Annotated in this window: 55 protein-coding genes; 25 read left to right on the top strand and 30 right to left on the bottom strand. The window is 61.7% G+C overall.

Going from position 1 to position 55555, the window contains the following annotated elements; translation table 11 throughout:
- Positions 1 to 308 precede the first annotated feature (308 nt).
- Complete coding sequence (locus HMI60_RS20845) at positions 309 to 857, top strand: hypothetical protein (RefSeq protein ID WP_193591299.1); 549 nt, start codon at positions 309 to 311, stop codon at positions 855 to 857.
- A 274-nt stretch (positions 858 to 1131) separates the two neighbouring features.
- Positions 1132 to 1428 carry a hypothetical protein gene (locus HMI60_RS20840; protein ID WP_193591298.1) on the top strand — a complete coding sequence of 99 codons (297 nt, stop codon included), beginning with the start codon at positions 1132 to 1134 and terminating at the stop codon, positions 1426 to 1428.
- 2 nt (positions 1429 to 1430) lie between these two features.
- On the opposite strand, the gene HMI60_RS20835 is transcribed toward HMI60_RS20840, so the two are convergent.
- The 3 genes from HMI60_RS20835 to HMI60_RS20825 all read right to left on the bottom strand — a co-directional run bounded on the left by HMI60_RS20835 (position 1431) and on the right by HMI60_RS20825 (position 4559).
- Entirely contained in the window at positions 1431 to 3770 is a 2340-nt protein-coding gene (locus HMI60_RS20835) for a DEAD/DEAH box helicase (RefSeq protein ID WP_193591297.1), read from the bottom strand.
- The gene (locus HMI60_RS20830) at positions 3767 to 3988 is read right to left on the bottom strand and encodes a hypothetical protein (protein WP_193591296.1); all 222 of its coding nucleotides are present in this window, start codon (positions 3986 to 3988) and stop codon (positions 3767 to 3769) included. The genes HMI60_RS20835 and HMI60_RS20830 overlap by 4 nt, the downstream gene beginning before the upstream one ends.
- Positions 3989 to 4169: 181 nt before the next feature.
- Positions 4170 to 4559 (bottom strand): heavy metal-responsive transcriptional regulator, encoded by a 390-nt coding sequence (locus tag HMI60_RS20825; protein ID WP_031216440.1) that lies wholly within the window; start codon positions 4557 to 4559, stop codon positions 4170 to 4172.
- A 172-nt stretch (positions 4560 to 4731) separates the two neighbouring features.
- Between HMI60_RS20825 and merA the strand changes: the two genes are divergently transcribed.
- Positions 4732 to 6174 (top strand): mercury(II) reductase, encoded by a 1443-nt coding sequence (gene merA / locus HMI60_RS20820; RefSeq protein WP_011691634.1) that lies wholly within the window; start codon positions 4732 to 4734, stop codon positions 6172 to 6174.
- A gap of 52 nt (positions 6175 to 6226) precedes the next feature.
- On the opposite strand, the gene istB is transcribed toward merA, so the two are convergent.
- The 14 genes from istB to HMI60_RS20750 form a co-directional block, all read right to left on the bottom strand.
- Positions 6227 to 7042, bottom strand: a complete 816-nt coding sequence (gene istB / locus HMI60_RS20815; RefSeq protein WP_011691635.1) for an IS21-like element helper ATPase IstB — start codon at positions 7040 to 7042, stop codon at positions 6227 to 6229.
- Positions 7039 to 8715, bottom strand: coding sequence for an IS21 family transposase (gene istA, locus HMI60_RS20810; protein ID WP_011691636.1), 1677 nt, complete (start codon positions 8713 to 8715; stop codon positions 7039 to 7041). The genes istB and istA overlap by 4 nt, the downstream gene beginning before the upstream one ends.
- Positions 8716 to 8829: 114 nt before the next feature.
- Complete coding sequence (locus HMI60_RS20805; protein WP_193591295.1) at positions 8830 to 10602, bottom strand: site-specific DNA-methyltransferase; 1773 nt, start codon at positions 10600 to 10602, stop codon at positions 8830 to 8832.
- 652 nt (positions 10603 to 11254) lie between these two features.
- The gene (locus HMI60_RS20800) at positions 11255 to 11833 is read right to left on the bottom strand and encodes a recombinase family protein (RefSeq protein ID WP_193591294.1); all 579 of its coding nucleotides are present in this window, start codon (positions 11831 to 11833) and stop codon (positions 11255 to 11257) included.
- Positions 11830 to 12684, bottom strand: coding sequence for a nucleotidyl transferase AbiEii/AbiGii toxin family protein (locus HMI60_RS20795; RefSeq protein WP_193591293.1), 855 nt, complete (start codon positions 12682 to 12684; stop codon positions 11830 to 11832). The genes HMI60_RS20800 and HMI60_RS20795 overlap by 4 nt, the downstream gene beginning before the upstream one ends.
- Positions 12684 to 13040 carry a transcriptional regulator gene (locus tag HMI60_RS20790; RefSeq protein WP_193591292.1) on the bottom strand — a complete coding sequence of 119 codons (357 nt, stop codon included), beginning with the start codon at positions 13038 to 13040 and terminating at the stop codon, positions 12684 to 12686. The genes HMI60_RS20795 and HMI60_RS20790 overlap by 1 nt, the downstream gene beginning before the upstream one ends.
- A 216-nt stretch (positions 13041 to 13256) precedes the next feature.
- Positions 13257 to 14156 (bottom strand): hypothetical protein, encoded by a 900-nt coding sequence (locus HMI60_RS20785; RefSeq protein ID WP_193591291.1) that lies wholly within the window; start codon positions 14154 to 14156, stop codon positions 13257 to 13259.
- Positions 14157 to 14167: 11 nt separating this feature from the next.
- A complete protein-coding gene (locus HMI60_RS20780) occupies positions 14168 to 14611 on the bottom strand; it encodes a hypothetical protein (protein ID WP_193591290.1) in 444 nt (147 codons plus the stop codon).
- A gap of 16 nt (positions 14612 to 14627) precedes the next feature.
- Positions 14628 to 14984 (bottom strand): hypothetical protein, encoded by a 357-nt coding sequence (locus tag HMI60_RS20775; RefSeq protein WP_193591289.1) that lies wholly within the window; start codon positions 14982 to 14984, stop codon positions 14628 to 14630.
- A gap of 88 nt (positions 14985 to 15072) precedes the next feature.
- On the bottom strand, positions 15073 to 15360 hold the full coding sequence (locus tag HMI60_RS20770) for a hypothetical protein (RefSeq protein WP_193591288.1): 288 nt from the start codon (positions 15358 to 15360) through the stop codon (positions 15073 to 15075).
- 3 nt (positions 15361 to 15363) lie between these two features.
- Complete coding sequence (locus HMI60_RS20765; RefSeq protein ID WP_161958259.1) at positions 15364 to 15510, bottom strand: hypothetical protein; 147 nt, start codon at positions 15508 to 15510, stop codon at positions 15364 to 15366.
- 63 nt (positions 15511 to 15573) lie between these two features.
- The gene (locus HMI60_RS20760; RefSeq protein ID WP_193591287.1) at positions 15574 to 16188 is read right to left on the bottom strand and encodes a hypothetical protein; all 615 of its coding nucleotides are present in this window, start codon (positions 16186 to 16188) and stop codon (positions 15574 to 15576) included.
- Between the two features lie 74 nt (positions 16189 to 16262).
- The gene (gene nrdH / locus HMI60_RS20755) at positions 16263 to 16496 is read right to left on the bottom strand and encodes a glutaredoxin-like protein NrdH (RefSeq protein WP_193591286.1); all 234 of its coding nucleotides are present in this window, start codon (positions 16494 to 16496) and stop codon (positions 16263 to 16265) included.
- Between the two features lie 159 nt (positions 16497 to 16655).
- Positions 16656 to 17264: a DUF6349 family protein gene (locus HMI60_RS20750; protein WP_193591285.1), complete on the bottom strand. Its 609-nt coding sequence runs from the start codon at positions 17262 to 17264 to the stop codon at positions 16656 to 16658.
- A gap of 409 nt (positions 17265 to 17673) precedes the next feature.
- Between HMI60_RS20750 and HMI60_RS20745 the strand changes: the two genes are divergently transcribed.
- The 3 genes from HMI60_RS20745 to HMI60_RS20735 all read left to right on the top strand — a co-directional run bounded on the left by HMI60_RS20745 (position 17674) and on the right by HMI60_RS20735 (position 18618).
- Positions 17674 to 18006, top strand: a complete 333-nt coding sequence (locus HMI60_RS20745) for a hypothetical protein (protein ID WP_193591284.1) — start codon at positions 17674 to 17676, stop codon at positions 18004 to 18006.
- A complete protein-coding gene (locus HMI60_RS20740; protein ID WP_370584113.1) occupies positions 17987 to 18301 on the top strand; it encodes a hypothetical protein in 315 nt (104 codons plus the stop codon). The genes HMI60_RS20745 and HMI60_RS20740 overlap by 20 nt, the downstream gene beginning before the upstream one ends.
- A gap of 71 nt (positions 18302 to 18372) precedes the next feature.
- Positions 18373 to 18618, top strand: coding sequence for a hypothetical protein (locus tag HMI60_RS20735; RefSeq protein WP_193591283.1), 246 nt, complete (start codon positions 18373 to 18375; stop codon positions 18616 to 18618).
- 78 nt (positions 18619 to 18696) lie between these two features.
- Here the strand turns inward: HMI60_RS20735 and HMI60_RS21200 are convergent, their stop codons facing one another.
- Both HMI60_RS21200 and HMI60_RS20730 read right to left on the bottom strand, forming a co-directional pair.
- On the bottom strand, positions 18697 to 18822 hold the full coding sequence (locus tag HMI60_RS21200) for a hypothetical protein (RefSeq protein WP_255520286.1): 126 nt from the start codon (positions 18820 to 18822) through the stop codon (positions 18697 to 18699).
- Positions 18823 to 18827: 5 nt separating this feature from the next.
- Positions 18828 to 19622 (bottom strand): hypothetical protein, encoded by a 795-nt coding sequence (locus tag HMI60_RS20730; RefSeq protein WP_193591282.1) that lies wholly within the window; start codon positions 19620 to 19622, stop codon positions 18828 to 18830.
- 330 nt (positions 19623 to 19952) lie between these two features.
- Here HMI60_RS20730 and HMI60_RS20725 point away from each other — a divergent pair, with 330 nt between their 5' ends.
- Positions 19953 to 21023, top strand: a complete 1071-nt coding sequence (locus HMI60_RS20725) for a restriction endonuclease (RefSeq protein ID WP_227453750.1) — start codon at positions 19953 to 19955, stop codon at positions 21021 to 21023.
- Between the two features lie 114 nt (positions 21024 to 21137).
- Here HMI60_RS20725 and HMI60_RS20720 read toward each other — a convergent pair whose 3' ends face one another.
- The 7 genes from HMI60_RS20720 to HMI60_RS20695 form a co-directional block, all read right to left on the bottom strand.
- Entirely contained in the window at positions 21138 to 25859 is a 4722-nt protein-coding gene (locus HMI60_RS20720) for a helicase-related protein (RefSeq protein WP_227453751.1), read from the bottom strand.
- A 329-nt stretch (positions 25860 to 26188) separates the two neighbouring features.
- Positions 26189 to 26545, bottom strand: coding sequence for a TnpV protein (locus HMI60_RS21120; protein ID WP_227453749.1), 357 nt, complete (start codon positions 26543 to 26545; stop codon positions 26189 to 26191).
- 262 nt (positions 26546 to 26807) lie between these two features.
- Positions 26808 to 27107, bottom strand: coding sequence for a hypothetical protein (locus HMI60_RS20715; RefSeq protein WP_193591280.1), 300 nt, complete (start codon positions 27105 to 27107; stop codon positions 26808 to 26810).
- Positions 27098 to 27742: an AAA family ATPase gene (locus HMI60_RS20710; protein ID WP_193591279.1), complete on the bottom strand. Its 645-nt coding sequence runs from the start codon at positions 27740 to 27742 to the stop codon at positions 27098 to 27100. The genes HMI60_RS20715 and HMI60_RS20710 overlap by 10 nt, the downstream gene beginning before the upstream one ends.
- 127 nt (positions 27743 to 27869) lie before the next feature.
- Complete coding sequence (locus HMI60_RS20705) at positions 27870 to 29183, bottom strand: hypothetical protein (protein ID WP_193591278.1); 1314 nt, start codon at positions 29181 to 29183, stop codon at positions 27870 to 27872.
- 147 nt (positions 29184 to 29330) lie between these two features.
- Positions 29331 to 29537 (bottom strand): hypothetical protein, encoded by a 207-nt coding sequence (locus tag HMI60_RS20700; RefSeq protein ID WP_116768518.1) that lies wholly within the window; start codon positions 29535 to 29537, stop codon positions 29331 to 29333.
- Positions 29538 to 29643: 106 nt separating this feature from the next.
- A complete protein-coding gene (locus HMI60_RS20695) occupies positions 29644 to 29964 on the bottom strand; it encodes a DNA glycosylase AlkZ-like family protein (protein ID WP_193591277.1) in 321 nt (106 codons plus the stop codon).
- Positions 29965 to 30220: 256 nt separating this feature from the next.
- On the opposite strand from HMI60_RS20695, the gene HMI60_RS20690 reads away from it, so the two are divergent.
- From HMI60_RS20690 to HMI60_RS20635, 12 genes are read left to right on the top strand one after another with little or no spacing between them, the layout of a single operon-like run.
- The gene (locus HMI60_RS20690) at positions 30221 to 30394 is read left to right on the top strand and encodes a hypothetical protein (RefSeq protein WP_193591276.1); all 174 of its coding nucleotides are present in this window, start codon (positions 30221 to 30223) and stop codon (positions 30392 to 30394) included.
- On the top strand, positions 30384 to 31463 hold the full coding sequence (locus HMI60_RS20685; protein WP_193591275.1) for a CHAP domain-containing protein: 1080 nt from the start codon (positions 30384 to 30386) through the stop codon (positions 31461 to 31463). The genes HMI60_RS20690 and HMI60_RS20685 overlap by 11 nt, the downstream gene beginning before the upstream one ends.
- Positions 31460 to 31972, top strand: coding sequence for a hypothetical protein (locus HMI60_RS20680; protein ID WP_193591274.1), 513 nt, complete (start codon positions 31460 to 31462; stop codon positions 31970 to 31972). Before HMI60_RS20685 ends, HMI60_RS20680 begins: the two co-directional genes overlap by 4 nt.
- A 41-nt stretch (positions 31973 to 32013) precedes the next feature.
- Positions 32014 to 33519 (top strand): chromosome partitioning protein ParA, encoded by a 1506-nt coding sequence (locus HMI60_RS20675; RefSeq protein WP_193591273.1) that lies wholly within the window; start codon positions 32014 to 32016, stop codon positions 33517 to 33519.
- 34 nt (positions 33520 to 33553) lie between these two features.
- On the top strand, positions 33554 to 34165 hold the full coding sequence (locus HMI60_RS20670; RefSeq protein WP_193591272.1) for a DUF6668 family protein: 612 nt from the start codon (positions 33554 to 33556) through the stop codon (positions 34163 to 34165).
- Between the two features lie 11 nt (positions 34166 to 34176).
- Complete coding sequence (locus HMI60_RS20665) at positions 34177 to 34446, top strand: hypothetical protein (protein ID WP_193591271.1); 270 nt, start codon at positions 34177 to 34179, stop codon at positions 34444 to 34446.
- A gap of 27 nt (positions 34447 to 34473) precedes the next feature.
- A complete protein-coding gene (locus HMI60_RS20660; RefSeq protein ID WP_193591270.1) occupies positions 34474 to 35220 on the top strand; it encodes a hypothetical protein in 747 nt (248 codons plus the stop codon).
- A gap of 1 nt (position 35221) precedes the next feature.
- Positions 35222 to 36514: a hypothetical protein gene (locus tag HMI60_RS20655; RefSeq protein ID WP_193591269.1), complete on the top strand. Its 1293-nt coding sequence runs from the start codon at positions 35222 to 35224 to the stop codon at positions 36512 to 36514.
- Complete coding sequence (locus HMI60_RS20650; protein WP_193591268.1) at positions 36501 to 38009, top strand: SCO6880 family protein; 1509 nt, start codon at positions 36501 to 36503, stop codon at positions 38007 to 38009. Before HMI60_RS20655 ends, HMI60_RS20650 begins: the two co-directional genes overlap by 14 nt.
- Entirely contained in the window at positions 38009 to 39607 is a 1599-nt protein-coding gene (locus HMI60_RS20645) for an ATP/GTP-binding protein (RefSeq protein ID WP_227453748.1), read from the top strand. The genes HMI60_RS20650 and HMI60_RS20645 overlap by 1 nt, the downstream gene beginning before the upstream one ends.
- The gene (locus tag HMI60_RS20640; protein WP_193591267.1) at positions 39604 to 41373 is read left to right on the top strand and encodes a type IV secretory system conjugative DNA transfer family protein; all 1770 of its coding nucleotides are present in this window, start codon (positions 39604 to 39606) and stop codon (positions 41371 to 41373) included. The genes HMI60_RS20645 and HMI60_RS20640 overlap by 4 nt, the downstream gene beginning before the upstream one ends.
- A gap of 14 nt (positions 41374 to 41387) precedes the next feature.
- Positions 41388 to 41834, top strand: a complete 447-nt coding sequence (locus HMI60_RS20635; RefSeq protein ID WP_193591266.1) for a DUF4913 domain-containing protein — start codon at positions 41388 to 41390, stop codon at positions 41832 to 41834.
- A 306-nt stretch (positions 41835 to 42140) separates the two neighbouring features.
- Here HMI60_RS20635 and HMI60_RS20630 read toward each other — a convergent pair whose 3' ends face one another.
- A complete protein-coding gene (locus HMI60_RS20630) occupies positions 42141 to 43898 on the bottom strand; it encodes an ABC transporter substrate-binding protein (protein WP_193591265.1) in 1758 nt (585 codons plus the stop codon).
- Between the two features lie 94 nt (positions 43899 to 43992).
- Here HMI60_RS20630 and HMI60_RS20625 point away from each other — a divergent pair, with 94 nt between their 5' ends.
- From HMI60_RS20625 to HMI60_RS20605, 5 genes are all read left to right on the top strand, one after another.
- Positions 43993 to 44865, top strand: coding sequence for a nitrilase-related carbon-nitrogen hydrolase (locus HMI60_RS20625; RefSeq protein WP_193591264.1), 873 nt, complete (start codon positions 43993 to 43995; stop codon positions 44863 to 44865).
- Between the two features lie 15 nt (positions 44866 to 44880).
- Positions 44881 to 45720, top strand: coding sequence for a polysaccharide deacetylase (locus HMI60_RS20620; RefSeq protein WP_193591300.1), 840 nt, complete (start codon positions 44881 to 44883; stop codon positions 45718 to 45720).
- Positions 45721 to 46587: 867 nt separating this feature from the next.
- Positions 46588 to 48582: a primary-amine oxidase gene (locus HMI60_RS20615; RefSeq protein WP_193591263.1), complete on the top strand. Its 1995-nt coding sequence runs from the start codon at positions 46588 to 46590 to the stop codon at positions 48580 to 48582.
- Between the two features lie 393 nt (positions 48583 to 48975).
- A complete protein-coding gene (locus HMI60_RS20610) occupies positions 48976 to 49275 on the top strand; it encodes a hypothetical protein (RefSeq protein WP_193591262.1) in 300 nt (99 codons plus the stop codon).
- Between the two features lie 618 nt (positions 49276 to 49893).
- The gene (locus HMI60_RS20605; RefSeq protein ID WP_193591261.1) at positions 49894 to 51405 is read left to right on the top strand and encodes an aldehyde dehydrogenase family protein; all 1512 of its coding nucleotides are present in this window, start codon (positions 49894 to 49896) and stop codon (positions 51403 to 51405) included.
- A gap of 210 nt (positions 51406 to 51615) precedes the next feature.
- Here HMI60_RS20605 and HMI60_RS20600 read toward each other — a convergent pair whose 3' ends face one another.
- The 3 genes from HMI60_RS20600 to HMI60_RS20590 are packed head-to-tail and all read right to left on the bottom strand — an operon-like array spanning position 51616 to position 54889.
- Entirely contained in the window at positions 51616 to 52848 is a 1233-nt protein-coding gene (locus HMI60_RS20600; RefSeq protein WP_193591260.1) for a hypothetical protein, read from the bottom strand.
- Between the two features lie 29 nt (positions 52849 to 52877).
- Positions 52878 to 54494 (bottom strand): relaxase/mobilization nuclease domain-containing protein, encoded by a 1617-nt coding sequence (locus HMI60_RS20595; RefSeq protein ID WP_193591259.1) that lies wholly within the window; start codon positions 54492 to 54494, stop codon positions 52878 to 52880.
- 2 nt (positions 54495 to 54496) lie between these two features.
- Entirely contained in the window at positions 54497 to 54889 is a 393-nt protein-coding gene (locus tag HMI60_RS20590; RefSeq protein WP_193591258.1) for a MobC family plasmid mobilization relaxosome protein, read from the bottom strand.
- Between the two features lie 221 nt (positions 54890 to 55110).
- Between HMI60_RS20590 and HMI60_RS20585 the strand changes: the two genes are divergently transcribed.
- The gene (locus HMI60_RS20585; RefSeq protein WP_193591257.1) at positions 55111 to 55419 is read left to right on the top strand and encodes a hypothetical protein; all 309 of its coding nucleotides are present in this window, start codon (positions 55111 to 55113) and stop codon (positions 55417 to 55419) included.
- Positions 55420 to 55555: the final 136 nt, after the last annotated feature.

Raw genomic sequence — 55555 nt, 5'->3', positions numbered from 1 at the left:
CCCGGGGGAACAGTCACCCAGGACGAGCGGTGGCCGTGCACAGCCTGGGAACGAAGGGGCCGGCGTTCGGGTTGGTTTCCCATGGTCCAAGGCGGAACGCTTCCGGCAGACCAACCACACGGGGCAGGGTTCTTTCAGCTGGGACAACACACACCGGCAGCGCGGGGCACAGTCCAGCTGGCACAAGAACCAGCGTGCTGGGAGCCCTCTAAAGCGGCAGGGGGTTCACGTAGGGGTACTACCCGCGCTCACCCAAAACCCACCACCCAGCCCACACCAGAAACGACAGGAAGTTTGGGGACTTACGCATGACGTTCAATGCAACACTTTTCAGCATCCGCCCTGCCCACCTATTGGTCCGTAGTGTGGAGGAATGGGACGCCCTCGCGTTCGAGCTAGAAAGGGCCTACTTCGGCAAAGACAATGAACTCATCGACAGACTGCTGCCTCCCTTTCTGGAGTCCTGGCGGACAGTAACTGGCAACCTACTCCAGGACTCCTTTAGCGCTGCCGGGGTCACGGTAGCGGCTCCAACGCACCCGTGGGGAATCGCGATCCTGACAATGAACGGGAGCAGCTGCGAACCTCTTTTGTGCGATGCAGATGACACTGTCGACGATAGAGGGGAAGCGGCCGTCTACGGTGGCCTCCGGTTACTGAACTTCGAAGAAGCCATCGCCAGCTACGCAACCTGCCTGCGCAGACTGCCAGGTGAAGAACTGCAGCGCGAACTCATCTACAAGCCTGCAAAGAGTCGCACCGAGACAGTGAGCAAGGTTGTTATGAATCCGGAGCATAGGGAAGCCCTTCTCAGACTCAATGGACAGGAAAAGGACGATGAGGGTTTAGGTCTGTAACGACGGAACCAGCCCGGTTCCAAGACCGCTCAATCCTCGTGAAGGCTCGCCGCCTGCCGTGCCTTTCGGTGGGACCTACGAACAGAGGCTGTGCACGGCCACCGCTCGCCCTGGGTGACTGTTCCCCCGGTGGTGACGTGGTGGTTGTGTGCAGGCGGTCAGGTGGGTCCCGTCGTCCACCTGTGTGCGGGAAAAGCCCGAAGGAAATTGCTTTTGCCGTGCCCCTGTGGTCGAGGGGCTTGAACGGATTTCGGTCATAGAAAGGGGCAGCCCATTGGGCCTACGAGACTTCTTCGGTAAGCGCCCGGCAGCTGCCGGCACAAGTGACTCCTTCGCCGTGCTCGATACGCCGCAGTTGCAGGAACCGCTGACGCCCGAGCAGCTTGCCGACCTTCAGCAGGCATGGGCCGAACTTGCTCAGGCGGCTGAAGGATCAGACCTAATCAGCCTGCACGCCTGTTCACGAAACGGGAAGCGCTGGGAGGAAGACCCCGTGGCAGTGCGTGGTCCGGCCGCCACGCTCCGAGAGTTTCGGGCAGAGGGCACAGCAGCCGAAACCCAGGAGACGTAACGCTAGTGTGCCTCCACCGGCTTGGCTGCACCCACCAGATATTCAACTGTCTGCTCAAAAGTCGGAAAGTGCTGGGCGCGCATCGTACCGTTGGGCTTCAGTCCCCACACAGTGCATCCATCGTTGTTTAGTTTCTCGAACTGCGGCGTGTATTCACCGGGGGTCACGAAGCGGATCTCCAAAGCGACCGAACCGTCGCTGCGAGGAGAAACGGACAAAAGCTTCCGTCCGGCTTCTCCCTGGAGTATGTGTGGCGCTTTCGTATCAATGCAGACAACGCTGGAATCCGTCCAGACAACGAAGTCAGGATAGAAGTTGGTTGTATCGCCCACCGATACAAGGGGAATGCCGTAACCTGTTCGCGGCGGATTGCGGAACCACCGCATGCCGGTAGCGTCGAGAGCCTGGGCGAACTTGAGTTCGAGGCTGGGGTTCAAGTCCTCGTAACCCTCGTGGACAGAGTTGACGAAACGATGGAGATCGCCGTCTTTCACTAGAGCTGGCCCAACGACAAAAGGATTGGATTTTCGCTGTACCAGGCTCACGTTTTCGATGTAGGAGTGGACCACTTTCCGCGCGAGGTCTTTGATCTGTTCAAAAGCCTTGCTGCCGATTCCAACATGGACATCAAAGCGTTCATCGGCCGTGCTGGCCACGTCCAGGGCACGAGGAAACAGCCTGAGGATTTCACGGTGGAAGATCCACCGGGCGGAGACTCTGTTCGCCTCTTCGTAGTCCTCCCACTCTTGATCAATCTGCTCGGTCTTACCGACCACCTGCCGCACTATCTTCCGGCTTCCTGAACCTGCCGTGTTTTTAGTCGAGTCGGAATAGTCGAGCATTCCGTTCAGCAAGTCCTCAACTGGCCTGACAGCGTCCCTGGAATCGAGGGCGGTTCTGGGGACTTCCATCTTTACTCGGGGCTTCAGTTCCCTGGCCCGCCCGGTCGAGGGTGTTGAGGCGATAATCCTGATGTCCGGGGCATCGTTGCCTAGCCGGTTCTTCACTTCGCTGAGCACTTCGCTGAACACGTCATTTCGGTCAACGCGAACGTAAAAATGGGCGGTGTTGAGGCGTTCGGGAGCGAAGTGGGTGGCCCCAGGTTGTCTGAGGACGCGTCCTATGATCTGGGTGATTTGAATGTTCGACTCCATGGACTTGTCCACGTAGGCGAAGTAAACGCTCGGATCGTCCCACCCCTCCTGCAGAGTGAGGTTGAAGATGACATGGCGGTATTCGCCAGCGCTGAAGTTTGCGTAGTCCTTTTCGCCGCCGCCGAAGAGAACAAAATCGGCAGGAAGCGGATAGTTCTTGTGGGTATCGAGATTTGCATAGACGGCTATTTCACTCGCGTCAATGCCGCATTGTTCGGTGAGGTATCGCCAGATGAGGATCGGCGGCGCCTGCCGCTGACCAAATGGCTGATGCGGATCATCTTTTCGGAATGCATCGTCAGCTGCCACGTTGGTCTTACACACGTAGATGGCTTTCGGCCGTACATCCACGCCGTATTCGGCGGCGTCCGCTTCAGCCTCTGCCATGTCCGAGAGCATCGCAGAGATGGTCTCTTCCATCGGGCTCTTGTAGCCGGCCATTGCCAGTGTGCTCTTGACCAGACCATGTGAAACGACCGCTGAGGACTTGACGGAGGTAACCAGCCACTCGTCGGTTCTTCCGGCCCGCTTTAGATGATCTATTTCATTGACCATCAGTTGTGGCAGGCGCATGGTTGCGCTGGCCAGCAGAAAGGCGTCGGGCTGCTGACGGAGAAGCAGGTCCGTTTGCTGCTCTGAAAGGTTCTGAGCCTCGTCATAAACAACGATGAGCGGCCTGCGGTTCCCCGCTGAATCGAGCCGGTTCGACAGTGCCGCCCAGGTGGAGGTGCCTGTGTTGTCGATATCAGCCTTGAAGATATTCAGGCTGCCGTCTTCCATGTCCCTCTGGTTGAAAGTGCCGACCGTCGCGAAGAACACTGACGGAGTTGGAGCCAGCTCGACGTCGGCGGGATCAAACTCGCTGAGAAGGTTAACGGAAGCTGCTCCGAGTAGGTGGTTGTATTTTCCACCTGGTGCGAGGTTGGCGTAGCTCTGCTCCACAACGACTCTGCCCTTGGAAAGCCAAAGGATGATGGGCGGCGTCTTGAGCGCAGCACATATCTGGGCGACGGCGTCGGCCAGGATCACTGTCTTGCCGGCGCCCGTCAGGGCGGCCAATGACTGGAAGAAGGGTACCGATTGCGGGTTGTTCTTCGTACCTTTGAGGACTTCGTTGCCTTGGTACTCCATAAAGCGGTCAGCTATTTGCGATGAAGCCTCACGCTGGAATTTGAAGAGCGAGATCATTGGTTCCCCTGATCCGTGTAGGACTCGGTGCGCATGTCGAGACCGAAGTCGATCAGTATCTGATCGGGTATTCGGTAGAAACGCACGTCCTCGGTTCCGAAGAGGTTGTAGCGGGCGTAGACGTTATAGACGGGCTCCAGTTTCGCTTTCTTTCCTTCCGCGACACAGGCCTCGTAGACGTCTTCGGTGAGATCTGTGTTTCCGTCTGATTGTGTCAACGTGATCGGAGCCCACTAGGACGGCCCGAACGGTACCCACCCGTCGGACGTCCGGGGATGATGTTGTGAGGGTGTCTAGGGGTTCTTGGCGTGGTTTCTGGGTCTGTGAAAACACTGCCGCGGGTTGGGACGATACCCGGGGTCCCGGTTGTTGGAAGCTGGCGTCTGGCGGAGTAGTGCGTCAGAGGTAGCTGCAGATTTGTTCGGGATCGCAGCTTGCGTCGGTCCCGGACGCGGCAGTGGCGTGAAGGCCGGCGACGATGGATCGCAGCGCCATTAGTTCAGAAATCTGGTGGTCCAGTTCGGCCAGCTGGTTGGAGAGAAGGTCTTGGACGTGGGCGCAGGGGGCTTCTCCGGCGTCACGGAGGCTAAGAATTTCGCGTATTTGGGTCAGGGCGAGGCCTGCGGCCCGTCCGCGGCGGATGAATTCGAGCCTGGCCACGGAGTCGTCATGGTAGTCCCGGTAGCCGTTAGAGGATCTTTTCGCTGCCGGGAGAAGCCCGCTGTCCTCGTAGAAACGCAGCGTCTTGGTTGTCATCCCTGCCGCTGCCGCGGCCTCACCGATACGCATCATGAACTCATTTCTTAGCAGGCGGCCAGGACGGCGATTCCTTGACATTCCAGTGTAGGGGAAGGTTGAGAATGGGATGCAGAGCTGGTCTTCGGTTGAAGGCTGCACATGGCGGTCGGTTGAGCAACAGGTGTGCTGGCGGCTGCTTCCCTTCCATCTTCAGGAGTCCCTCGTGTCGGCAGCATCTTTCGATTATGACCTGGCCATTATCGGTTCCGGCGGGGCTGCTTTCGCTGCGGCCATCCGGGCAACCAGCCGTGGCAAGCGGGTGTTGATGGTGGAGCGCAGCACTGTGGGAGGCACGTGCGTGAACACGGGCTGCATCCCGTCCAAGGCCCTGCTGGCCGCCGCGGAAGCCCGCCATGTCGCCCTCGATGCTTCCGGACGGTTCCCCGGTATCAGCACCTCCGCAGAGCCGGTGGATATGCCCGAACTGGTCGCCGGGAAGCGCTCACTGGTCGAATCCATGCGGTCAGAGAAGTATGTGGATCTCGCCGCGGGCTATGGATGGAACCTGCAGCGGGGGACGGCGGTGTTCGCCGGAACCGCAGCCGCACCGGTTTTGAACATCACCGCCCCGGGCGGAACCACCGAGACAGTCAGCGCGGAACACTACCTGGTCGCGACCGGCTCCACCCCCTGGATCCCTGAAGTGCCGGGAATGGACGAGGTGGATTATCTGACGTCCACGAGTGCGATGGAGCTGCAGGACGTTCCCGCTTCGATGCTGGTGGTGGGCGGCGGGTATGTGGCGCTGGAGCAGGCGCAGCTTTTCGCCCGGCTCGGCACGGAGGTGACCATCCTGGTCCGGTCCAAGCTCGCCTCGGCCGAAGAGCCTGAAGCCGGGCATGCCCTCGCCGGTGTCTTCGCCGATGAGGGCATCCGGGTCGTCCGTCGAGCGACAGCGTCCTCGGTCCGGACCGATGAGGTGTCGGGGGACGTGGTCGTGGATGCTTCCGTCTCAGGAGGAAACGAGGAATTCAGGGCCGCGCGCCTGCTCATGGCAACAGGCCGGCGCCCGGTCACGGAGGATTTGAACCTTTGCATGGTCGGCGTTGAAACCGGGGACCGCGGGGAAGTCCTGGTCGACGGGAGCCTTCGCAGTACTAATCCGAGGATCTGGGCCGCGGGTGATGTGACGGGTCACCCGGAGTTCGTTTATGTCGCCGCCGCGCACGGGGCCCTGATGGTGGAGAACGCCTTTGAGGGTGCCGGGCGTGAGGTCGATTACCGGCACCTGCCCCGGGTCACGTTTACCAGCCCTGCCCTGGCCGCTGTCGGGATGACGGACAAGGAAGCGAACCAGGCAGGGATCCGGTGCATGTGCCGGGTTCTGCCGCTCAAATTTATCCCTCGCGCGCTGGTGAACCGTGATACCCGCGGCTTCATCAAGATCGTTGCCGACGCGGACACGGGTCGGATTGTAGGGATCACTGTCGTGGGTAAGGACGCCGGGGACATCGCCGCCGCAGGGATTTACATTCTGGAGGCCGGGATGACCGTTGATCAGGTCGCGAATCTCTGGAGCCCCTATCTGACCATGGCCGAAGGCATCAAGATAGCAGCCCAGTCCTTCACTACTGACGTCTCCAAACTGTCCTGTTGCGCGGCATGAAGTGGTCAACGACAACCTATGTGTTCGTGGGGCGGGCGGCCGCGGCTACCTTTTAGTGCGCGTTCCTTGTCAGGCTGTGGGCGAGGCGGTAGGAATCGGTGCCGGTTTCGATGATGGTGCCGTTGAACGTCAGCCGGTCAACGATCGCGGCGCAGAGGCGCGGGTCGGTGAATGTCTTGGTCCAGCCGGAGAACGACTCGTTGGAAGCGATGGCGATGGAGTTCTTCTCTTCGCGTTCGGTGAGGACCTGGAAGAGGAGTTCGGCGCCGCGCCGGTCCAGTTCCATATAGCCGAGCTCGTCAATGCAGAGCAGGTCCACTCGGCCGTATCTGGCGATGGTCTTGGCGAGGACTTTGTCGTCGGCGGCTTCGACGAGTTCGTTCACGAGCCGGGTGGCCAAAGTGTATTTGACCCGGTATCCCTTCTCCGCCGCGGCGGTGCCCAGCCCGATAAGCAGGTGGGATTTGCCGGTTCCGGAGTCCCCGATCAGGCATAGCGGTGCACCTTTTCGAATCCATTCGCCGGTAGCGAGGGTATGGATGGTAGCGGGGTTGATGTTCGTGTTCGCGTCGAAATCGAAATCACCGAGCCATTTATCCCGGGGAAAGTTCGCGGCTTTGACGCGTCGGATTGAGGAGCGACGGTCCCGGTCATCGCATTCGGCCAGCAGCAGCTCGGCCAGGAAGCCTTGGTAAGAGAGTTGTTCCTTCCCCGCGACGGTCAGAGCTTCGTCCAGAACCGCCCGGATGGTGGGCAGGCGCAATCGGCGGCATGCTTGGTCCACGGCCGCGACCGCGGCCTGCTCAGTCAGACCGCGGCGCCGTCGCAGGGTTGGGGTGATGGTGGTGGCCGGTGCGGTGGGGCTCATGAGATGTTTTCCTTCGACGCGGTTCCTGCGGAGTGTTCGGTGCGTTTGGCCAGCAGCTCGTCATAGGCGCTGATCGCCGGGAGCGGCCGCTTGTCTGGAGGGAGCCCGGCGATGACCGCCGCCGGGTCCATCAGCCGGCGCTGGGTCAGGCTGACAACTCGTTGCACTTTCGCTTCAGCATGAGCACCGCGATGACGGTCAGGACGGGACCCACCAGCAGGGATGCTGGAGGCATGTCGGCGGCCTTCAACCGCCACGACGTCGGCACTGACGGCACCTACTCCAAGGGCTGCGGTGATCCCTGCCTCGATGTCTTCGGCTTCCATCGATCGGTGCAGCAGCAGGACGTCAATCAGTTCACGGGTCCCCGCGGCATCACCGTTGACCCTGCGCGAGGCAGACCAGAAGGCGTCATGGGCGCTGGTGAAAGCACCCGACTCCCGCGCCCTGGCCAAAGCAGTGGAACCAGGCAAAGCGCCGGGCTTGGTCTTGAGGACCTCCAGATAATGGTCCAACTGGACCGACTGCCCGCCCTTGGCAATAATCCGCTGGTGCCGGGCCGCCACCGCGCGGCCGTCGAACACCACAACTTCGGATGCCCGCAATGAAACCCGGACCCGCCGACCGATGAACCGTGCTGGCACCGAGTACTTCACCATCCGCACGGTGATCATTGAGGACCGGTCCACTCTCGGGTTCAACACCAGACCGGGATCGAACTCGTCGGCCGGCAACGGTGCCAGGAACGGGCGCTCGGCGGCGAAGTCCTGGCCGATAGTGCGGATCCTGCCATCAATCCGCCGCTGATCGTCTTGAACCTCCCGGCTCCGGATCCAGTCGTTGAGCTCATCAAGGGACCTCGCCACGGGCATCGGGGTCAGCCGGTTGCGGCGGAACCAGCCCACCTCGCCCTCGACCCCGCCTTTCTCGTGAGCGCCGGCAAGACCTGGCTGGCAATAAAAGGCATCAAATCCATAGAACGAGCGAAACAACACCCACCGGTCATTCTCCAGGCGGTTCCGCCCCTGACCGAACACCACGGCCCTGACGGCACTGGTGAGGTTGTCATAGCGGATATGTTTGACCGGCACGCCGCCGATCTCGTTGAACGCCTCGACGTGGCCTTCCAGAAACGCTTCCTGGGCCTGGGTGGGGTAAATCCGGTGGATGGCTTTGCCGGAGTGAGAAAGCCGGAAGATGAACATGTGGCATTTCGTCTTTACCCCGTCCAGCACGATCCAGACTTCACCGAAGTCCACTTCCGCTTCCGCGCCCGGGGCGTGCTCCTGAGGAACAAATACCTCAACCCGGCGGCCGGCCTCCACATCGATCTGCGCCCGGCGGACCCGAACGTAGTCACGCACCGTCGAATACGACAACTCGTCCGCTCCATGCTCCTCGATGAGCCGGGCAAGAATCCTCCGGGCAGTGTGACGCTGCTTCCTCGGCGCCGTCGTGTCCTCGACGAGCATGGCGTCGATCGTCGGTTTATAAGGATCAAGCCGCGGCGAGGACCGTACAGGAGTTTTACGCTCTGGCGGGACCGGGGAACTTAACGCCTTACGCACGGTTTTCCGCGCCACCTGGTGCCTGCGGGCAAGCTCCCGGATTGACGCGCCCTCCACCCGGGCATCCCTCCGAATCTGCGCGAACAACTCCACTCTTGACCCCATCCCGGCCCTCCCGTCGTCGATCCAACACTGGATGGATCAACGTTCACAGGTGGGTACCATTCAAGCCGTCATTAGGTTCGGCATGTCCGGCTGGTGGGTACCGTTCGGGCCGTCCTAGTGGGCTCCGATCAGACTGTCATACTCACCGTCTGCCCCTTCCCAGACTAGGTAAAAGCCGTGTCCCTCAGAGTTGCGGGCTACGAGGTATTTGTTCGCCTCGTCATCGATGATTACCAGCGACCCTCCCCTGCGCCGGCCGGCGTCATGATGGGAGGCGATGACGGTGTCCACCATTTCATCGCGTTCCATCTGGAGAACGGCCTTCAGATCAACCGTTGTGGTGAGCTTTTTGAAAGCGAAGCCACCTCCGAGCGGTTTTCCTTTTCCGTTGGCCCATTGTCCGGACACGGCACGGCTCAGTCTGTCAGCCGTGAGTGTCTTGGCGTAGGAGTCTCCCCGCTCCGGCCTGCCTTGCTCAATGAGGATGAAGCGGCGCTCTGCATCGGTTCGTTCGTTCAAGGCCAGGACGGCATGTCCTGTCGTTCCCGATCCAGCAAACGGATCGAGAACGAGACCATCGGGCGGGCACCACAGCTGGATGATCTTTTCAATGAGTCGGAGCGGCTTGACCGTCTCAAAGCCGTGGCCTTTTCCGACGATGGCGCTTAGTTCATTCACACCCGCTTGGCTGTGTCCGGATTCTTCGTGATCCCAGGAAATTGAGCCAAGCGCCTCAGGGAAGTCGTGGTCGTCATCCGACCAGTAGGTCATGGGCACACGGCCCTGTTTGATCTCTTCGAGGTACTTCTTCTGCTGCGGCCGTGCTCGTCCGTCGAGTCCGAAAATGATTTTGGGCCAGTTACCTTCGGCCAGCTTGGTTTCCACGATGCGCTGCGCTTCCTCAAGGGGCGTTTTCAGCACGATCGCCTTCACGGCGCGTTCTTCGCCGGGGGCAACTCCGATGATGTGGGCTCGCACGCTGCTGTCATCGATTGTTTTGGCTTGGTACTTCACTCCCCAGTCCTGTAGCCATTTCAGGACGTCGCTCTGCGGGGCACGCCAGCATTTGCCTGCTGGCGGGTAGAAAATTTCACCGGTAAAGGGGGATTGGATTCCATAGACCATGCCTTGGTGTGTAAGGGCCTTGGGTCCGGCGAAGTTCTCGCCCTTCCAGACTCTCTCGTCCCCGTCAGGGTTCCTGTAGCGGGCGTCCATAGCCTCTGTCCGGGGCAACAAGCCGGTCTTCGCCCTGGACTCGTCGCGCGCATAGACCAGAACGTACTCGGTCGCCGTGCTCACATGTTGGTTATCACTACGCGGAGAATATGATTTCTGCCAGTTGAGGATGGCCAAGCGGTTGGTTTCCCCGAAGATCTCATCAAGCATCTGTCCCAGGTGAAACAGTTCGCGGTGGTCGATGCAGATAGCCAGGACACCGTCCTGGCGCAGCATTGAGTGCATCATCTGCAGCCGCGGGTACATGAATTTCATCCACTTGGTATGGCGGGCTGGATCGTCACCGCCGACGAACTCCCCCAGGCCGGGATCGTTGGGGTTTTCATCCCATTTGTCGTTGTACCGAAAGTCGTTGCCCGTGTTGTACGGCGGATCAGTCAGGATCAGGTCCACATTGCCGCGCCAGCGGTACAGCGAGGCAAGAGCTTGGAGGTTGTCACCTTCGAGAAGCAGGTTGTCTGACTGGTCATCGTTGGTTCCCCTGGATAGCGCTGCCACCTTGCGCTGCACTCTAGGGCGGACCAGCCTCGCTATACGTCGGGCCTGCTGCTTGCCCGTAAAGGACAGATTAACGCCGGCTCCGGTCTTTTCACGGATGATCTCAATGAGCTGCTCTACCGTGAGCAGGTCGAGGTCCTGGACGTCATCCATTTCAGTTTTCCTTCGGCGTTGTAATTCTTGGCGTCCGGGCCTGGTGATTCGACTGGCACCGTCTAGCCCGCGACAAATAAGCCACACCAAAAGTGGCCTGACCTGTAGTCATTAGATCAGGACGGGCAGACAGTTCTAAATCCGCCCATCGGACGAAGCCTATTCTTGGGCCTCGGCCCTCACGAACGTCGCCAACATCCGCCTGATCGTGGCCAAATCCTTCAATCGGGCATGTGTCAGGCGGCCAGATTGAGTGCACTCCAAATCAGACTTCCGAATGACAACAAGGCTCAAATCGTGCTGAGGGATGAGCTCCAGACGCCTTTGGTCGTACAAAGCCCGCTGGACGCCCCCTCGGGACTCCGCTAACCGTGAGCTGATCGGGCTTATCGAAGAACGGGGCCGGGGTCTCGTGCTGGCTCTCCCAGAACTCAATGACCAACCCCTGATCCGGCCAGTAGGCATCTACAGGTAACTGCCGGCGACGTCCGTTCTTTCCTGGATCGCCAAGGAGCCACTCGAATTTGGCTTCTCTCACACTGAGAGTCCCTATGACCTGGTCACATAGCTCAAGGGCGTAGGCCTCGTCACGACGTCTGTTCCCCATGGATTCAGTTCATCTGATTCAGCCGCGCAGGGGCAACCGCCTGACTTAAACGGATCTCGACGCCTGATCCTTCGCCAATACCCGGCTGACGCTCATGCGTCCAACACCCAGTGCTTGGGCGATTTCCACGATGGGTGTTTTCTCCGCGTGCATCGTGCGTGCCGCTTTGATCTTGGCCTCCGTCATGGTGGAAGGCCGGCCACCGACGCGGCCGCGTGCACGGGCCGCGTCGAGGCCCGCTCTGGTGCGTTCCAGCATCCTGCTGCGTTCGTGTTCGGACAAAGCAGCAAAGATGTGAAAGATGAGTCGACCATCGGCGGTGGTGGTGTCGATAAAGCTCTCGGTCAGCGACTTGAACTGAACGCCTCGCTCACCAAGCTCAGTCACAATACGGGCGAGGTCGGCGGTGGAACGTCCTACGCGGTCCAGCTTCCACACCACCAGTACGTTTCCTGGTTGTAGGAACTCCAAGCACTGCTGCCAGGCGGGCCGGTCTTGGGTGGAACCGGATGCGTAATCGGTGAAGGCTTTGATCACTCCGGCGCGTTCCAACGCGTCGTGCTGCAGTTCGGGGTTCTGCTCTGCGGTGCTGACGCGGGCGTACCCTATGAGGTTCGCAGTCACAGCGTCCTGCCCTGTTCTTGGCCTCGCCCCTTGGTCTGCTTTGACGCTTCAGCGGCCGGCGTTTCTGCTGGCGGCCTCAGCGCGTCCCGCGCCGAAACCGGGTAGGAGGCGTGCACAAGTTTCATGACGCGTTCCATCCTGGGATCCAGGCCGACGGATTGTTGCTGGTCTTTCTGGATCGGGTGCTGGCCGAGTGTCGGTGGGTTGGTGCGCAGCTCCTCGGCCCATCCGCTGAGGCGGGATTTGAGCTGTGCCAGGCCCTGCTCTCCGATGCCGTATTCCTCTACCCGGAGGGTGCTTGTGATGCGGTTTACTTGTTCGAGCTGGCCGGCGAACATCTCCACGTCGAAACCGGGGTCCCGGTCAGCGGCGAGGTCAAGCAATTGCCCGTCGGTGAATCGTCTAGATTCCCTGATGGCGTCCAGGTCCAGGTAGTCGCGGACTTCAGCCCTGCTGTAGACAGCTACGATTTTGCTTCCTACGGCGTCCTCGAGACTCAGGACCGGGCCGATGGACAGTGTGACTGGTTCCGCTGCGCGCCAGTCGACACCAAGGTCCACTTCGACGGTTTGGCCGGTAGGTGACGTGGCAGAAAAGTTTGCGAACTGTGGGGCACTGCGGCGCTCCACAACCTCGAGTCCACGTTCTCTCATCGCGGCCGCAAGTCTTGTTGTGGAAGCAGCGAAGGCTTCGGTGCTGGTTACGGATGTGAACAGGTCAATGTCCTGTGTGGGGCGGTCGATGATTCCGTGTTCGCGGATGGCACCGGAGCCGGCCAAAGCGAACCCTCCACTAGCCAAGGCATCCAACGCTAGGCGGGTGACATCACGCTGGTACTCGACGTCCGACATTACGAGCGCTGCGCCAGCTGCGGGAACTTGTTCTCCCACAGGGTCCGGCAACGGACAGGTAGCATCAGCTCGTTCCAGACTCTGACCAAAAGGCCGGCGTTGAGCAGTTCGTTCTGATCCGCTCGTGTACCTTCGCGCAGGAGCGCCTGATAGGCCTTGATCACGCCCTCTGGCTCCCCCAGGTCGCAGTCTGCTTTAGGCCCCCAGTAGACGTGTTGCGGCAGCGTTAGAACGCCTTCCGCTGGGCCGTGGAGGTCCGTGAGGCGTTCGGGCACCTCATAGGGGATCACGTCCTGTATGAGGACCCGAGGTTCGTTGGGGTGGTGGCCCGCGTTCCTGGGCTTGAGGGTGGGCATCGGTGTCTCCTGGTAGTGCAGCTGGTTGTTGCCGCTGGGCTCAGGTTAGCAAGCGTGCACGAAACTCAATACAGGGCCGCGTTGTTCATTTTCCGGTTTCGTGCACGGTTGCGTGCAAAGGGCGCTGTCCGAGTTCCGCGAATTAGCGCAGAGTCGGGAGGCTTGCGTCGTCCGGCTTGACCCGTGCACGCAAACGACCGATTCCGTGCGAACACGTCACTCCTCGATACCGGTTTCTTCGAAGTCTTCGTTCTCCGATTCCGCCTCGCGTGCGTGAATCCGTTTGTACGCCGCTTGCAGCTCCTCTTCGACGACTTCATCGTCCGAGATTCTAGCGATGTTGTAGTTGAAGAAGTCGGCGGACGAATGGATGAAAGTCGGAGAGACGACCTCCCCTAGGATCGGGAGACCCGGATCCGTGTAGGCAGTGGCAACGTCAAGGATGGTCGACACCCACCGGGCCTTCCGGAACAGGCTTAGCACCACGCCGACCGATGGTTCATACATCGGGAGCTGCAGGTCTTCCATCACCGTCTGCGCGGTCGATTCTAGCCCGTCGTCGGCTAGTTGCTCTCTGATCGCGTACGCCATTGCCTCCCTGAGCGAGATTAGCCGGCGCACTTCCTCGGAGACCGAAGACTTTGCAGCAAGTGCAGACCACTCGTTGTAGGTATTAACCTTGGCGTTGTCCTTCCACAGCGAGTCCAGGTGCTCGTACCGTCCGGTTCCGTCGGCGAACCGCTCAACTGTTTTCGTGAGGTCGGGGTCGAGTCCATCCAACGGGCGGACGAGGTACTCCGCCTTGTGCATCGAGGCCCCAGAGGTCAACACCTCAACGGCGTCGAGCAGTTTCCCGATCTTGTGCGATTGGGGGAGTTTGGGGAACTTTCCGGTGGCCGCGTACCCGTTGCAGGCGATAGCCAGCTTGCACAGGCGCTCCAGGCCGGAGGAGTACGAGTACATCCCGACGTGAAGTGCGTAGTTCAGGTCTTTGCTGCCCCACGGGAACAGATCAGGGCCGGTAGGGACGGAGCACAGCCTCCGAAGCCCGGTCAGGGTCAGCTCTGCGGCGAACTGGGTCTCGGCCACAAGGCTCTCCCAGATGCGCGGGGTCATCTGGCCGGACCCTACAGGTTCTCTTTAGGCCATGGGTAGAGGCTGTCCAAGTAGCCCCCGGCGATGATCATGCTGCCATCCGGGTTCGTGCGGATGTCCGAGTGCTCGTGGCTGCCGCCGGCATGGGCGATAGCGGCCAGTACGAGTGCCAGGTTCCCGCGGTCCAAGCCGGGTACGACGTCGCCCAGAACGACCGGGACGTTCTCGGCCAGCGACGCCGCCAGCAGCAAGAAGCGGCGCTCACCTCCGGAGAGCATGCCCGCTTGCTCGGGGATGGCTTCAAAGTCGATCCATGCTTGCACTTGGTGGGGCCCCGCTGGTGTTGCACTGGTGTGGATCCATGGGTTTCCCTTTGCGGCAAAGCGTCCGCCGAAGGCCCTTATCAGCAGCTCGGTGGCGGCCTCTAGGTTGTAGGAGCCTTTGGCCCAGGCGCGGAGATCATCTGCGTGTGTCATGGTCTAAGTCTCCCTGTTAGTGGTCGTTGAGGATTCGTTCGATTTCGACGATGCAGCTTCGCTGGACGTCGGCGTAGGTGTCGGAGCCCTTACGGTCCTTCTCAAACATTCCCGCGTTCCGGGATCCGCGAAGAAATGCTGAGGTCATCTCAACCGGGGCTGTCTGCCCTCCCCTGAAGAAGACTCTGTACCGGCTCTCGTAGGTGCCATGCTGAGCACCTCGCCATCCGCCGTCCGCCACCAGGACCAAGGAGCCACCTGTATTCAGATTGATCCATTCGGCGCTTCTGATGTCATCGAAGACGACTCGCCCTTGCAGATACTCTCCCCACCCTTCGGTGAGTGTCGCTGTTTCGGTTGAAAGCCAAGCCATGTTCATTTCCCGTCGATTGGTGCAGATGTGTGAAGTGCGAGATGGTGTCGGGGCCAGAGTAGCTATTAGCCCCGACACTATCGGCCGTTTAGAAAAGTGCGTTCAGTGGTTTGATATCGGGGATGTCACCGTACGTCGGCCATCCGGCCCCGTTCTCGCACGCCAGGAACCGCTGGGTGAGGTCGCCGCTGATCGGTTTGCCCTCTTCGGCGTATTCCGGCTGGGAGTAGAAATCGATGACTTCCGCGACGGTACCGCGTCCGTGTGCGGACCAGCCGGAGAAGTTGCTTCGATGTGGTTCGGTGGGGTCCAGCCGTCCCTGTGGTGGTTCGAGGTAGCCGGTGGCCTTGCTTGGAAAGCTGCTGTTTCGTGCCATGGCCTATACCTCTGCCGTGGCGATTTGGCGGACTTCGCGGAATGAGTGGGTGTTCTGTTCCAGCCAGCGGTGAAGTTCGTCTTCCGTGGTGGTTGCCTTGATTTTTGTCTTGCCCTGGTGTGAGTCGTAGATGGCGAACCAGATGGTCATGGTGTCCTCCAAAGCTTGGTGGCCCGGCACCCGGGGCGTGTTCCTCCGGGTGCCGGGTGGTCTTTAGTCGGTGGTGGGGATTCCAGCGGCGAGGAGGTCTTCCCAAAGGGCGGAACCTTCGATGTCGGTCCAATCCGAACCGGCGTGGACGTCCGGGGCGCTCCCCCGGTGTTCCCAGATTTCCAGTCTGCTCATGGAGCCCTTGTGGTCGAGGATCAACCTGGTTGCCGGCTCGTCGTTCTCCGGGGATCGGTAGAGGGCTGCGACATGATGGCCGTCAATGTCGTGCACTTCGGGCAGCTGGTCCGAGCAGACAAGGAAAGGATTGGCTTTCAGCAGCGTTTCGGCGTGCTGGTCCCCGTAGATTCCTGAGTCGATGGCGCGCCGATCAAATACCAGCGGTTCAATATCGGTCACTTCGTGTTCTCGCCCGGACGTCTTGGCGGTGATTGTGGGGAGCATCCCGGAACCGTGCATCACGTCGATGTACTGGTGGAGCCGGGCTGTGGTGATGACGGGGGTTTCGTGGTGTGCCCGTACCCAGGATTCCAAGCCTTCGCGGCTGATGGTGACGTTGGCGCGTCGTTCGGAGGATTCCAGGACGGTGATGGTCACGTGCAGCGTGTCCGCGGAGTTGGTTTCGACGCGGGGGCCGGCTGTTAGGGTGTGCTTCTTCATGGTGTTCTCCTTGCGTAGGAAGGGGGGTCCGGCAGATGCTGTGTCCGCAGCGTCTGCACGTTGGTGGGGAGCGGCTAAGCGGTCAGCTGAGCCAGTTCCTCGATCTTGTCTGGTCGGAATCCGGACCAGTGGTCTTTGTCGGTGACGACCACGGGAGCTTGCAGGTAGCCCAGTGTCTTGATGCGATCCAGCGCTTCGGCGTCGGTCGAGATATCTACCGTCTGGTGGGCAATGGCTTTCTTTCCCAGTGCCCGCTCGGTTGCGTCGCACTGCACGCATCCTGGCTTGGTGTACACGGTGACCGTCATGGGGATCAGCTCCATCTTTTCGTCGGTTCTGGTTTCGCTCGTCTGCCTTCTTGATACTATGATGATATCACTTTGATATCACTATGAATAGTGGCAGCGGCTGTTTTTCCCGTGAATACTAGGAAGGGCGGGACCTTTCCGGCCCCACCCCTCCTTTGGCTATTCGCTGGCTTCCATGACTCCTACGTCATACCCGCCCCATGGGCTGCGTCCGGGGACGTGGCGGCCACTCATAGCCGTCCGCGCCGTCCTGACCGGCGCTCCGGGATACTGCCATTCCTTGGGGTAGTCCTCAGGAACGTTGAATTTGTATCCCCCGTTGGGCTTCATGGCTGACGTGACCAGTGGCAGGTACTGCCATCCTGGCCAGCAATGGTTGAGCATGTCCTCCACGGCCTGGTTCTCGTTCTCGTGGATTCCTCCCCACCAGTCGCAGTCGTGGCAGTAGACGCGGTACAGGAGGTCTCCCATGCACTGGCAGTCCGGGTTGCGCCAGTGCTCGTTGCAGCGCAGGTCCGCTCCGTAGGTGAAGGTGCGGTGGGCGGATCCGGCAGTGACGTTCCTGCCCGTCTGGTTTTCATTCCACTGGCGGCTCCAGTTGGATACCCCCATCCGCCCCTCGCTTTTGGCCCGGTACTCATAGGCGGCGTCCAGCTCGTCCGGGTGGTAGTGGCCAACGGTGAAGTGCAGCGGGGCCGTGGGCAGGGTTTGCAGTTCAAGTAGGGTGAGAAGGTCAAGCTGGCCGGTCAGCACATCTGTTGCTGTCATGGTCCAATCTCCTTATTGCGTAGGGATGAGAGTCGCTTGGCGAGGGTGGGTTCTGTGTCCGCAGGGCCCACCCGCTTTATATCTTGTTGATACTATAATGATATCATTTTGATAGTACGCACTCAAGGTAAACCCTCGTAATTACGCGGATTCTTCGCCCTCCCTCATATCTCCACCGCGCCCCAAGGTTCCGATGCGCGCGGGCCGCTGCTCCCCGCCCGACCATTGCGTCGTCCCTGCTGAAAAGAACCCGACCCCACCCGGTGGTGCGTCGGCGGCGACAGGCTTGGACCATGGGGGACTCTGCCGATCCTGGAAGATTGCCTGACCCCCACTGCACACTAAAAGGAGGCCGCCTGGCCTATTTTTTCGGTGTGTCATTCGAATACATATTCGATAAGGTGTGTTAGTGAACCGGGAGCAAGCGACCCAGCTGCAGGCGCAGTACGCTCGCCGTGCCGGCCCGATTGGGCTGACGGTGGAGGAGCTTGATTTCGAGCATTTCCCGGCCAAGAACGGGTATCCGGGGATACCGGTGAAGGCGTGGATCAGGTTTCCGAACTGCGCGGAGTTGGTGGACGGTGAAGTGTTCGCTTGGACAGCCAAGGCCGCCAAAGTGACCTGGAAGGACGGCCCGGTGACGTACCGGACGTGGGTGTGGAGTTCGGCGGTCACCCGCCGGGAAGAGTTGATGAACAGGAATTTGGGAGAGCGGACCAACCGTGACAGCAGCAGTATGTGAAACGAGCCTCGACGCTCCCGTGGACGTCCGGTTTACGGCGGCAGGCATTCCCCTGGCGGTCCGTTACGACGGGCGGGTATGGGCTGTGGCGGCAGAGCCGCTCCACTGGTTCACCAGGGATTCCTGGTGGCTGACCCAGCGGACTGTCCCGGTAGGCGTCGGGAACGTCGTGGACATTGAGCATTGGCGGGTACAGGTCCGCCTAGGCACCTCGTCGGCGGCGCTGCGGACCTTCGAGCTGCGGCGGGACCCGTTGGCGGAGCAGTGGCTGTTGGAATCCATCACGGACAACTAGCGGAGGTGATCGGGATCATTCATGCTCCACCCGTTCCGGCCCCGGCGCTTCCTCCTGAGTAGGGTGGGGGCATGAATGATCCGGCCCCGTTTCCTGGCCGCCATGACCGAGTGCGGCACGGTAGTGGGCGGCTGTCATCGCGAGCCCTGTGGATCCTTGCCGTTGTGTTCACCGTTGCTACAACGGGATCTCTGGTGCTGGTTGCCCTGGACCTCGTCATCGGCCGACCGGCTGCGGGCGATGTCTTCATCGCTTTCCTGAATAGCCTGGTGGCTTTGGTGTTGTGGCGCCGGATTTCTGAACAAGCGCGGGCATGACTGCGTAGAATCGATATTGCGGACGTGAGGGACCCCTAAGCGTCAACTGAAAAGGTCCCCCACGTGCTGATTAGGTGATTAGTTAGCGATTCCGCTGATGATGTCCCAGACAACCGGGATCAGGGCCGAGACCACCACGCTTGCTGTGTTGACCCACAGGTGGATGATCTCGGCTTTCCGTGTTTCAGGTCGCGCTTTTTCCACAAACATCACCCCCTCGGTGTCGTGAAATTGCCAGGGAACAACTGGTTCAGGTCAATCTGTCCCTTTGAGGGCTGATTGAATGGCCCTTTTAGGCTGTAGTGACGCTCGGTGAACGTGATCTGCTCTGTTCCGTAGTCTTCCCTGGTCCGGTTTTCGAACGTGATCAGTTCGTGGTCCTGCAGGTCTTTGAGGCCATCGGTAAGGACATCTGGAGAAAATCCGTACCACTTCTTGACGAGACGGCCAGGCAAGTAGAAGCCAGGACGTAAGGACCGGGCCACGAGAAGGACAGCTTTGCCCTGCACGGTAAGTTCTCGGTACCAGTTATCCGTCCAGTACTCCAAGGGCAGTGTGAAATATTTTCCCGCCGGCGCCGTGTAGGGATCTCCCTTCCCGTTCTCATGGAGGGTCGTGATTTTGGCTTGTTTGGACTCTCGCTCGCGCAGAATGAGCTTCCGTTCGGCTAGTTTGGCCCAGCACCTGGACACAGCGTCCTTCCCGTAGGGGCCGTCCCCGAGTCCCATGGCACGTGACCAAACAGCGGCATCACGTTTGGTGTCCCATGGGGTGGCTGATGCGGCTAGCCGGTGGAGCAGATACAAGTCCAATGAACGACCGTTACTTGAGTTGATGAGGGCTCCGAGCGCGCCTGGTGTTTTCCCTTCCGGGAGTTGAACGAAGTCGGTCCGGATTGGAACGTTCTTTTTGCGTTTGGAGTCGTCCAGCAGGGTTTGTATCGATTTGTCCTGCAATAGGGTTCGCGTTGCCTTGTCTTGAAGCTGTCTGGGTTGCTTTGTCATTCCTTGATCTAAGCACTAGAAGTCGCGGCGAACGGTTGCGCTTCTATGGGTGAGATGCGGTCTTGGCGGGTGGTATATAACGACCGTTAACAAATTCCAAATAGGATTACCGATGCAAACACCTGTTAACAATGCCAAAAGGCCAACCGTCGCTTAAGCTGCCAACTCCCGCCGTGGGCGATGATTACCCATGCGACTTGAAATATTTTGCCGGGAATCGCCCGCTGCTGACGTAGGTCGCCTGGTGGACCTGTATGGGCCTAGCGCAGCTAGACGAGTGCGCTGATAAGCCGTCAATCGTGTCTCTAAAGGCCGCATAAACTCGATCCCATGAGTACAACGACAGCACCGGCGGAGAGCAATGCAGATGCTCCGCCGGCCACAGGATGGGTTTCAAGAACAGCGCGACACCCGGTAACACGGCGGGTCGGGCGCATAGCCTTGCGTACGTACGTAACCCTGTTACTGCTGGCGATTACCGTTCAAGCTGTCGTTCTTTTTCTGCTTTGGAAGTGGCCGTCTTACGACTGGGGTGCGCTCCTCGACCGGTTCGTTACGAGTCCTGCGATGGCTGGCTTGTTTGCGGTTATTGCTGCAGTCATTGGGGCGTGGTCTCTGCATAGGCAGCTGACCCAGACCAAACGGAGAGCCGAAGATGATGCATGGTGGGAGCAGTTCGAGTGGGTGACGGATCGGATCGTTTCTCCCGATGAGGACGAGACGGAAAAGGCAAAAAAGGCCAAAGACCGACTGCCAAAATCGCTGGCTTACAACCTCATGACAGCTCTATCAAAGTCTGCCAGGGCTGGCTTTCAGAAGGCCGCTGTTGCGGGGATTTTCAGCCACTATCGTCTGGTAGATACGCCCTCTCCCGAACAGGATGGATCTGAGACCTCGGAGCCGCGCATGGACGCAGCAGAAGCGGAGTCCCTTCGCGCTTTACTTGCCGAGTTGCCGTCAGACGCCACTTCGAGCGAGAACGCACATCGACTGCTCAGCGCCTACGATCGAGCCCACGACTATGAAGACGAGGTCCAGAAGGCCCTTCGGCACAAGTTCGGGCCAGCCCATTCGGAACCGGGTCGCGACTTCGGCGCGGATGCCATTGTCGATTTTGGCTCCTACAAACTAGTGATGGAGGTGAAGCAATCCGTTACTAATCACCACATCCTTGAAAGAACTGGCAAGCGGCTTCGTTCGGTCATGGATCGCGAAGGTGCGGCCGGTGGCATCATTGTCACCGCTCCGCCATCGCTGACTACATCTGACAATCCGCAGACCAAGAATCGGATCGACGAGCTGAGCAAAGAGGGGATTTATCTCATCGAGTGGGACCCGTCTGAGAGGTCTTCGGCTTTGCGGGACAAGGTCCAGGCCTTTCTCCCGTACGTGTACCGCTAGATAGCTCGCCAAAAGGAGAGACCGGTAGTAGCCAAGCCATCTTCACTGGTAGACCAAACGAAAGCCCTGCACAGCTCTTGGCTGTGCAGGGCTTTCGTGCGCCCGTGATGGGCGTTAGCGCCCGTATTCGGGTTGTTGCTGGCGGTGCTGTTCGGGCGTCCGTTGCTGGGCGGCGGTGGCCGTGGAGACCGGGGTGCCTGGCTGTGGCGGGAATGATGCATTCATTAGCCGTTGCATCTTTTCAAGTCTGGGGTCGGTCACGGGTGCGGGTTCGGGCTTTTCCGTTTCTTCCGGTTTTGCCGCGTCGGCCATGAGCTGGTCGATGCGTGCGGACTCCCCTCGGGCGGCTTTGAGTGCATCGGCGTACTTGAAGGGTTCCGCGAGGGCCTTTTCTGCCTGTTCGACGCGGGAGAGAGCTTCCTGTCGGCGTCCGTCGACGTCGGCTATCAGTCGGGGCAGGGAGGAAACCCTGTTTTCGAGCTGCCTGATGGTGCCGATATCAGCTGAAAGCAGGCTCCTTCGGGCGATTTGTGTGGTTGCCCTGGGCACTCCTTCGATGCGTACTTCGACGGTGGCATGGTCAAGGTCGCGGGCAGGCATGAGTTTGGCGCGGAGTTCGTGGCCACCTAGGTTGGCGATGGTTCCGAGCTCGTCATATCCGTAGAGGTTCATGAGCCGGTGGCCGTGTTTGCCTGTCCATGCGCGGAGCGCTTCGGCGGCGTCGCCTCGGTTGTCGAGGGTTTTGCCGTCGATGCTGGCTGCGAAGGCATCCGCGGTGGTGTCTACGGTCCGGCCGGCGGCCGCCTGGATCAGGGGCAGGTCATGGGACGCGGCCTCGGCCGCAGACTGCTCACCGCGCTTGGTGTGGGCGACGGCAACCATGTTGCGGTTGTAGGCCCGGTCCAGACGGCTCAGTCGGGCAAGTTCCTGGTCTGCGACGGCTTTTTCCAGCACCAGCGGGTTACCGCTGGTGATGGCTTTTGCCTGGGCGAAGTTCAGGGTGTTGTCCCCGATGTCCTCGATTTCCCGCACGTCCAGGCGGCCGCGCATGATCTGGTTGATAAACCGGGACTTGCGTTCAAGTCCCTGCCACATGAAGGAGTCGAAGGATTCCTTCGTCACCACTTGGGAGATGCGGACCTCGGGGTTCTGGTTTCCCTGGCGCATGATGCGGCCGTGGCGTTGCTCGACGTCGGAGGGCCGCCACGGGGCGTCCATGTCCACTAGGTGCACGGCACGTTTTTGAATGTTGGTGCCGACGCCCATTTTCGAGGTCGATCCCACCAGCACGGCGATCTGGCCGGAACGGGCGGCGGCAAAGAGCCGGCCCTTCTCGGTGTCGTTCTTGGCTTCGTGGATGAACCGGACCATGTGTTCAGGTACGCCTCGTCGGCGGAGCTGGTCTTTGAGTTCGCCGTAGACGTTCCACCGCTCAGATGGTGTGCCGAAGTCACAGAAGACCAGCTGCAGGGCACCGGGAACCGGGTCCGGCTCGCCGGTTTTCGGGTCGGTGTAGATGCGGTCCTTGTGTTCTTCGTACACGCTGGCCAGCAGGTCAGCGGTCGCGCTGATCTTCGTGGGGCCCTGCTGGGAGAGCGTGGGGTCAACGAGTCTCATGTCTAGGGCGGCCTTGCGGCCGTCTGAGGAGACTTTGAGCATGTTGTCTTCCTCGGAGTCCACCAGCCGTTGCTGGATACGGTCCACGCGGTTCCCGATGTCCTGGATGTATTCGCGCAGCTCGGGGCTGGGCTCCACGGCCAGCATGTTCGGCTGGCGCAACCCGTCGCCGTCGCGCGGGGCAAGGGCCGGGACGGGCAGTTTCAGGTCTTCTGCGGTTTTCACGTCAGCGAAGGTGTGGAACATTTTCAGCAGCTCGGGGACGTTCTGGAATTTAGCGAACCGGCTCTTGAGCTTGAACCGGTCACCGCCGGCTACTGAGAGTTCCATTTCTTCGACCACTTGGCCGAACGTGGCGGCCCAGGTGTTGAAGTCCTGGATCCCGGTGGCCCGGAGCAGGTCCGGGCGCAGGTAGCGCTGCATGACGTACATTTCCGTAACGGAGTTGGCGATGGGTGTTGCCGTGGCTCCGGTGATCACGCGGCGTCCTTCGCGTTGGCGCAGGAACTCGGTCTTCATGTGGAGGTCGGATGCACGGTTGGAGCCTTGGATTCCGGCGCCGGGGATGTTGCTCGGGGTCCGGAGGTTCTTGTAGTCGTGCAGCTCGTCCACGACGAGGTAGTCAATGCCGGTCTCTTCGAAGCTGATCCCGGGGTCTGCGGGGGTGTCGAGTTTGGCTTTGAGGGTTTCTTCCTGGGACAGGACGGCCTTTTCCAGGCGTTTGACGATGCTGGCGTTGGCGCGGCCATTGTCCTGGCCGTTCTCTTTCGCGGCTTCCAGCTCGGCTCGCATCTGGATGACTTCAGCGTTGATGTAGGCAGCTTCGGCTTCGGGGCTGAGGCTGACGCGCTGGAAAGCGGTGCGGGTCATGACCACGGCGTCCCACTCGTTGGCGGCCGCGCGGGCGACGAACTGGCGGCGGTTGTCCCCTGCGAGGTCGCCCGATGATGCGGCAAGAATGCGGGCCTGAGGGTAAATCTGGAGCCATTCGCGGGCGAACTGTTCCAGCATGTGGTTCGGGATCACGACGGCTGGCTTGTTGACCATGCCCAGGCGCCGCAGCTCCATGACGCCCATGACCATCTCGGCGGTCTTTCCTGCACCGACCTGGTGGAACAGGCCCACGGCAGGCTCGGAGAGCATCCGGGCCACGGCCGCGCGCTGGTGCGGGCGTGGGGAGAAGTCCTTGGCCATGCCGGGCAGGGTCAGCCGCTCCCCCTCGGTGCTGTAGTCGCGCAGCACGATGGAATTGAAGCGGCGGTTGTACTCGTCGATGAGGCGGGTGGCCCGTTCTGGTTCCTCCCAGACCCACTCGCTGAAACGCTCCTGCAGCAGCTGGGCTTTCTCCTGGGCTGCTGCGGTTTCGGTGGGATTCAGGATGCGGCGCTTGTCCTCGCCTTCATCAGTGACGCGGACGGGCCGCTGTTCCAGGACCTGCTTGAGGACGTCAGACGCGGGCATCCGCTGGGTGCCCCAGTTGCTGGTGGCCGCAAGGGTATGGCGGTTGGCTTTGACGTCCCACATGGACCCGGCGGCGTTGGAGACGGTGGCGTAGGGGTCGTTCAGGATTTCCCGGACGAACTCCTGGTGGGTGCCGGTGTCGATCCAGACCGCGCCGAGACGGGCTTCCACTTCGTCCATGCGCAGCGGTTCCGGCATGGCTTCGGTGAGGGCCTGGACGTTGGCGGCGTAGCTGTCGTCCGAGAGCGCGGCCGCTTGGGCGACTTCCAGTTTCTCCCGCACGTTCCCGGACAGGTACTCGGCCCGGGTCTGGTAGGTCTCCTCGGTGCCGGGGACCTCGTAGATGCTCTCCCCCATGGCGGCCCGTGTTTCGTCCCGGCTGATGCCCAGCAGGGACGCGGCGTAGTCCAGGTCAACCTCTCCCACGGTATCGAGGGTGACGGTGAGGGCTTCTTCGGCGGTGTCCACACCAAGGACCGGGCGGCGGGGCTGGACCTGACGGCTGGAGAGCAGGGCAGCCGGGGAGGCTGTCTGTGTGGCTTCATCGAAGTTCTCCAAGGCCATGACCAGCGGCCCGAACGGGTCACGGGAGACGATGGAAACTGCCCGTGGCGTGATGCGGGCCTGGATGGGCTCCTGCGTCTCTTCATCCACGCGGCCGGTGTCCCGGAGCGTGAAGCGGTTGATCGGCCCGTAGGTGTCCGCGTACTGACTGTAGGCAGTCTTGAGTTGATCGCGCAGGGAATCAATGTCGGCGGTGTCGTCGCGGCTTTCGGCTTCTGCGGTGAGCAACGTCCGTCCGGCGTCGCGCAGCCCCAGCAGGGCTCGGAGTTCAGCGGCCTGGGTTTTAGGTACTGCGAGGTCGGCGTGGGAGCCGTTCTGGACAACGGTGAAGCCGTCGTCCTTGGCGCTGATGTGGCCGTCCCATTCGTGGGTGGCAGCCGGTACGTAGGCGGCGCGCTGGCGTTCCTGCTCGACGGTCCGCTCGGTCATGACCATGCCTGCGGACCGGGCTTCGTTAACGACATCAGCCAGGGCAGCGTTCAGGCGCTTCGGGACGGCTGAGAGGTCGTCCGTGGTCAGCTGCAGGGTCTCGGCCCCGTACATGCCATGGCTGACGTGCAGCTCGCCCAACAGGCGTTCGGGGTACTCGTCAAAGTAGGAGTTCAGGCGGGTAATAGTCCCGTCGATCCGGCGGGCTGTGACGGTCTCCCAAAGAGTGGAGGCCGGTTCCTGGCCAGGTTCCCTGCGGCGGAAGATCAACAGGTCCGTCATGGCGTCCGTGCCGGCTGCCTTCCGGTGGGAGCCGGTGGGCAACCTGACAGCGCCCACGAGGTCGGCCAGCTGGTTCATTTCCCTGCGGGCTGCCGGGTTCGTGCCGTCCAGCGTGAAGCTGGACGTCAGCACAGCCACCATCCCGCCCGGGCGGGTCAGTTCCAAGGATTTGAGGATGAAATGGTTGTGGATCGAGTGGCCGCCGGCGTTGTGGCGAGGATCGTGCAGCTTGACGTTGGCGAAGGGCACGTTGCCGATAGCAAGGTCGAAGTGCCCGGTCGGCAGCTTGGTATCGGCAAAGGACTCGGCACGGACGGTGGCCTCGGGGTAGATGGCCTGGGAGATGGCCGCCGTGGTCGGGTCCAGCTCCACACCGGTCATCGTGGCGGTGTCAGGGGCAAAGCCCATGAAGGTTCCAACCCCGGATCCAGGTTCCAGAACAGTGCCGCCGTTATAGCCCAGTTCCTGCACGGTTGACCACATGGCCTGGACGTAGGCAGCGTCCGTGTAGTGGGCGTTGATCGTGGTCCGACGCGCGGCGTCGTACTCGGACTCGGTCAGGAGGCTGCGCAGATGCTCGCGGTCCCCGGCATATTCCTCCCGGTTTTTATCGAATATCTGGAAGACGCCTTGCGCTCCCCAACTCCCCCACCGCGCCAGTGACGCCTTCTCGGCCTCCGTGGCCTGCCGGTCCTCGTTCTGCAGTGTCTGCAGCACCTCGAGGGCTTCAAGGTTCGCCCGGATACGGCTACGGGCACCGGATGGGGCAAGGTCGTCCTGGGAAGTCGGGCGGAACCTGCCCGTCCCGGTTTCTAGTAGAGCTGCTCGCGCAGCTTGTCCGCTTCCGCCATCGAGTCCAGGTACTCCTGAATACTCGGGTTCACGTACTCGTCCTCCCCGTCCTCGTCCTCCGTCTCCGGCGGCGAAAGCAGGTCGTAGCGAACGATCTCCTCGGCCTGGTTCCGCGCTGCGTTCAACCGGCCTACCTTCTCCAGGTAGCCCTCCCCCTTCGGGTCCGGCCCCGCGAGCTTGATCAGCAGCCCGTCCACTTGTTCTTGGGCTTCCTCCCCCAGCTTGGTGAAGAAGTCCTCCGGGTTCTGTATCTGGCTGTAGCGCGTGGGACTGGCTGTCTTCCAGGCTTCCTGAGCCTGCCTGCCGTACTTGTTCATTGCGATCCTCCTCTGGTGCCGCCCAAAGAGCTTCAAAGCTCAACTGGCCATCAATTTGTTTCTTTCGCCCCGCCATGGACTTCTCCCCCTGGTGCCTCGTGTGGTCCGAAGGTCACGCTAGCGGGGATTCACCCGTATTACCTGTCACAGGAGGACTACTCCCCCGCGATGGCGGGTATCGGTCGTCCAACGGATGCCCGGACGGCGCCATTCGTGGGATACCGGGGCGATACTGCTCTGATATCACCCGGATACTATGGTGCTACTGGTTGCGCTCAGCTTTCCGGCGTTCCAGTTCCGGCCAGATGATGGATTCAAGCAGCTTCTGCTGGCTACGCCTGTCAGCGTCTGCAGATTCCTTGAGCAGCTGCTTCTGGTAGTCGTTGATCCTGAAAAGGATGCCCTGCGGGCCAATTGGCGCGTTGGGATCCAGGGGAGCCTCGACCACTTCCGGCGCGTATCCGCCCTTCCCGAATTCGTCGGCCTTCCGGGCCACGGCGTCCTCGTCCCCGGCCACCGCGGTGGATGCCACTGCGCGGGCTTCGCGTTTCTTTATAGCCATTCCTCAATCTCCTTCACTAGTACCTGCACTTCGGCCTTGGCCGATCCGTTCGAAATCTCGATGACGCCCTTGCCGGCCGGGATGCTGTCCCGATAGGCCTTCCTGATCTTCAGTGCGGCGTCGATACGCGGGATCTGCGGGTAGTCCTGCAGAAAGTCCTTGGCTTCGTCCTCTTCAGTCGCAGAGGAGTAGGTGGGCACCTGGGTAAGCAGGGCAGCGACTTTGAGCTTCGGATTCATGTCCTTGGCCGTCTCGATGAGCTCGACCATGCCGGGCATGGTGTCCAGGTCGAACTGTGAGGGCCGCACCGGGATGAGCATCAGGTCCGCGACGGTCATGGCCGTCCGCATTTCCTGGCTGTCGTGCCCGGGAGCGTCCACGATCACATAGTCGTACCGGGCACTCAGGTCTTTCAGTGCTTCCCGGACATTGCCGGTCTTCTGGATGGCGTGGACGCGGGGGAGTGACTCATCCTGGGCGCGATCAGCGGCCCACGTGGACGCGGACTGAACGCTCTTGTCGCAGTCAACGATCAGGACGTCACGTCCTCTGCGGGCAAGCTCGGCCGCGACGTTGATGGTCGTCGTGGTCTTGCCTGTCCCGCCCTTCTGACTGGCTATAAGGAGTACTGGCATGGGTCTTCCTCTCTTCGGGGCAATGATACTGCGGCGATATCAGACTGAAACTGTTTTGGGGTAGTTTCGCGGAGATATCTAAACAGTATAAGAGTGAAACTGTTTTGATACTAATATCAAAACGATATCACAACGATATCGCTTGTCCGACCGGCTGTTTATCAGCCAATTGGGCTTGGCGAATCCGGGTGACGCGCTCTCTCCAGGGCACAGTGGGCGGCGTGTAGCTGGAACGTTCTGCCAGCGCACGTTCCCGGCGTTCGGCGGCCGCCCGGGTTTCTGCGGCGCGTTGAGACCGTTCGGCCTCGCGTTTTTGGCTGGGGGAGCGGTACAAACCGCCGTCATGGCGGACCCACTTGCCCAGGCGGAACTTCAGCCATGCCCCAGTGTTTCCCACGCCGTGGGCACCGTCATGGTGGTACTTGGCATCGGTATTCGGCCGCCAGTCGATGGCGTGAAGAATGTCCTTGATCGTCCAACCGGCCCGGAAGAAAGGCCGGCAGATGGCGGCGACATGCGCGGTGGAGATGCGCTGCAGCGGGAAAGACCTGAATTGAAGCTCCAGCGAGGCTAGACGCTCAGTCTCGCGGCGCTCACGCTTGGTCGTGGCGTCTGTCGTGGCGTTCGGGTCCCAGAGGGGTTCTGTCCGATTGTGCAGCTGGTGATTGACCTCGCGCCGCTGTGCGGCGCGCTTCAAAGAAGGTTGCGGCGAAGCCGCATCCATTTGAGGATTTGACGATTCGCCCGCCCGCGCGTGCGGGGGGTTATTAACAGCCCTAGTGGGCACCGGTACGCTACTTTTTTCCACACCCTGATCTTCGGCTTTTTCCAGCAGCACATAGATGGCCGCTTCGTTCTCGGTGCGGCCGCTGGATTTAGGGGTGAACTTGGCGGTACGCCCCGTGGCAACCACAGCCAGCACGCCCCAATCCCTGAGCCGGCGGAAGTAGTTGGAAATGCTCTTGGACGGGAATCCGAACCGCTCCTGGAGGCGCTGCCAGATGGGCATGATGGTCATACTGGCGGGGTCAAAGCCAGGACACTGGGCGACGGCGTTGGCGAACCGCCAGATGTTCGCCTTCAGGTCCTTGCGGGCCAGCTGGAACTCTGCCAGCTCCTGAATGCTGCGTAGCCAGCGGACGATGTGCCGGGCAGGCCTGTGCCCTGCCGGAATGACCGACCACACGGCACGGTTGCTGCGCTCCTTCGCCTTACGTACGCGCCTGGGCCTGTGCTTGCCCTTACGTCCTGCGCGTCGTTTGCTGCGACCTGTAGGGGAGTCAGGATCGGCGGTGGTGTCTTCCGCCCTGGGAAGGGCGGCGCCAAGGGCCGCCACGTTCTCGGGCGTCAGGTGCAGTTTTTCGGGGTCTCGTTCGGCTGCTTTTTGCAGCCCGACACTCGTGCGGACAACCGTTGACGCGGAACCGGGGTCCGGTACCATAGGGGACAATACCTTTCCTGTTGGAGGGTGTGAAAAAGGGAGCGTCCTCGCAAGAGGAAGCTTGAATAGTTCAGATCAGTGACTGCCAGGAAACTTGGATCTGAACGGATACTTAGTGAAGGCCCGCCAAGTGCGGGCCTTCAACTTTTAACTCGCCTGTGCCATGGGCAATGTCTCCGGTAGTTGGGTTCGGTCGAACCATGAGGGCAGGCCGTCAGGTTTCATTTCTGTCCGCAGATGAGCGATCAGTTGCTCCATGGCTTCGCCGGTCGATACGCCCATGCGATCCGCGACGGAGAAGAAGAAGTCCTTGTCCTCTTGCGGCACCAGCGTATTCAGCTGGACGTTGTCCATTGCCGTTCCGCGATGCCTGCGCCGTCTCGTAGCCATAGCTCGAAAATAGCCTTAAGAATATGCATTACTCGGGATTCGGGCCGCGTGTCTTCCAAAGGAAGAACATTTAACGCCCTCGTAAGAAGTCCTTAAGTCCATCCAGCAATTGCTCCAGACGGTCCGGTCGCACGGTGAAGGTCACGGTCCGCCCGCGCCGTTGACCCGCGGGGACATCGGCTTCCACCAGGCCCGCATCTTCGAGTCCCTGCAGCGTCCGTCGCGCGGTGTTGGGATCGGTTCCGAGTTCACGGGCCAGGTCTGCCGCCCCGGTGGGGCCGTGGATGGAGAGATGGCGCAGTATCGCGCGGGAGAACATCGTCCCGAATGACTCGATGGCCATCTCTACGTCCCTGGGCAGGGAGCTCGGGGGACGAATATATCGGGGCATCCAATCATTTTGTCACTTCCTGTGTTTGACTCCGGCGCGGTCCCTGTAAGACTACATTTAATGTCGTTTTAGGGTAATGTCTTAACTGTCGCACAGACAAGAGCGCAGATAGCCAGTGACCACTGACACAGAGAGGCCGTGTGACACGGCGAATTCATTGAATTCGTGGAAAATGGCCTGTTGGTCCACCGAGTGGAATTTTGTCACTGGGTGCGGGTAGAGGTGGACGTGATGTTCTCGGGGGGAGAGACAGGGATTGAGTAATCTATTGCCGTTCGGCTCGGCCGAGGTCTTCAAGGATGGCCGTCCGGGCGTGGTGCTGCGGATTCGACGTCCTTGGGTTGTCCTGACCGTCGAAGTCGCCGGCCCTTTGTGGCTCAAGGATTCCTGGGTCCGCAACCGGGCCGGGGGCCTTCACGATGCAGCGTAAGTCACTTGGCTTGGTGGCACTCATTGCCGTCCCCGGGCTGTTCCTTGGTCTGATCTTCACCATGCTGCTGTTGTTGGCCCCTGCGAAGCCGGCGGCCGCCGATTGTGGCCCGGCTGTTTCTGTCGTCATCGACGGCAACACCAAGGTTGAGGGCTACACCGAAGAGCAGCTGAAGAACGCCGCGGCGATCATGGGTGCAGGTAAGGCACTGGACCTGTCCGTGAAGGGTCAGATGATCAGCGTCATGGTCTCCCTGGGGGAGTCGGGGTTACGTGTGCTGGACCACGGCGACGGACCCGGCCCGGATTCCAGAGGACTGTTCCAGCAGCGCGACAACGGCGCGTGGGGCTCCTACGCAGACCGCATGAACCCCACCACCAGCGCCACGAACTTCGTCAAGGCCCTGCAGGCCGTTCCCGGCTGGGAGCTCTTGGAACCGACCATTGCCGGTAACAAGGTCCAGCGCAACGCCGATCCTTATCACTACCAGAAGTACTGGCCCGGGGCCGTCAAACTCGTCCAAGCACTTTCGAACTCAAAGTTCTCCTTGGAAGGCAGCGACTGCGCCATCCCGGGACAGTCCGGCGCTGGGGATGACTACCCCTGGAAAAAGGCTCCGACCTGGTTGCAGGTCGGCGCGAACGCTGCCAGCACCTCGCCGCTGGGTATGTACAACCGGGAGTGCGTGGACTTCGCGTTGTGGCGGGTGAACCAACAGATGGGTTCCACCAGCGCTCCTTTCAAGTTCCTCAACGGGAGCTTCCGGCCGGATGGACAGGGCCTCGGCTCGGCCCTGACCTGGAAGAGCGGCTGGGACGCCAAAGGCTGGCCCACAGGTTCCGTTCCCCGCGTCGGTGCGGTCGTTTGGTACGCACCCGGAGCTGGGGGAGCGGACCCGAACTTCGGCCACGTCGCGGTGGTCAAGGAAGTCAAGGACAACGGGACCTACGTCGAAGAGGGTTACAACGGCAACCCGCCCCCGGATGACCACAACTACTACACCCGGACAGTCAGCAGCAATGTCCCCTCAGCTTTCCTGTACCTGCCCACTCAAGAGGAGAAGAAGTGAAAAAGCCCTTGGCCCTGCTCGCCGTGGCCCTGCTCTGCGTTTCATGCGCACCGGCAGCAAACACGACACCGGCACCGGCAGAATCAGCCAGCACCACCCCCACAGCGCCCGTCTCCCTGAGCGCCAACAGTGGACCACAGGCGCCCGGGGGAACAGTCCCGGCCACCATCGGCATTGCTTGGGATGAGGCCAGCAAGACCTCAGCTTTAGACACCGCAGAAGGGGCAATGGCTGATTTCGCACGCCCCCATTTGGAAGCGACCCAATGGGCCAATGACTTGGCCCGGTGGCTGACTCCGCAGGCCACGGCCGATTACTCAGCCGTGGACCCGGCAAATATCCCCGCCACTCGCCTCACGGGAGCACGTGAACTCAGCATCGATGAAGCCAACGGCTACGGGGCCACCGCAGCGATCACCACGGACGCGGGAAAGTACACCGTCCAGCTGCTCCGCACGGGCAAGGACGCCCCGTGGAAGGTCAACCGGCTCACACCACCAACGTCCTAAGCGCCGCGCCTCTCCATCTCACACACGTAAGGAAGAAGTTCATGGGTAGTACTACACCAACCGAGGTCCTGGCCTTTCCAAACATCAGGGCCATCGTCCGCGACAACGGGACCGCTGAGGTCGTCGTCGCGGGTAACTCCCGCATCGTGCCTGCCGGGGACTCCGTACAGGATCTCCGCAACAACGCCCTGGCCCTGGTCGTGGGCGAGGCGCAGACACTGCAGCGCCCCGTCCGGGTCCAGATCGAAGATCCCGAAGGACACGGTGAACTGATCGTGCACCCGGACAACAAGATCGAATCCGTCTCCTACGAACCGCGCCCGGCACGCCGCCGGGCAGAGGCCCCGGAAACCACCCCCGAGACGGTCGCTCCGACCGTCATTGATACGGTCCCTGTTGCTGCTCCTGAACCAGTAGCCGCCCCCGCACAGCCCACCGCGGCGGCAGCGGTGGACCGCCAGCCATGGCCGCCCAACCCCGTCGAGACCGAGCCAGCAACCGAGACGCCTGAGCCTGCCCATTCGGAGGCCCAGCCGTCGGCCGCCGCAGAAGAACCGCAGACCACCGCCACCGCCCCGGAAGCACCACTGACCCGGCGCAGCCTGAAGGAAACCTCGTTCCTGGTCAGCGCACCGGTTTTGGAACCGGCGACACAGGGCTGGAGGGGAACGCTCACACGACTCGGATTCCGGATGGACCCCTCAGCGGAAGAACTCTCCCAGCGGGAGGACATTCGCACGGTCAGCCAGCACTGGCCCGGTCCCCGGACTATTGCCGTGGTGAACCGCAAGGGCGGGGCGAACAAGACACCAACCGTGGTGATGCTCTCGGCCATCCTTGCCCGCTACAGCGGCGCGGCTACAGTGGCCTGGGACAATAACGAATCCCAAGGCACGCTGGGGTGGCGGACGGAAAAGGGTTCCCACGCCCGGAGCGTTCTGGACCTGATCGATGCTTCCACCGAGCTGCTGTCACCGGCCACGAACGCGGCAGAAATCGCCAAGTTCGTCCATCACCAGACCGCTGACAAGTTCGACGTTCTGCGCTCGGATGAGAACGAAGAAGGCGATCACGAAGTCACCGCTGAGGAAGTCGATATCGCCCACCAGGTGCTCACCCGGTACTACCGGCTGGTGGTCATGGACTCAGGCAACACCGCCCGGGCGGCAAACTGGCGTCGGATGATCGACCACACCAACCAGCTCGTCGTCCCTGTGACCGCCATCGAGGACCGGGCCGAAGCCGCCCGGCTGACGCTGCAGACGCTGGAATCCCGTGGTGGCCACGACGCGGAACTGGCACGCAACGCCGTCGTGATCGTCTCTGAGTCCACCGACGCCAAGCGCAGCATGACCGGTGACGCCCTGAAGCGGGCCAAGGACGAGGCGCAGCGGATCGCGGACGGCTTTGAGCCGTTCGTCCGGGCGGTCGTCCGGATTCCTTACGATCCGGCCATGGTCAACGGTCCCATCCGCTATGAAGCCCTCCAGCCCGCCACGCAGCGGGCGTGGCTGGCCGCAGCGGCCGCCGTAGCCGCCGGCTTCTAAAACAACCCACCAACGGATTCTGAAAGGAGGAACCATGCAACAGTCCCTGAACCCCTGGATCACCAGCCCCGCCGCCGACGGAGCAGAAGAGGAGGCACCGGACGCGCACGTGCCGCCTGCGGCAGTGATCAGTGAGCCGCTGAGGGGAATGGTTGAACCGGACACGGCAGACCGCCTATCCCGCCGCACCATGTCAGGTTCTGCAGCGCTGTGGATTACCGGCGCCCAAGGGGGAGCTGGCGAGAGCCGCATCGCTGACCTGCTCGAGGGGGCCCGCCCCACCGACCACTGCTGGCCCGTCCTGCAGGACGGGAGCACACCCCGGGTGCTGCTGGTCTGCCGGGCAGATATGCGCGGCCTGACAGCGGCACAGAGCGCACTGACCCAATGGGCATCAGGCGCGGCACCGAAGCTGGATCTGCTCGGCCTCGCCGTCCTGGCGGACGCACCGGGGAAGACTCCCAAAGCGCTCCGTGACTTCGCCGCAATCGTCGGCGGGGGAGCGCCCCGACTCTGGACCCTGCCCTGGGTAGAGGCCTGGCGGCACGGCGACACCACAACGCCGCCAATGGGCCGCGAATACCAACGATTCATCAATGACTTGGCCTCCCTGGCCACCGACACCACACCCAGAACCACCCACTGAAAGGTCTCACCATGAACTCGTTCTCCGCACTTGCAGCAAGCGTCATCCCTAACCCCACCCCGACCGTCCCGGCCGAGGCCGGCGGCCTGCTCACGGTCCTGAACTGGGCCTCCGGTATCGGCCTGGTCCTGGGTGTCCTTGGCGTCATCATCGTTGGCATCGGCATGGTGATTCAGCTCCAGCGCGGCGAGGGCGCACAAGCCATCGGCAAGCTCGGCTGGGTCCTCCTGGGCTGCATCATCATCACCGGCGCTTCCGGTATCGTCCGCGCCTTCGTCTAAGCCAGCACCAACAACGGGAGGTTCATCATGAGCCAGTCAACAGAGAGCACCACCGAAAGCAATCCGTTCACCAAACCCGGTTTCCTCATCGCTGCCGCGCTGGTGGTCGCGCTGATCGCAGCAACCGTCGTCATCTTCCTGCTCCCCAAAGGACAGGGAAATGCCCAGCCGGCTCTTGCCCCGACAGAGACCAGCAGCACAGCCGCAGCCAGCCCCAGCGCCTCCGCTGGGGCTGGCAAGAGCGTCTGCGGCCTCCCTGCGAGCAAGGAAACTGCACTGGGAACCGCGCCCAAATCCAAGTGGGACTTGCTCGGAACCATGGCCGTTCCAACAGATCCATCAACAGCAGGCCCCGGCACTGTGGGCAAGGACGGTCTGAGGTCGTGCTTCGCCCAGTCACCCACAGGGGCTCTTTACGCAACGGTAAACATCTGGGCGTCGTCATTCAACGGCTATGCAAAACAGGTTTACCTGGAGCTTTCAGCTGACAGCCCTTCGCGGGACAAAGCAGTACAGGCCATAAAGGAAGGCAAGGACGTCAGCGGTGGGACCTCACCGAAGGTCCAGATCGCCGGCTTCATCATCCATTCATATACTCCCGAAACAGCCGTCGTGGAGCTGGCCATCAAGAGCAACGACGGCGGATATGGTGCTTTCTCAACGTCAGTGCTTTGGGAGGACGGCGACTGGAAACTCGATATCCCGCCCGCTGGCGGAGGCGCAGTTCGCCAGATCAGTGACCTGAGCTCGTTTATCCCTTGGGCCGGCGTCTGACATGGCAGAAAAGGAATGCGAAGTTTGGAACGCGGTCTGCTGGACCCAACAGGGTGCCAGCAATGTCGCGGCGGGGATCGCAGACGACGCAATCAACAATCTTGCAAAAGCCATCATGGAGGGCATGAGCCAGATGGTGACAACACTGTCTACCTTCTGGGTCTCCATGCCCACGGTGAACCTGGCCAGCGAGGACGGCACCACGCCAAGTCCCGTTGTTTCTGCGGTCAATAGCGAATTGATGCCCTGGACGCTGGCGCTGGCAGTCCTCGCCGTCATCCTCGGAGGCATCCGGATGATCTGGGAACAGCGTGGGGCACCGCTAAAGGATCTTCTCCGCTCGCTGCTTACGCTCACTTTGGTGTCGGGCCTTGGCTTGGGTGTCATCTCGATTCTGGTGATCGCGGCGGACGCCTTTTCTGTCGCCGTCATCGAGCGTTCCACGGACGGGAAGGGATTCGCAGAGTCGATGAACATCCTGGTCGTAACCAACCAGACCGGCGTCGGGGTGTTTATCCTGATCGTCCTGGGGTTGATTGGCCTGATTGCCTCTCTCGTCCAGGTCGTGCTGATGGTGGTGCGCAGCGGCATGCTGGTGATCCTGGCGGGCATCCTGCCGACCACGGCCGCGTTCACGAACACGGAGATGGGCAGGCAGTGGTTCCAGAAAGCAGTTGGCTGGACTATTGCCTTCATCCTCTACAAGCCTGCGGCAGCCATCGTTTACTCGGTCGCGTTCCTGCTAATGGGCAACGGTGCGGGCCAGAACGCGCTGATTAGGTCCATCACGGGCTTCACGCTAATGGTCGTTGCCTTGTTCGCCCTGCCAGCCCTGATGCGGTTCGTGACGCCGATGGTCGGTGCCGTCGCCTCTGGCGGGGGAGCCGGGGCAGGCGCGGCAGTGGGGGCCATGGCCACAGGTGCCGTCTCCCTGGGCCGCAGTGGCAGCGGCAAAGGCAATGCCGCACCGACACCAGCGAGCACGCAGAGCAACCAGTCAGGCACGTCTCCGAAGGGCAGCGACGGAACACCTGGGCCCAAGGGAGGCGGCGGCCAGCCGACGCCAGCGTCGACCGGTCCTGCTGGAGCCACCGGCACCGCGGCGTCTGGCACAGCAGCTGGTACTGCAGGAGCTGGGGCGGGAGCAGGAGCAGCAGCTGGGGGAGCCGCAGCAGCAGCTGGACCAGTTGGCATGACCGTAGCCGCAGGAGCACAGGTGGCGTCAAAGACATCGCAGGCAATCGAAAAGACCGCGCAGGATTCAACCGGGGAGGGCCCCAGTGGCAGCAATTAGCACCGAATACAAAGAACCGTCCTACGGAAACTGGCGCGTACCGCGCTCAGCCGGTCTGGGCAACCTCGGCGCTATCGGCACCGGGATTGTCATGGCCGGGCTGCTGCTGGGAATCACCAGCTTTGCTATCTGGGGTCTGCTCCCGGGCCTCGCTGTCCTGGCCGTTGCCGGGGCCAGCGCCCTGTTGCTGACGATAAAGGACAAGCACGGCCAGTCCGTTGTTGACCGGTTCGGCACCCGCATGGCTTTCAAGCTCTCCAAGTCCTCCGGAACGAATCTCTACCGTTCCGGCCCCCTGGGCGTGACGCAGTGGGGCATGTACCAGCTCCCTGGCCTAGCCGCGAAGTCCACCCTGTACGAGTTCACCGACTCCTACAAGCGCCCCTTCGCCCTGTTGCACGTGCCGACCACCAGCCACTTCACGGTGATCTTCTCCACCGAACCTGACGGAGCATCCCTGGTGGACCCTGAACAGGTCGATGCGTGGGTGGCGAACTGGGGCGGCTGGCTCGCCGGCCTGGCCGATGAGGCCGGGCTGGACGCCGCGGCTGTCACGGTGGAGACCGCCCCCGACTCCGGGTACCGGTTGCGGAACGAAGTCATGATGAACATCGACCCGAACGCGCCGGCATTTGCCAAGGACATGCTGAGTGAAGTCGTTGATACGTACCCGGAAGGATCGGCCACGGTCCGCGCCTGGGTGTCCCTGACCTTCAACTCCGCTATTCGGGCAGGGTCCAAGAAACGCACACCGGAAGATGTTGCCCGTGACCTCGCCTCGCGGATCCCGGGCCTGTCGGCCCGCCTGCAGTCCACCGGCGCCGGTATCGCCCGGCCGATGTCCGCGCAGGAACTCTGCGAGGTCGTGCGGATCGCCTACGATCCCCCCGCTGCCCTGATCATCGATGAAGCCCATGCCGCCGGTTCTCCGGTGTCCCTGACCTGGGGCGAGGTCGGCCCCACCGCGACGCAGGCGAGCTGGGATACTTACCGGCACGACAGCGCGTTCTCAGCCTCCTGGACGATGACTGGCGCCCCGCGCGGGTCTGTGAATTCCTCGGTCCTGTCCCGGCTGCTGGCCCCGCACGGGGACGTTGACCGTAAGCGAATTTCCCTGCTGTACCGCCCGATGGATTCCGCCCGGGCAGCTGCCGTGGTCGAGCGGGACCAGAACAACGCCAACGTCCGCATCACCTCCGGGACCAGGCCCAGCGCCCGCGCCCTGGTCGATGCCCGCTCCGCTGTGCAGACCGCGCAGGAGGAAGCCCAGGGGGCCGGGCTGGTGAACTTCGGGATGGTCGTCACGGCCACCGTCACCGACCGGGAACGCCTCGATGATGCCGTTGCCGCTGTGGAGCAGACCTCCGGTACTGCCCGGGTGTTGTTGCGCCGCGCGTACGGCGCGCAGGACACCGCGTTCGCGGCCTCCCTGCCGCTTGGCCTGGTGTTGCCCAAGCACAGCATGGTGCCCTCCGAGATTAAGGATGCTCTGTAATGGCCCTCATGGACATGTTCACCCGTGCCTCCAAGCAGACCACCGAGCGGGCAACGGCGGCGCCCAAGAAGAAGGCTGAGAAGCAGCCACGCGAGGCCGGGCCGGGCGCCCGTGGCTGGTCCGGTCGTGGCGGGGGCATGGCCCAGCTCGTCCCGTCCGTGAAGGAATACCGGGGAACAACGGTTCAGGTCTGCGGCCTGTGGCCGTTTTCCTCCGGTGCGTCCTCGCCCATGATCGGTGTCCCGCTCGGTCGCCACGAGGAAACACAAGCCACGGTCTGCTGTGACCCCATCAGCTGGTTCCAGCGCGCCCGACTCATCTCCAACCCCTCGGCCTTCATCCTGGGCAAGCCCGGGCTGGGGAAGTCCACCGTGGTGCGGCGGATGTTCATCGGTCTTTCCGCGCAGGGTGTTCACCCTCTGATCCTGGGAGACCTCAAGGGCGAGCACGTCAAAGCCGTTGAAGCTCTCAACGGGCAGGTCATCAAGCTTGGCCGTGGCGTCGGGTACCTGAACATTCTGGACCCCGGCCAGGCCGTCGAAGCCGCACAGCTGCTCGAGGACAGTGGCCACCATGAGGACGCCGCCCGGGTCCGGGCCGATGCGCACGGCCGGCGCCTGACGATGGTCGTTTCGCTGATCACCATCAGCCGGAACAACCCGCCCACCGATCAGGAACAGACAATCCTTGACCGGGCGCTGCGGGTCCTCGATGACCGGTTCGACGGTATTCCTGTCCTGAAGGACCTCCTGGACGTCATTGTCTCCGCGCCCGATGAGCTGCGCCAGGTCGCACTGGACCGGGGCGACATGACCGTCTACCTGCAGGAAACCCGGGCACTGGAAGCAACCCTTCTGGGCCTGACCGGCGGAGGGAAGCTGGGGGAAATCTTCTCCCGGCAGACCACCAATCCAATGATGCGGGACCGCGCAGTGGTCTTCGATGTCTCCAGCATTGACGAGACCGAAACAGACCTGCAGGCCGCAATCCTGCTGGCCTGCTGGTCCTACGGTTTCGGAACCGTCAATGTCGCCAACGCCCTCGCGGACGCCGGTCTGGAACCGCGCCGGAACTACTTCGTGGTCCTGGACGAGCTGTGGCGGGCACTGCGCGCCGGCAAAGGCATGGTGGACCGTGTGGACGCCCTGACCCGGCTCAACCGCTCCGTGGGCGTCGGACAGATCATGATTTCCCACACCATGTCTGACCTGCTGGCGCTGCCGGCGGAAGAGGACCGGATGAAAGCCCGCGGCTTCGTGGAGCGTTCCGGCATGGTCATCTGCGGTGGTCTGCCGGCCTCGGAGATGCCGTTGCTGACCTCGGCCATTCCGTTGTCCCGGCAGGAGCAGCAGAAGCTTATTTCGTGGCAGGACCCGCCCGCGTGGGACTCACGCGGCGTTGACGTCGAACCTCCCGGCCGTGGGAAGTTCCTGATCAAGGTCGGCGGGCGCCCGGGGATCCCGGTGCAGGTTGGGCTGACCTCGATCGAAACCGGAGACCATGGCGTGAACGACACCCAAACGAAGTGGCACGCGCCCGCTGATTCTCTTCTTGAACCAGCAGCTCCGCAGCTGCCCACCGAAGGAGGCACACTGTGAGCGCACCGAACCGTAAGGGAATGGGCCTCGGGGATGCCCTGCTGGTCTGGTTGGCTATCGGCCTTATCGTCGTCTTCGGCGGCGGGACCTACGCGGCCGTACACCTGGGCTCCTGGATGGCCGGCATCGAAGCACCGCCCGCGCACCCAATTGACCTGATCGCCGGTCTGGTCAAGGGCCGGGTTCCCTGGCCAACCCAGTCCACGGTGGCCGCGTGCCTCATGGCCGGCCTGATTCTGGCCCTGACCATCGTCGTGCTGGTGGCATGGAAGAAGGGCGCGTCCAAGCGTGCCCGGGTCGATAAGGCCGCCCGGTACCTGGGCCGTGGGAAGTCGCTGGCCGCGTTCTCCGAGAAGGGCGCGAAAGCGACGGCCGAGAGGCTGGGCGTGAAGGACACTCCGGGCATCGTCGTCGGCAAAGTCGTCTCCACGAGCCAGACGTTCATTCAGTCCTGGGAAGACCTCAGCCTCGATATTTGGGGCCCTCGTACAGGTAAGTCGACTTCCCGGGTCATGCCCGCGATCCTGGACGCACCCGGTGCTGTCGTCTCGACCTCAAACAAACGCGACGTGGTGGACGGCACCCGGGGGGTCCGCGAGCTCACGGCCCCTGTGTGGGTGTTTGACCCGCAGAAGATCGCCCAGGAGGAAGCGGAGTGGTGGTGGAACCCGCTCTCCTACGTCACGGACGAAGAGAAGGCCTACAAACTCACGCAGCACTTCTCGGTCGGTTCCAGGGTCCCGGGGTCCAAGCCGGATGCCTACTTCGACCCCAAAGCCGAAGACATTCTCTCCTCGTACTTCCTCGCGGCCGCGCTCGGGGAGCGGCCCATCACGCAGGTCTACTTGTGGGTGACGGAGCAGGTTAACCGGGAGCCAATCAACATCCTGAGAGAGCATGACTACGAGCTGCAGTACAAGGGCCTGGAGTCCACGCTGGAGCTGGCCGACAAGCAGCGCGACGGCATCTTCGGCACCGCCGAGAAGATGATTCAGTGCCTCAAGAGCAGGAACACTCTGCGCTGGGTCGCTCCGACAGGTGGCGCGACGGTGGCCACGGATGACCGCCGTCAGTTCAACCCGCATGCTTTCGCTGCCTCACAGGAGACGATTTACATCCTCTCCAAGGAAGGGGCCGGCTCTGCTTCCCCGCTCACCACAGCGTTGACGGTGGCCATTGCCGAGGCGATGGAGGAACGGGCCGAGCGCAGTGGGGGCCGTCTGCCCAAGCCTGCGCTGTTCGCGCTGGACGAGTTGGCGAACGTCGTCCGCTGGGCTGCGCTGCCGGATCAGTTCAGCCACTATGGCTCCAAGGGCGTGATCGTCATGGGCATCCTGCAGTCCTGGTCACAGGGCGTTGAACTGTGGGGCGAGGCGAACATGCGGAAAATCTGGTCGGCCGCGAACGTCAAGGTTTACGGCGGTGGCGTGGCCGAAGAAGGTTTCCTCCGGGCACTCTCGGATCTGATCGGGGATTACAGCTACACCAACGTCTCCGTCTCGTCCGGAAAGTCCGGCTCCAGCCGTTCCCGGCAGGAGGGTAAGGAGCGCATCTTCGATGTCTCCAACCTCGCGGAGCTCGACCGGGGCCGCGCCGTGGTCCTGGCTTCCGGTGCCCCGGCCACGCTGGTCCGGACAATGCCCTGGTACACCGGCCGGCACAAGGAAGCCGTGGAGGCGTCCATCAAGAAGTACAGCCCGCGGCCCGAAGAAGAGGCCGTCCCGGTTTCTGCCGCACCGGTCGCTAATCCCTGGGTCACGGAGTAAGGAAGCAATCACTCATGGCAGATGATTTCGGATTGTTCGACACGGATACCCCCGCCCCCAGCCCCGGCACAAGCGAGAACGAAAAGGCCGAGAAGGCCGAGAAGGCGCCGGAGCTCGTCTACGGCACGGCCGAAGAGTTCCTTCATGAGCAGCTGCTGCCGACGTACGTCCGCAGCGTCACCGGGAAGTCAGCGAAGTGGTGCATAGAGTGGTACTTTCACCCCGAAGCCGTCTCCCGTGTTGCGGCCTTGTGGCGTTCCTGGGAGCACTTGCGCCTCGACCCGGCAACCGGGATGAGCGTCTGGTGGCGGGATCACGCAGACCACCACATGGGCGTCCTGCTAAACCCACAGGGACCGTTCTACAGCTGCGACATGAAGGAACATCGCGACCCGGACCATCTGGAACCCAAGAAAGCACCTGACGGCTGGTTCCGCGACGCGAGGACGCAAGCTACCTAGAACACGATGCCCACGAAATGGGGAGACCGCCACTGTGGTCTCCCTTCCGCGTGGGACTCGGCCGCTGAACAGGCAGCCATAGGACTTGCACAGGAAGTCATGGAAACACTCACGTCTACTGAGCTGATATCTCATCCTGTCCCGCTGAGGAATCGTTCAGGATCGAGTACGAACCAGGCCCAGATGACGATCTGCGGAACGCCCAACGTGGATGTTGTCGTCGTCCCCGGTGTGGCGGTGCTTTTTCATCCCTTCTTAACTCGACCACCCGGTTACACGCGGTGCTCGACGCGATGGTTCGAGCCACTAGATGGACCTGAACTTAGCCACGCCGTATGGGGCGGGAAATATCAGTCGGTGGTCGCCGTCCTGGATCTGGAAAACTAGATGCGCTTTGCCCAGTGTCGGGTCTTCTGTGTCGTCAGGAAAGGCACCCACCGTCCCACTTCGCTGGTCGAAAGCGTAGATCCCGTTGACGCCGCGGTAGATGGACTCCCTGAGATGGTCGGAAACTCCCTTCCAGTCTCTGGGACTATCGCTCATCGACCACGCGCCGGCCAGCATTTGCACCATGTCGTAGTGGGTACCCGCACTCGATCGACCCGGCTTCGTTAGATGGTACGCCTTGAACTGCGAGGCGAATCGACCTGACAGCACGTCGTCTTGTGACCCGATCACTGATGACCAGAGCAGGCCTTCGGATAGTGCTCGGGCGCGAACCAGAAAGTCGGGCAGTGAAGGGACATACGTGGTGTAGACGAGTGCGTGAAGTGGGGCTTCGTGGTACAGATCGAGGAACTCGAGGAGCGGGTCTTCGAGGAAACATGCCACGAATATCGCATCGACGGACGGCAGTTCTCGAAGGCGTCGCATGACGGCTGGCCAATTGGGCCGAACTGGGTCCACTCTTTCGTGGACCGTCACTTTCCAATTGAGCCGCTCGGCCAAGGACGCTGCTTTTTCGTCCCAGGTTTGCATGCTTGGGTCCGAGGTGTCGATGATGGCCAGCCGTCTCCCGGCTGGATTCCACGAACCGCTGTCCGCCAGATCTGTGACAACTCGGAGAAAGCCTAGCCCATAGCGATTCTCGGGAGCGCAGACTTGGAAGATATTCCTGAATTGGGCTCCAGATCCGGCGACGATGGAAGCTGCGATCTGTGACGTTTGCGAGTGCATGAGGGGGGCGCCGTGGTTGGCCACTTGCGTGAAGAGCCGCTCCATTTGAGTCGGATTGCGCGCGAAGCTGTAACCAAGCGTGAGGGCGTCGGCCCCGGCCTCAAGGAGGCCGTGTACTCCACGTTCGATGTCCGTTGCCGACGTTACGTCGACCGCGATGGGAAGATGCACCACGGACCGCCCCTGCACCCCGCCCCTTTGGTTGATTTGCGCTATGGCGAGTTCCGCCCCCATCCGCATCTGAGCACCATCCTCGGCGGCAAGGTCGGCCGTCGGGTAGATACCGCCAATGATCAGAGGATGCTTTCGTTCCGGGCCTGGTCGGTGAGTTTTCGATTTTCCGTCGACATTCTTGCTGAGGGTGTTCGCGAAACTGGCCAGTTTCATAGGCGGAAGGCCGCTGGGATCGCCAGGTATTGGAATCACCTGGATCTGCTCAGACACGGCAACTGCAGCAGCCGCGGAGCGGCTCTCTACGCCCATCTTCAACAGAATCCGCTCCACATGGGTGCCGATTGTGCGCCTCGTGTTGCCAAGTCGGTTGGCGATGTCGACATTTGAGAGCCCGAAAGAAACCAGGCTCAACACCTGCAGCTCGCGGAGAGTCAATCCATAGGGAAGAGCCCGCTTCAAGATCGTTACTTCGACGCCATTGGCATGAGGTCGAAGCTCCACATAGGACAGTGATCCAGACTCAACCTGGTAAAAGCTGAGTTCGCCCGACAGGGATCTAAGTGCGGCGCCAGCCATGAGGTTGAAAGGTTTGCGTACCGCCGTGCTTTCCCCGCGATCCCCGCCTGCACTTAGGAGTGCGGGAACCCACCACCGGTCGAGGATCTCTGCGTCCTCGGCTTGATCGATCGCCCGGATCTGGGCATGCGGCTGCATGGAATGAATTTTATCAAGTATCAGATGCAAGTGGAGTTGGCCATACGTCAAATGACGAATGCGTGTAACGGGAAACACATCCATAGTTGGGTACATGTTCACCATCGCTGCTTGCAATTACATTTTCCGTGAGGTCACCGGTTTTGACGACTTCGTCGATCACGTGCGTGAGGTCCTGGACAGCGCGGACGCTGCTGACCTGATCGTGCTTCCTGAGCTGATGACACTAGAGCTCATGACTACCTTCCCCGGCTGGGAATCGGCCGAGTTGGGGCTCCTAGCAGATACACGAATTTTCGCGTCGAAGTTCGAAGCTTTGATGAACGACGAGGCGAAAAGCCGCCGGAAGTTCGTCGTGGCGGGTTCGCACCTGACGGATACGCCACAGGGCATCCGCAATGTGTCCCACCTGTACGGCCCATCCGGACTCGTCTCCACTCATGCGAAGACTCATCTCTTCCCGGTCGAATTCTCGCTCGGCACGGGTGAAGGCGACACCCTGGGTGTGTCCGATCTCCCCTTTGTGCGTGCGGGGACGAACATCTGCTACGAGGCAGAGATTCCGGAGTGCGCTGCCACTGTCGTCGAGCAGGGCGCGGAATTGCTGATCGTCCCCTCTCTGACCTTTACCGAAGCCGGCTTCTGGAGAGTTCGCCATTGCGTTCAAGCGCGATGCATCGAGAATCAGGTCTTTGCCGCCCACGCCGGCGCCGGCGGTCCGGCACGCGGCCCATTCCCGGGAAGTTACGCCAAGAGCTCGATCCTTTCGCCCTGCGACAATCCCTGGCCGGCGTCAGGCGTCCTTGCAGAGGCGGTAGCGAACGAAGATTCCGTGGCCATCGCTGAATTGAACCTGGACGACCTAAGGCAGAACCGGAAGACGGGCGCAGCGACAACCTTTATGGACCGCAGGCGCCGGGCCGACCGGTACGCCGCATGGCCGTCCCACATCCTGACCAACATTTAAGGAGAATTGAACATCATGGCAACTATCTGCCTCACTTTCGATTTCGACGCTATCTCCGCCTGGGCGGGCACCTTCGGCCTCACCACGCCGCAATATGTATCACGCGGCGAATATGGGGCGAACGTCGCAACTCCTCGCATCCTCGACCTTCTTGAACGAGAAGGCGTGAAGAGTACTTGGTATATCCCTGGCATGGACGTGGACACCTATCCCGAGGTGTGCCGCCGTATCCGGGACGCCGGTCACGAGATCGGTCATCATGGCTACGCTCATGAAGGGCCGACCGCCCTTTCCGAGCAGGCCGAACGCGATGTGCTGGAACGGGGACTCGATGCACTGGACCGGGTTCTCGGCGTGAAGCCCTACGGCTACCGGTCACCTGCGTTTGACCTCTCGCCGAATTCGACCCGGCTTCTGCATGAATACGGTTTCGCTTATGACTCAAGCATGATGGCCAATGATTTCGAGCTCTACAAGTGCCGCACGGGTGACATCATTCACACTGACAAAGCCGTCGAATTCGGACCGACGCTAGACCTCGTGGAGGTGCCCGTAACGTGGACCCTGGACGACTTCCCGTTCACTGAGTTCGTGCTGGCTCCGGGGATGCTCGTGCCCGGATCGACCGATGTCGAAGCAATGGCCCAGCGCTGGATGGCTGACCTAGACTTCATGATCGAGGAATACCCTACTGGCGTTTTCACGCAGACATTCCACCCCCAGTCAATCGGCAGGGGAAGCCGGCTGCGCATCCTCGAGAGAATTATCCGAAGGGCAAAGGACCACGGAGCCGAATTCTCAACGGTGAACGACGCCGTGGTGAAGTGGGGTGCCCGGCAGGGCACGCTTCGCTGACCCCACAAGCGGTCCTAGTTAGTCGGTTGGAAGGATGACTGCATTCCGCCAAGCCCCGCAGTAGCAACGCATGAGGGACCTCCGGCAAAGGACCGCATGGACTGCGCCCCGAGAGTCGGCTTTGAATCTGACTCAGCCTCTCGGGCGCAGCCGTTCTACGATACGGCGGCCGTTTTACCAAGTCCCTACATCAGCTCTACTACCCCGTTGCAAGAGTCAGGATTCGCTGAGGACCATACCAAAGCGGCAACCAAGGAAGGACCGGCGATGGCTCGTCGGGTGCCGAAACCAGATGCGTTCTTTTACGTACGTGGTCTATGGCCTTGGCAGGCCTCCGGGCGCGGCCGCCGCTTACCTGGCACTCCTTACGCATACCACGGTCCAGATCTCGGTCTATGGGGACCTGCTGCGTTCGACGCTTGTGCACCTGAGTGCTCCCGATCTCGCGTTGTGGACTTATAGTCTTGCCGTTGTAGGGCGCTCCCTCGCTTCGAACCGACCAACGTCTTCTCCGGCGCCCCCGGCATCGGCCTCATGATGGCCATGGCAGCATTCAGAGGGCTTGGAATTGACCGTCATTTTCCGCGACGAAGCGCCCGACCCCCGATAAGACCAGCCCCCCCGTACTACCTACCTTGCGGTCATCGGAACCGGGCTGCTCTCCGCGGTCGTCTTTTGGGCAATCGTAATGGCATGGGGCCCAAACGGTGTCGTGAACGCCACCGCCGTAGATCCCACCGCGATGCTGATCACCACAACCCTCAATACCTCGGCACGGCTGGAGAATTTGTTGTCACCACCCTTCTGCTGACTAGCCGGTTCGCCCTCTCGCCGTCATAACCCTCTGAAAATTTAGAAGGACACATAATGAACCTCCCCGCCGTCGACACCGATCATGCGCAAGGCCACTCGGAGACAGCTCCCGCATCTCCCCTAGCGGATTTGACGGCTTTCGAGTTCGAGCAGATCCGTGGCGTTGTCTCGTCGCAATCGACTTTCACGGCGACGACGCGCTTCGCCTACGTGGGACTTGAAGAGCCGCATAAACGCGAAGTGCTTGCCTTCCGTGACGGCGCCGGTCCCCGTCCTGAGCGTCTTGCCCGGGTGATGCTGTTGGATATGGCTACTGGTGCCTCCACGGACAACATCGTTTCTCTTGACCAGGCCCGGGTGGTCCGGTCTGTGGGCATTGACCCGGGCGAGGGTCAGGTGCCGGTCCTGTTGGAGGAGTTCGACGCTATCGCCGGGATCTGCGCAGAGGACTCCAGTTGGGTTCAGGCATTGGCCGACCGCGGGACCATCCCGGAGAAGGTCATGTGCATTCCGCTTTCGGCGGGGTATTACGGGTTTGAGGAAGAGGTGGGTCGCCGCATCGTGCGTGTGCTGGCCTTCCGCCAGGACTATCCCGAGGACCACCCCTGGGCGCATCCTTTGGAGGGGCTGTGCGCCTACGTGGACACGATCGAGCGCAGGATCACCCGCCTCATCGATACAGGGGCGGTGCCCATCCCGGTCGAGTCCGGCAACTTTGATGATCCCAAGGTTCAGGGTGAGCCGTTGACGTCCCTGAAGCCGATCGAGATCACGCAGCCCGAGGGCCCCAGCTTCAGCGTTGACGGGGAGTCCGTGAGCTGGGCGAACTGGAAGTTTGACATCGGCTTCGATGCCCGCGAAGGACTGATTCTGCGCAATCTTTCCGTCACCGACGACGGGAAGGACAGGCCCGTCATCTACCGTGCCTCAATCGCTGAGATGGTCGTGCCGTACGGAGACCCGTCCCCGATCCGGTTCTGGCAGAACTACTTTGACCTCGGCGAGTACCTTTTCGGCCGCTTTACCAACTCCCTGGAGCTGGGCTGCGACTGCGTAGGGGAGATCAGGTACTTCGACGCTGTACTCTGCGACGAACTAGGAACGCCATACACCATCAAAAACGGCATCTGCATGCACGAAGAAGACTTCGGAACCCTCTGGAAGCACTCCGACATGTTCACCGGATCCAACGAGGTCCGGCGCTCCCGCCGCCTGGTCATCAGCAGCTTCACCACCGTCGGCAACTACGACTACGGCTTCTACTGGTACCTCTACCTCGACGGGACCATTGAACTGGAGGCCAAACTCACCGGCATCCTGTTTACCTCCGGCTACACGGAGGTCGGCGCCCCCTACAACTCCGAGGTAGCCCCGGGACTTGGCGCCCCGTACCATCAGCATCTGTTCAGCGCCCGTCTGGACATGATGGTCGACGGTGTCGCCAACGCAGTTGATGAGGTGGACGCCGTGCGCCTTCCCTACAGCGACGCCAACGACCGCGGGGAAGCTTTCACCAAATCAGTCACGCGCCTGGCTACCGAACAAACAGCAGCCCGGGAAGCCAAGGGCTGTGTCGGCAGGGCATGGCATATCGTCAACACCGAGAAGACGAACCGTCTGGGTCAGCCCACCGGATACGTTCTTTACCCGGATGACAAGCCCACCCTGATGGCCGACCCGGACTCCTCGCTCGCAGCGCGCGCAGCCTTTGCCACCAAGCACCTGTGGGTCACCCAGTACGACCCTGCCGAACGCTACGCTTCCGGGGATTTCGTCCATCAGAGCCCCGGAGGCGGTGGACTGCCGGCTTTCACCGCCCAGGACCGGTCCGTGGACGGCGAAGACATCGTCCTCTGGCACACCTTCGGACCAACACACTTCCCCCGCCCTGAGGACTGGCCGGTCATGCCCACCGACTACGCCAAGTTCACCCTCAAGCCCTACGGCTTCTTCGGCAAGAACCCGGCGTTGAATGTTCCACCCAACAAAGCAGCGGCAGGACACTGCACTACTCCGGCCGCCGCTGGCGCCCACGGGTGCCACGACTAGAGCGTGTCTCCCAATTGGCGTGGCTGGATCGGGCCCATGGTGCACGCCTGCCCGGTAGTGACAGCGAGATGCTCCCTGGCTCGGATCGCAGATGCTGGTCCGGGTCGACCAATGGTTGGAATTCCCGGGCAATAAGCGGCAGGCACAAGCAAAAGTGGATTGCGATACGAAAGGCAGCTCCATGGGAGACCAAGCAGATTGGAAGGATTTGGCCGGCCGGCAGGTCCAGGTTCGGAAAGAAGGCCGAACTATCCGGAGCGGCTATGTCAAGGACGTAGCCGCTACTGCGGACGCCCTCTGGCTGGAAGCCTACGGCGTCGAACCTCGAACCCTGTATGAAAGAGCGCAGGGGTATACCGTCCTACCTATCCGACCCCGTGAGGTGACCAAGTCATGAACATGCAGGATGTGGAACCCATCGAAATCAAGGTCCGCGACAGGGCCTCCATGGACCGCTGCATCACTGCGGCGGTCGACCGGATGATCGAGAGCGCCAGGCAGCAACGGACGCACGGCATCTTGGTGACCCGGCTCGGAGACGGGCACTTCGTCGTCGGCCTCAGCAATTCAGTCCCTTTTGGCTATACGGATCAACTCGATTTCCAACGCCAACCCGCCGGACGGTCTGCGGACATTGTTCCCACGCTTCCAGCCGTTCGGGCCGAAAAATATCTATTGGGAGACACGCCGTAGTCGTGGTTGAAGCCCTGCACCTGGGGACCGTCGGCTTGGCCGCGGTCGGTGCCTGCTGCACCGCCGCGGCCAGAACCCGGGGGAAAACTCTCGACGTCACCGTCTCTCTCATCATGCTTACAGCAATGATTGACGCAGTCGCCGGGTTCCACCTCCTTCCGGCCGTCGGGTGGTCTCTCGCCATGCTCACGGCCGTAATGGCCTCCGGACTGGCGCAGCACCTCAGAAGGAGCTCTCGTGACTCACCTGAGCGGCAGGGCATGAGGGTACATCGCAACATCGGCGCGATATTGATGGCTGCGCAACTTATCTGCATGGATGCCATGCCCCATACTTCGCCGGCCTCGGAACATGGCATGCACGGGGTTGCAGACCCGCTGGGGATCCTTCTTGGCGTCGGATCGGCCGCGTATACCGCAGCTAGCCTTTGGCAAGCGTTAAGACATCAAACGACTCGACCGCCTGGCCGCATTGAGTCGGCTGCGATGGGACTTTCTGTCCTCATCATGGCCGTCATCGCTTTATAGCACCAGGAGCTGCGGTTTCCGCAACGTGCAAGACGAGCTCCTCTACGATCCCCTGTTGCACCCGGATATCTTAACAAAGGAGCTATATCTCATGACAGCTACAGCAGATTCGTCCAGGCTTATCGCCGTTCGTCCTGACGTTCGTGAATTCACGGCGAGCGCGAAACAGATGTATATCGGTGGTGAGTTCGTCGATGCCCTGTCGGGGAGGACGTTTGAAACGGTTGATCCTGCCACCGGCGAGGTAATCACCACCGTTCCTCACGCCAGAGCTGAGGATGTGGACCGTGCCGTGGCAGCTGCCCGATCTGCATTTGAGGCAGGTGCGTGGCGCCTGATGACGCCAGCCCAACGCCAACGCGTGCTCTGGCAGATCGGCGAGGGCATCCTGGCCAGGGCTGACCAGTTCGCCCAGCTTGAATCCATTGACAACGGGAAATCCGTCGGTGTTGCCCGGGCCGTAGATGTTGCATGGGCGGCTGAGATTTTCTTCTACTACGCGGGGTGGGCGACCAAGATCGAAGGTCGCACGATTCCTGTGTCTGTCCCTTGGGCCCCGGGTGGACAGTTTCACGCGTTCACGCTGCGGGAGCCGGTGGGCGTGTGTGCCCAGATTGTGCCTTGGAACCTCCCCCTGGTTATGGCGGCCTTCAAGGTGGCACCGGCACTGACCTGTGGAAACACGGTCATTCTCAAACCTGCGGAACAGACACCCTTGACGGCGCTGTTGCTGGCCGAGGTCATTGACGGGCTCGGCCTGCCTGCCGGTGTATTCAATGTCGTTACCGGATTCGGTGACGCCGGCGCGGCCCTGGCTGCCCATGGCGACGTTGACAAGGTAGCCTTCACGGGCTCGACCGAAGTGGGAAAGAAAATCGTGGCGGCCTCACAGGGCAATCTGAAAAAGGTGTCACTGGAACTCGGAGGCAAGAGCCCGCAGGTCGTGTTCGCCGACGCTGACCTCGATGCGGCGATCCCGGGTACGGCCAGCGGCTTCCTGTTCAACCACGGCCAGGCCTGCACCGCAGGCACCCGGTTGCTGGTTGAAGACAAGATCTTTGAGGAGTTCACCCAGGGCGTCGCCGAGGTCGCGGCATCGCAAAGGATCGGCTCGGGGATGGACACCACCACCGATATAGGTCCCCTCATCTCAGGTGAACAGCTGGAACGGGTCACTGGCTACATCGATGCGGGTCTCGCCGACGGGGCCCGCGCCCTGTCCGGCGGCAAGCGCCACGGCACGACCGGCTTTTACGTCGAACCGACCCTGCTGGTGGATGTCAACAACAGCTTCAGCGTCTACCGGGAAGAGATTTTCGGTCCGGTCGCTGTTGCCGTTCCGTTCAGCGCCGCAGACGGAGTCAAGGCAGCGGCGAACGACACCCCCTACGGTCTCGCCGCCAGCGTCTGGACCCGCGACATTTCCAAGGCCCACCGGGTGGCGTCCGAAATCCAGGCGGGCACCGTCTGGATCAACTGCCACAATGCATTCGACACGGCCCTGCCGTTCGGAGGCTACAAGCAGTCAGGCTGGGGCAAAGAACTCGGCGAAGGTGCGATCGACATGTACACCCAGAGCAAGTCCGTAAACATCGCGCTCTAACAGCTAATCAGCACGCCTGTATGGGTCCTGGCGGACTGCCGGGACCCATACAGAGACGGCGCTACCCTGAGCACAAGTGCATGGGGCACCCCGTCTTCGTGCCCAGCAGCAAAGCTGCTTCCTGCCGCCGGTGGATCAGTGGGTCCAACAACACACATCCTGAGTGCACCCCCGCCACGAACGAATCCTTTTCCGGCTGGACCATATTATCTAGCGGGCGGGGCCGCTTTTGGTCCTTTCCGCGCCCACTGCTGCCCCTGTGCGGGTCTTTTTGGCTTTGGCTGCGCCCTTGCCCATGGTGACGGCTGCGCTGGGGTGTGTGCCCTCGCTGCGTTCCGCAGCGGCGCGCCCCTGGACTTGGGTTTCGTTGGCTCCGGTAGTTGCCAGGGATGCGGCGAAAGCATTCTGGCGTTCCGCTGAGCCGTAGTCGGTGGACGACGTGCTCTCGGCTTTCAGGCCCTGGTCTTTGAGCCGGCTGCTGTCGTTTCCGGTGACGCGGTTTTCGATCTCGCGGCCGACGCTTTCCATGCGGGCAAAGAGTTCCTTTTCGGCTCGTTCGTACCGCTGCTCCACGGGCGTCCGCTCCGTGCCTTTGAAGCCGCCCTCGGCCAGGAGTTTGGCCTCGTGCATGTCCTTGGCTGCTTTCACAAACTCGGGATCCTCGAAGTGGGAGTCGCCGGCCCCGTTGACGTTCGCTGTGGTTTCCTCCCGCAGCTGATCAATGTCGGGTCCGTTGATGCCGTCCTTGCCGATGAGGAACATGCGTTCCTTGATGGCAGAGTCGGCAATTGCAACGGCTTTGGGGGTCTTCGCATTATGAGCGGTCTGCAATGCCTGGGCCAGCTCGGGGTTGGCCATGTACTCTGCGGGCACCTGGTGGCGTTCCATTTCCGGGGCCAGTTTCGCGGCCTGTGCGCGGAGTTCTTCGGCGCGGGCCGCTGCGAGCAGCCGCATGGCCTTCTCGTGCTCCACGGCCGCCTTGCGGGTCTCTTCCTGGCTGCGCGCCAGTTCGTCCTGCCGGGCCTTCTCGGTGGTGATGACCTGGATACCTGACTCAAGGTATGCGGCGTCGGTGCCGACGTCGTGGGTGTCGATACCGTAGCGGGTGAGAACTTCCTGACGGATCTTCTCCGAGGCTGCCAGGGCGGCCGGGTCGTGGTCCTTCCAACCCTCAGCGACGGCGTGTGCCGTGGCAATGTCATGGGGCTGGGCTTTGTCCCACCACTGGTCCTTCTCCACGGGTGCCAGGGCCGCGTGCGCCGCGCTGCGATCAGCAGTGAGGCGTGCCTGCGCTTCGTGCGCTGCCTGGGCGTCTTGGTGTTCCTGCTGCCGCTGGGATTCCTGCCGCCGCCGGGCCAGAGTCTCGGCAATGCGTGAGGCGATCATCAGCGACTGCCGCAGGCCGCCGTCCAGGACATCATCCATTCCATCTGATTCACTCATCTTGCTCCCCTTGCAGTAGGTGGTGGTCTTTATCGGTCCAGCACGGGGCCGGAATCCCGGCCGGTGTGCTGGTGGGTTTTGGCCGGTGTTGGTGTGCTCGGCACCGCTGACCCTGGGCGGATCGGCGACATACCGCGGAGACCAAGCTCTACGGAATTCGGGACCCCGGCCTGTTCTGGTGCACCGACGGTGACCGGCCTGGGCATGGTCGCTGCGAACGGTTTCAGCTGTTCGGTGACGACGGCACGGAGCCGCTGCGCTTCTCTGGTTCGTCCGGACTGTTGGTGCATTTCGTGGATGGCGAAAGCGGTGTTGACCAGCTGCAGCATGAGCGCCGATTGAGCCGCCGTCTTGTTCTTGCTCGATGCCGCCATGAACAACATGGCAGTACCGGCTATGGACGGCAGGGCAACGGGCTTGCTGTGCTCCCGTGGTGCCCGGAGCTGGGCGGTGCGGGACAGTTCGGCGGCGGTGGCCGCCAAGGGCCCGGGCGTGGGTTCGAGCCGGTGGGACCATGCCGCGAACGCGCCGGATACTTCCCTCGCTGCTTTCGCCCAGGTGGCGTGATCATCACGGGGCAGTGCACGCAGCTGCTCAACCAGTGCGGTCGCGTTCCGGGTGTATTCGACCCACATTTCCTCCGGTGGTGTTCCGTTCTCGGGGCCGGTCCTGGACACGGTGCGCCTGTTGCGGGCAGCTGCGTTCCATTCCGCTGCGGCTTCGGTTGCCAGGTGCGGTGAGTCCATCCACTCTTCACGCAAAGTACCGAGCTTCAGGTCGGACGCGAGCGTGCCGCCGCCGAACCAGATAGGACGTTCGCCCTGCTTGGGCCGCTCCGCTACGGAGTACCCGACAATGACGTCGGTGGTGTTCTTCGCGTAGCGCGGACGGAGCAGCATGCCGGTGTCGCGGGCACGCCGGACGAACTCACCTTCGGTAGCCGAGGCGCTGGCGCTGGCACGGACTTTCCGGGCCAAAGATGAGCGGTGCATTTCCCGCTCGTCCCGGACAGCAGTGGCTTTCTCGGCCCGGTCGTAACCACGGGTGGCGTGCACCGTGGAGAGCTGTTCCAGCCCGTACTTGACCTCCAGCTCACGACACGACTCCTGCGCCTTCTTGTAATCGCCGTGGGTCGATGCCTTGGTTCCGTCTTCGCGGACCAGGGAGACGGCCAGATGGATGTGGTGGTTGCCGTTCTCGCTCGTGCCGTGGTTGACCGCAACCCACCGACAGCGGGCCTTTCCGCTGGTTTCCGTGAAGCCCATGGAGTCCACGAAGTCATTGGCGATATCGCCCCACTGCTGGTCCGTCAACGCCCCCTCTTCGGCGCGCAGACTCAGCGAGCAGTGCCACACACTGGCATCCTTGTAACCGACGTGGACGCGCTCCTTCTTGGCCGCATCCCACTGCATGTCCTTGATCTGAATCGATACGCCATATGCCCTGCGGGGCTGGTCAAGATGCTTGGCAATAGCAAGCGCATCGTCACGGTCCAGAACTCCGTCGTCGTACCACGCCATGATCGCCGCGTCGCCTGCTACCAAGCGGGGATCGCTGTGTGCGTTCTTGGTCTTGTTGGCGTCAGTCGATGCCAGGTAAACCATGAGCCCGCCCATGCGCGAACCGCGCGTGATGTTCGGGATCATCCCTACATCAGCCCCTCAATGGTGCGGTCAATGCGCATCGCCACTGACCGGAGATGCTTCAGTGCTTCGCGTGCTTCATCGGGGAACTCGCTGGTGGCGTTTGCCTGCCGTGCGAGCTGGTTGATGTTGTTGGAGGAACGGGCCAGCAGATTGTGCAGGGACATCAGTTCGGCGATGGCTGCACGCCGTTCCGTTGTCGTCTCCTGGGTCTCGGACAACGCCGATGTAATCAGCAGGTTCGGGACGGTAACCTTCTCGCGCTCAGCCCTCGCGACCAGCGCGGCTTCCTCTTCAACGGTGACCCACAGGTCACGGCGCTTCTTGGTGCCGGCGGGAGTGTTCTCCCGGCGTCGGCGCGACAGATTGAAACGGTGAGTGAATCCCTCATCCGACATTCAATCCATCCCTTCAAGGCCCAGCGCAGCGACCCCGGAACCGGGGACCACACTGACCAGTGTGCCGCACTCGATCGTCAGTGTCGAGCGCGACAAGCCACTTACACACGTGTAAGTGTATAGCTTGCTCCGCATGGTCGAGTTTTCGCGTTTTCGGAGTCACTGTGCACATTCCAGAAAACTCCAAACCGTCTCGGTGGGAAAACCGGTAGAGTCAGGGCATGGACATCAACGACATCGCCGCCAAGGCGGCCGCAAAAATTGACGCCGCCAGGGACACCAAAGTCAACGCTGTGAAGACCGCCGCTGCCAGCAGTGTTGAACTCGCAGAAGCAGCCCAGCTACTTGCAGCCGCCGAACAGAAATATGCCAAGGACTACCAGACAGCCCTCCGCGCCGACTGGACCGAATCTGACCTGCGCGGCTTCGGACTGGACGCGCCGACGAGGAAGGCCGGCGGACGTCCGCGCGGCGCCAAAACAACTCGCCAGGCAAAGCACAATGATGACGCAGCACGCGAGAACGAATGATCGGCATGACGGACTTCGACAACTAGCTGCCCCTCGCCCACCCGTGCACGGCAAAAGCAATTTCCTTCGGGCTTTTCCCGCACACAGGTGGACGACGGGACCCACCTGACCGCCTGCACACAACCACCACGTCACC

Source organism: Paenarthrobacter sp. YJN-D (assembly GCF_015040335.1).
Taxonomy (GTDB): domain Bacteria; phylum Actinomycetota; class Actinomycetes; order Actinomycetales; family Micrococcaceae; genus Arthrobacter; species Arthrobacter nicotinovorans.
This window is presented reverse-complemented; position numbering and strand designations above follow the sequence as displayed.

Bases quoted from the DNA above. Each gene is read 5' to 3' on its own strand.
- HMI60_RS20795 (WP_193591293.1), bottom strand. From the start codon at position 12,684: ATGTCGGACGTCGAGTACCAGCGTGATGTCACCCGCCTAGCGTTGGAT.
- HMI60_RS20660 (WP_193591270.1), top strand. From the start codon at position 34,474: ATGAGCCAGTCAACAGAGAGCACCACCGAAAGCAATCCGTTCACCAAA.
- HMI60_RS20720 (WP_227453751.1), bottom strand. From the start codon at position 25,859: ATGTGGTCAACCGTGCAGGAACTGGGCTATAACGGCGGCACTGTTCTG.
- HMI60_RS20765 (WP_161958259.1), bottom strand. From the start codon at position 15,510: ATGACCATCTGGTTCGCCATCTACGACTCACACCAGGGCAAGACAAAA.
- HMI60_RS20715 (WP_193591280.1), bottom strand. From the start codon at position 27,107: ATGGCTATAAAGAAACGCGAAGCCCGCGCAGTGGCATCCACCGCGGTG.
- HMI60_RS20760 (WP_193591287.1), bottom strand. From the start codon at position 16,188: ATGAAGAAGCACACCCTAACAGCCGGCCCCCGCGTCGAAACCAACTCC.
- HMI60_RS20605 (WP_193591261.1), top strand. From the start codon at position 49,894: ATGACAGCTACAGCAGATTCGTCCAGGCTTATCGCCGTTCGTCCTGAC.
- istA (WP_011691636.1), bottom strand. From the start codon at position 8,715: ATGGGGTCAAGAGTGGAGTTGTTCGCGCAGATTCGGAGGGATGCCCGG.
- HMI60_RS20785 (WP_193591291.1), bottom strand. From the start codon at position 14,156: ATGACCCCGCGCATCTGGGAGAGCCTTGTGGCCGAGACCCAGTTCGCC.
- HMI60_RS20665 (WP_193591271.1), top strand. From the start codon at position 34,177: ATGAACTCGTTCTCCGCACTTGCAGCAAGCGTCATCCCTAACCCCACC.
- HMI60_RS20620 (WP_193591300.1), top strand. From the start codon at position 44,881: ATGGCAACTATCTGCCTCACTTTCGATTTCGACGCTATCTCCGCCTGG.
- HMI60_RS20790 (WP_193591292.1), bottom strand. From the start codon at position 13,040: ATGCCCACCCTCAAGCCCAGGAACGCGGGCCACCACCCCAACGAACCT.
- HMI60_RS20705 (WP_193591278.1), bottom strand. From the start codon at position 29,183: ATGGTACCGGACCCCGGTTCCGCGTCAACGGTTGTCCGCACGAGTGTC.
- istB (WP_011691635.1), bottom strand. From the start codon at position 7,042: ATGAGCCCCACCGCACCGGCCACCACCATCACCCCAACCCTGCGACGG.
- HMI60_RS20595 (WP_193591259.1), bottom strand. From the start codon at position 54,494: ATGATCCCGAACATCACGCGCGGTTCGCGCATGGGCGGGCTCATGGTT.
- HMI60_RS20645 (WP_227453748.1), top strand. From the start codon at position 38,009: ATGGCCCTCATGGACATGTTCACCCGTGCCTCCAAGCAGACCACCGAG.
- HMI60_RS20735 (WP_193591283.1), top strand. From the start codon at position 18,373: ATGAATGATCCGGCCCCGTTTCCTGGCCGCCATGACCGAGTGCGGCAC.
- HMI60_RS20655 (WP_193591269.1), top strand. From the start codon at position 35,222: ATGGCAGAAAAGGAATGCGAAGTTTGGAACGCGGTCTGCTGGACCCAA.
- HMI60_RS20630 (WP_193591265.1), bottom strand. From the start codon at position 43,898: ATGCAGCCGCATGCCCAGATCCGGGCGATCGATCAAGCCGAGGACGCA.
- HMI60_RS20585 (WP_193591257.1), top strand. From the start codon at position 55,111: ATGGACATCAACGACATCGCCGCCAAGGCGGCCGCAAAAATTGACGCC.
- HMI60_RS20600 (WP_193591260.1), bottom strand. From the start codon at position 52,848: ATGAGTGAATCAGATGGAATGGATGATGTCCTGGACGGCGGCCTGCGG.
- HMI60_RS20845 (WP_193591299.1), top strand. From the start codon at position 309: ATGACGTTCAATGCAACACTTTTCAGCATCCGCCCTGCCCACCTATTG.
- HMI60_RS20625 (WP_193591264.1), top strand. From the start codon at position 43,993: ATGTTCACCATCGCTGCTTGCAATTACATTTTCCGTGAGGTCACCGGT.
- HMI60_RS20770 (WP_193591288.1), bottom strand. From the start codon at position 15,360: ATGGCACGAAACAGCAGCTTTCCAAGCAAGGCCACCGGCTACCTCGAA.
- HMI60_RS20695 (WP_193591277.1), bottom strand. From the start codon at position 29,964: ATGCCCCGATATATTCGTCCCCCGAGCTCCCTGCCCAGGGACGTAGAG.
- HMI60_RS21120 (WP_227453749.1), bottom strand. From the start codon at position 26,545: ATGAACAAGTACGGCAGGCAGGCTCAGGAAGCCTGGAAGACAGCCAGT.
- HMI60_RS20710 (WP_193591279.1), bottom strand. From the start codon at position 27,742: ATGCCAGTACTCCTTATAGCCAGTCAGAAGGGCGGGACAGGCAAGACC.
- HMI60_RS20780 (WP_193591290.1), bottom strand. From the start codon at position 14,611: ATGACACACGCAGATGATCTCCGCGCCTGGGCCAAAGGCTCCTACAAC.
- HMI60_RS20670 (WP_193591272.1), top strand. From the start codon at position 33,554: ATGCAACAGTCCCTGAACCCCTGGATCACCAGCCCCGCCGCCGACGGA.
- HMI60_RS20750 (WP_193591285.1), bottom strand. From the start codon at position 17,264: ATGACAGCAACAGATGTGCTGACCGGCCAGCTTGACCTTCTCACCCTA.
- nrdH (WP_193591286.1), bottom strand. From the start codon at position 16,496: ATGACGGTCACCGTGTACACCAAGCCAGGATGCGTGCAGTGCGACGCA.
- HMI60_RS20835 (WP_193591297.1), bottom strand. From the start codon at position 3,770: ATGATCTCGCTCTTCAAATTCCAGCGTGAGGCTTCATCGCAAATAGCT.
- HMI60_RS20775 (WP_193591289.1), bottom strand. From the start codon at position 14,984: ATGGCTTGGCTTTCAACCGAAACAGCGACACTCACCGAAGGGTGGGGA.
- HMI60_RS20590 (WP_193591258.1), bottom strand. From the start codon at position 54,889: ATGTCGGATGAGGGATTCACTCACCGTTTCAATCTGTCGCGCCGACGC.
- HMI60_RS20730 (WP_193591282.1), bottom strand. From the start codon at position 19,622: ATGACAAAGCAACCCAGACAGCTTCAAGACAAGGCAACGCGAACCCTA.
- HMI60_RS20685 (WP_193591275.1), top strand. From the start codon at position 30,384: ATGCAGCGTAAGTCACTTGGCTTGGTGGCACTCATTGCCGTCCCCGGG.
- HMI60_RS20725 (WP_227453750.1), top strand. From the start codon at position 19,953: ATGAGTACAACGACAGCACCGGCGGAGAGCAATGCAGATGCTCCGCCG.
- HMI60_RS20610 (WP_193591262.1), top strand. From the start codon at position 48,976: ATGAACATGCAGGATGTGGAACCCATCGAAATCAAGGTCCGCGACAGG.
- HMI60_RS20675 (WP_193591273.1), top strand. From the start codon at position 32,014: ATGGGTAGTACTACACCAACCGAGGTCCTGGCCTTTCCAAACATCAGG.
- HMI60_RS20700 (WP_116768518.1), bottom strand. From the start codon at position 29,537: ATGGACAACGTCCAGCTGAATACGCTGGTGCCGCAAGAGGACAAGGAC.
- HMI60_RS20805 (WP_193591295.1), bottom strand. From the start codon at position 10,602: ATGGATGACGTCCAGGACCTCGACCTGCTCACGGTAGAGCAGCTCATT.
- HMI60_RS20825 (WP_031216440.1), bottom strand. From the start codon at position 4,559: ATGCGTATCGGTGAGGCCGCGGCAGCGGCAGGGATGACAACCAAGACG.
- HMI60_RS20615 (WP_193591263.1), top strand. From the start codon at position 46,588: ATGAACCTCCCCGCCGTCGACACCGATCATGCGCAAGGCCACTCGGAG.
- HMI60_RS20635 (WP_193591266.1), top strand. From the start codon at position 41,388: ATGGCAGATGATTTCGGATTGTTCGACACGGATACCCCCGCCCCCAGC.